The organism is Achromobacter sp. SD115 (genome assembly GCF_017355315.1).
GTDB lineage: Bacteria > Pseudomonadota > Gammaproteobacteria > Burkholderiales > Burkholderiaceae_B > Achromobacter > Achromobacter xylosoxidans_B.
The window spans coordinates 1-57,671 of sequence record NZ_JADIJM010000033.1 but is presented as its reverse complement, the minus strand read 5'-3'; the positions used below and the strand labels follow the sequence as shown (position 1 = coordinate 57,671).

Sequence of the window (57,671 nt, the reverse complement as noted above, 5' to 3'; positions counted from 1 at the left end):
ACGTAGCCCAGGCCGCCCAGCTCGTGGTCCGACGCGCCGGCCGGAATCGCATAGGGCTTGCCGCCGCGCTTGCGGACGTCCTCCAGGGCCTCCTCCCAGCTGCGCCGGAAGCCGATGTCGAAACCTTGATCCACCAGGCGCACATCGGCGCCCATCAGGCGGCTCATCATGATGTTGCCGACCCGGTCGTAGACCGCGTCCGAATAGTCCACCCAGTTTTCCTGCACCAGCACGCAAGCCAGTCCCAGCTTGGCGGCCACGGCGGCCACCATGCGGGTGTGGTTGGACTGGATGCCGCCGATAGTGACCAGCGTGTCGCAACCCTGTTCCAGCGCCTGCGGGATCAGGTATTCCAGCTTGCGCAGCTTGTTGCCGCCGAACGCAAGGCCGCTGTTGCAGTCTTCACGCTTGGCATAGATCTCGACCTTGCCGCCCAGGTGCGCGGACAGGCGGTCGAGCTTTTCGATGGGGGTGTCGCCGAAGGTCAGGCGATGGCGGGGAAAGCGTTGCAGATCCATGGGGGCTCCTGTGACGGCCGCGGTTGGCGCGGATGGAAAAATCATAGGAATTGCCTGGATATGGCGTCAATTGCGTATTTTTAAGATTTTTAGAGTTTTGGATTTATTTCATCTCTTGGATGATATTTATTATTTGAAGTACAAAAACAAAAGCGAAATTTAATTTTAAGGGACACATTAAATGGCAGCCATTTCCAGCCTGGATCGCATAGACCGCCACATCCTGCGCGCCCTGCAGCAGGATGCACAGATCACCAATCTGGAATTGAGCTCGCGGGTCCATCTCAGCCCCGCGGCCTGCCTGCGGCGCGTGGAAAAGCTCAGGAGCGAAGGCATCATCCGGAAAACCGTGGCCCTGCTGGAACCCGCCGAGGTCGACATGGCCACCCTGGTCATCGTCGGGGTGGTGCTGGATCGTTCCACGCCCGAGTCCTTCACCGATTTCGAAGCCGCGGCGCGCGGCATCAGCGGCTGCCTGGAATGCCACCTGGTGGCGGGCGAGTTCGACTACTTCCTGATGCTGCGCATCCGCGACCTGGAACGTTTCAACAAATTGCATGCCGGCGAGATCATCAAGCTGCCTGGCGTACGCCAGATCCGCACCTTTTTCGTCCTGAAAGAGATCCTGTCGACCACCGAGTTGCCCGTATGAACGAGGCTAACGCGCAACACTGGCAATTCTGTCAGTGAAAATGATGCAATGCGGCATTTTGGGTTGCCAGAAATTGATGGCGCGTAGACGGCGCAATGGAAGGTGTTCGCTGGACATTCCATTGCTGCATGACGGCATTCCGAATGGGCTTTTGCGTCACGAAAACGCAAGAAGACGTCCTTAAACTCAAAGGGCTATACTCTTATCCCATACGGCTTTTAAGGCTTGTACGCGCCTTCTGCCCCTGCTATCCGCTTAACGGGAAGCCCGTGTCGCGGAAGGTTTTCCTGCATCGTGTCGAGTGAAGCACTCGTAAAGGTGAAGCGATATGTCTTCGGAAATAGAATCTCTATCCACGTCTTATCTCTTTGGGGGTAACGCCCCTTATGTTGAGGAGCTTTACGAAGCCTACCTCGACAATCCCGGTTCGGTACCTGACAACTGGCGCGAATACTTCGACCAGCTGCAACACGCTCCCGCCACCGACGGCCAGGAATCCACCCGCGACCAGGCCCACGCTCCCATCGTCGAATCGTTCGCCCAGCGCGCCAAGGCCAATGCCTTCGTGCAACGCGCCGCCGAACCCGACCTGAGCGTCGCCAGCAAGCAGGTTTCGGTGCAGTCGCTGATCGCGGCCTACCGCTCGCTGGGTTCGCGCTGGGCCGATCTGGATCCGCTCAAGCGCCAGGAACGTCCCCCGATCCCCGAACTCGATCCGGCCTTCTACGGCCTGACCGAAGCCGATCTGGACCAGACCTACTCGGCCACCAACACCTACTTCACGACCGCCAGCACCATGACGCTGCGCGACATCCTGAAGGCGCTGCGCGACACGTATTGCCGCAGCATCGGTGCCGAATTCACGCACATCTCCGACCCCGCCGCCAAGCGCTGGATCCAGGAACGCCTGGAAACCACCCTGGGCGCGCCCGCCTATTCGGCCGAAGAAAAGCGCCACATCCTGCAGCAGCTGACCGAGTCCGAAGGCCTCGAGCGCTTCCTGCACACCAAGTACGTCGGCCAGAAGCGCTTCTCGCTGGAAGGCGGCGAAAGCTTCATCGCCTCGATGGACGAAGTGGTGAACCACGCCGGTGAAAACGGCGTCCAGGAAATCGTGGTCGGCATGGCCCACCGCGGCCGCCTGAACCTGCTCGTGAACATCATGGGCAAGATGCCCGGCGACCTGTTCGCCGAGTTCGAAGGCAAGCACGCCGAAGGCCTGACCGACGGCGACGTGAAGTACCACAACGGCTTCTCCAGCGACCTGTCCACCCGTGGCGGCCCGGTCCACCTGTCGCTCGCGTTCAACCCGTCCCACCTGGAAATCGTCAACCCCGTGGTCGAAGGCAGCGTGCGCGCCCGCCAGGAACGCCGCGGCGACGCCGAAGGCAAGCAAGTGCTGCCGGTGCTGGTGCACGGCGACGCGGCCTTCGCCGGCCAGGGCGTGGTCATGGAAACCCTGAACCTGGCCCAGACCCGCGGCTACGGCACGGGCGGCACGCTGCACATCGTCATCAACAACCAGATCGGCTTCACCACGTCCGACCCGCGCGACTCGCGTTCGACGCTGTATTGCACCGACGTGGTCAAGATGATCGAAGCCCCGGTGTTCCACGTCAACGGCGACGATCCCGAAGCCGTGGTGTTCGTCACCAAGCTGGCCCTGGACTACCGCCAGCAGTTCCGTCATGACATCGTCGTGGACATCGTCTGCTTCCGCAAACTGGGCCACAACGAGCAAGACACCCCGTCGCTGACGCAGCCCCTGATGTACAAGCGCATCGGCCACCACCCCGGCACGCGCAAGCTGTACGCCGACAAGCTGACCACGCAAGGCGTGCTGGCCGAAGGCGAAGCCGACCAACTGGTGAAGGACTACCGCCAGCTGATGGAAGACGGCCAGCGCACCATCGAACCGGTGCTGACCGACTACAAGAGCAAGTACGCCATCGACTGGTCGCCGTTCCTGGGCGCCAAGTGGACCGACCAGGCCGACACCGCCGTGCCGCTGGCTGAACTGAAGCGCATCGGCGAACGCATCACCACCGTGCCGGAAGGCTTCACGGTGCACCCGCTGGTCGCCAAGCTGCTGAACGACCGCCGCACCATGGCCAAGGGCGAAATGAACCTGGACTGGGGCATGGGCGAACACCTCGCCTTCGCCACCCTAGTATCCTCGGGCTACGCCATCCGCATCACCGGCCAGGACTCGGGCCGCGGCACGTTCACGCACCGCCACGCCGTGCTGCACGACCAGAACCGCGAACGCTGGAACGACGGCACCTACATTCCGCTGCAGAATGTCTCGGAAGGCCAGGCTCCGTTCACCGTCATCGACTCCGTGCTGTCCGAAGAGGCGGTGCTGGCGTTTGAATACGGCTACTCCAGCGCCGAACCCAACACGCTGACCATCTGGGAAGGCCAGTTCGGCGACTTCGTCAACGGCGCCCAGGTCGTGATCGACCAGTTCATCAGCTCCGGCGAAGCCAAGTGGGGCCGCCAGTCGGGCCTGACCCTGATGCTGCCGCACGGCTACGAAGGCCAGGGTCCCGAGCACTCGTCGGGCCGCATCGAGCGCTTCCTGCAGCTGTGCGCCGACAACAACATGCAGGTGATCCAGCCGACCTCCGCGTCGCAGATCTTCCATGTGTTGCGCCGCCAGATGATCCGTCCGTTCCGCAAGCCGCTGGTGCTGTTCACGCCCAAGTCGCTGCTGCGCAACAAGGACGCCGGCTCCCCCCTGACCGATCTGGCAGGCGGCAGCTTCCGTCCGGTCATCGGCGAAGTCGACGAGGCCATCGACGCCAGCAAGGTCAAGCGCGTGCTGGCTTGCTCGGGCAAGGTCTACTACGATCTGGTCAACGCCCGCCGCGAGCGTGGCGCCGACAACGTGGCGATCATCCGTGTCGAACAGCTGTACCCGTTCGCGCACAAGTCGTTCGAAACGGAACTGCGCAAGTACCCGAAGGCAACCGAAGTGATCTGGGTTCAGGACGAACCGCAGAACCAGGGCGCCTGGTTCTACGTTCAGCATCATGTGTACGAAAACATGGTCGAAGGCCAGAAGCTGGGCTATGCCGGCCGCGCCGCGTCGGCATCGCCGGCCGTGGGCTACCTGGCCAAGCACCAAGAGCAGCAGAAGGCCCTGATCGAAACGGCTTTCGCGCCCAAGTTCAAGGTCATGTTGACGAAGTAACACGCGCTTGATGCACGCGCCGCGCGCGCAGGTTTCCGGGATTTGATTTCGAAGCTTGCCGCGCAGCGCGACCAGAACACAAACTTTACGGAACAAACAAAATGGCTATTACCGACGTCGTCGTCCCCCAACTCTCCGAATCCGTCTCCGAAGCGACGCTGCTGACCTGGAAGAAGCAGCCTGGCGCTGCCGTTGAAGCGGACGAAATCCTGATCGAAGTCGAAACCGACAAGGTCGTGCTGGAAGTGCCGGCTCCGGCCTCGGGCGTGCTGGCTGAAATCGTCAAGGGCGACGGCAGCACCGTCACCTCGGGCGAAGTGCTGGCCCGCATCGACACCGCCGGCAAGGCGGCCGTCGCTGCCGCCGCACCTGCCGCCGAAGCTCCCAAGGCCGCTGAGCAAGCCGCTGCCGCTCCGGCCGCCGCGCCCGCTTCGTCGGCAGCTGCCGGCGTGGCTTCGCCCGCCGCCTCCAAGATCCTGGCCGAGAAGGGCGTCGACGCCGCTTCCGTGGCCGGCACCGGCCGCGACGGCCGCGTGACCAAGGGCGATGCCCTGGCCGCCAGCGCACCCGCCAAGGCCGCTCCGGCCAAGGCCGCCGCCCCGGTCGCTCCCCCGACGCTGTCGCTGGACGGCCGTCCGGAACAGCGCGTGCCGATGAGCCGCCTGCGCGCCCGCATCGCCGAACGCCTGCTGCAATCGCAACAGGAAAACGCGATCCTGACCACGTTCAACGAAGTGAACATGCAAGCGGTCATCGATCTGCGCAGCAAGTACAAGGACAAGTTCGAAAAAGAACACGGCATCAAGCTGGGCTTCATGTCGTTCTTCGTCAAGGCTGCCGTTGCCGCCCTGAAGAAGTACCCGCTGATCAATGCCTCGATCGACGGCAAAGACATCATCTACCACGGCTACTTCGACATCGGTATCGCTGTCGGCAGCCCGCGCGGCCTGGTTGTGCCGATCCTGCGCAATGCTGACCAACTGTCCATCGCCGACATCGAAAAGACCATCGCCGACTTCGGCCGCCGCGCCGCTGACGGCAAGCTGGGCATTGAAGAAATGACCGGCGGCACCTTCTCGATCTCCAACGGCGGCGTGTTCGGCTCGATGCTGTCGACCCCGATCATCAACCCGCCGCAATCGGCCATCCTGGGCGTGCACGCCACCAAGGATCGCGCCGTCGTCGAAAACGGCCAGATCGTCATCCGCCCGATGAACTACCTGGCGCTGTCCTACGACCACCGCATCATCGACGGCCGCGAAGCCGTGCTGGGCCTGGTCGCCATGAAGGACGCCCTGGAAGATCCGCAGCGCCTGTTGCTGGACCTGTAATCTCGACGCCCCGGCCCGGCGCCCACGCGACTCCAAGGTCTTGCGGCGCCCCGGCCGGCTTCTCGCCGGCCCGCAGGGCGGGGCGTGCTCCACTCAATACCTCTACGCGAGAACACTATGTCCAAACAATTTGACGTCGTCGTCATCGGCGCGGGCCCCGGCGGCTACATCGCTGCCATCCGCGCCGCGCAGCTCGGCATGTCGGTGGCTTGCATCGACGCCTGGCAGAACGGCCAAGGCGGCCCGGCTCCCGGCGGTACTTGCACCAACGTCGGTTGCATCCCGTCCAAGGCGCTGCTGCAGTCGTCCGAGCACTACGAACAAGTCAACCACCACTTCGCCGACCACGGCATCGAAGTCAAGGGCGTCAGCCTGAAGCTCGACACGCTGATCGGCCGCAAGAACACGGTGGTCAAGCAGAACAACGACGGCATCCTGTACCTGTTCAAGAAGAACAAGGTCACCTTCTTCCATGGCAAGGGCGCGTTCGCCGGCCAGGTTGACGGCGGCTGGGCCATCAAGGTCACCGGCACCGCCGAGGAAGACCTGGTTGCCAAGCACGTGGTGGTCGCCACCGGTTCGTCGGCGCGCGAGCTGCCTGGCCTGCCGTTCGACGAAAAGGTCGTGCTGTCCAACGACGGCGCGCTGAACATCGGCGCCGTGCCGAAGACGCTGGGCGTGATCGGCGCCGGCGTGATCGGCCTGGAAATGGGCAGCGTGTGGCGCCGCCTGGGTTCCGAAGTCACCATCCTGGAAGCGATGCCGGAATTCCTGGCCGCCGCTGACGGCCAAGTGGCCAAGGAAGCCCTGAAGGCCTTCACCAAGCAAGGCCTGAACATCCAGATGGGCGTCAAGATCGGCGAGATCAAGGCGACCGCCAAGTCCGTCACCGTGCCTTATGTCGACGCCAAGGGCGCCGAGCAGAAGCTGGTGGTCGACAAGCTGATCGTCTCGATCGGCCGCGTGCCCTACACCGGCGGCTTGAACGCCGACACCGTGGGCCTGAAGCTCGACGAACGCGGCTTCGTGGCCGTGGACGGCGACTGCAAGACCAACCTGCCGAACGTCTGGGCGGTGGGCGACGTGGTGCGCGGCCCGATGCTGGCGCACAAGGCCGAGGAAGAAGGCGTGGCGGTTGCCGAGCGCATCGCCGGCCAGCACGGCCACGTCAACTTCGACACCGTGCCGTGGGTGATCTACACCTCGCCCGAAATTGCCTGGGTCGGCAAGACCGAGCAGCAGCTCAAGGCCGAAGGCCGCGAGTACAAGGCTGGCAGCTTCCCCTTCCTGGCCAACGGCCGCGCCCGCGCGCTGGGCGACACCACCGGCTTTGCCAAGGTGATCGCCGATGCCAAGACCGACGAGGTCCTGGGCGTGCACATCGTGGGCCCGATGGCCTCGGAGCTGATCTCGGAAGCCGTGACCATCATGGAATTCCGTGGCGCGGCCGAAGACATCGCCCGCATCTGCCACGCGCACCCGACGCTGTCGGAAGCCGTGAAGGAAGCCGCGTTGGCCGTGGACAAGCGCGCGTTGAACTTCTGATACGCGCGTAGCCGATGCAAGACGGGGGCGGGTTCACGGATCCGCCCTTTTTTCATTCTGCTTTACCTGCTCCCACATGAACGTCAGCGAATACTACGAACACGCCCTGGCCGAGCGCGGCTACCAGCCGGACGAGGCCCAGAAAAAGGCGATCGACCGGCTGCAGCGCTATTTCGACGAATGGGTCAAGTTCAAATCGATGCGCTCGAACGCGCTGAAGAAACTGCTGAACCGACCCGACGTGCCGCGCGGCGTGTACCTGTGGGGCGGAGTGGGCCGGGGCAAGAGCTTCCTGATGGACGCCTTCTACGCCACCGTGCCCGTGGTGCGCAAGACGCGCCTGCATTTCCACGAGTTCATGCGCGGCGTGCACCGCGAACTCGAAGAAGTGAAGGGCATGCAGGATCCGCTGGACGAAGTGGCCAGGCGCGTGGCCAAGCGCTATCGCCTGATCTGCTTCGACGAGTTCCACGTGTCCGACGTGGCCGACGCGATGATCCTGCACCGCCTGCTGTTCAAGCTGTTCGAGTACGGCACGTCCTTCGTGATGACGTCCAACTACGAACCTTCGACCCTGTATCCGGACGGTCTGCACCGCGACCGCATCCTGCCCGCCATCCAGCTGATCCAGGCGCGCATGGACATCATGAACGTGGATGCCGGCGTGGACTACCGCCGCCGTTCGCTGGAGCAAGTGCAGTGCTATCACACGCCCCTGGACGAGCATGCCCGCCAGGCGCTGCAGGAAGCCTTCAACAGCCTGGCTGACACGCCGCCGCAGGACCCGGTGCTGCACATCGAGCACCGCGAGATCCGCGCGCTGGCGCTTGCGGGGTCGGTGGTGTGGTTCGACTTCGCCACGCTTTGCGGTGGCCCGCGTTCGCAGAACGACTATCTGGAACTGGCCAACCGCTTCCATGCCGTGATCCTGTCCGACGTACCCCGCATGGGACCGCGCCAGGCCTCCGAAGCGCGCCGCTTCACCTGGCTGATCGACGTGTTCTACGACCACCGCATCAAGCTCATCATGTCGGCGGAGTGCGAGCCCGAGGAAATCTACACCGAAGGCGCGCTGGCCAATGAATTCCACCGCACCGTCTCGCGCATTCTGGAAATGCAGTCGCGCGAGTACCTGGAATCGGAACGCCGCCACACCGTGTCGTTGTAGTCGCGCCGCATCTGCCCGGATTTTTCGGGCGGATCTCGGTTGAAATTGGTAATACAAGTCATTATCAATTAAGATTTGGAGACTTCAGGTCCAGCACCGCAGTTTCCAACGTGTCCTCCCCCTTCCTGTCCGCATCGGCCGCGCGCACCGATACCTGTGCCGCGCCCGTCGATGGCCTGTATCGCGATCACCGTCCCTGGCTGTTCGGCTGGCTGCGCCGCAGGCTGGGTTGCGAGCACCGCGCGGAAGATCTGGCGCAGGACGTGTTCCTGCGGGTGATCCAGGGCCGCAAGACAGTTCGCGCCGGCGATGCCCGGGCGCTGCTGACCACCATCGCGAAGGGCCTGGTGGTGGACCATCAACGGCATGCGGCGCTGGAGCGGGCGTATCTTGCCTATCTGGCCGCCATTCCCGAGGCCTATGCGCCGTCTCCCGAAGAGCAGGCCGAACAGCTGCAGTCACTGGCGCGGCTGGACCACCTGCTGGACGGCTTGCCGCCGAAGGCCCGTTCCGCGTTTCTGCTGTCGCAGCTCGACGGCCTGACTTATCCCGAGATCGCCCGGCGGCTCGAAATTTCCCTGAGTTCGGTGCAGCAGTACATGGTGCGCGCCATGACCGCGTGCTACGCGGCGTTTGATGACTAGCGCCGTCGACCCGGTGGCGGACCAGGCGATCGCCTGGTGGGTGCGGCTGCAATCCGGAATGGCCGGTGTGGGCGAGCGGCAGTCGTGCGAGGCATGGCTGGCGCAGGATCCCGCGCACCGCCAGGCCTGGGACCGCCTGCAGCGCATCAGCCAGGATGCCCGTCGCGTGCCGACGGCATTGGCGCATGGCGCGTTGTCCGGGCCCCGCTCGAACGGCCGCCGCACGGTATTGCGCGGATTGCTGGCCATCTGCGGCACGGCCGTCACCGGCTGGGCGGGCTACCGCCATGCACCGTGGCAACGCTTGGCTGCGGACCTCAGCACCGGCGTCGGCGAGCGGCTGGCGGTCGCGGTGGCCGATGGGCTGCATATCACCTTGAACAGCGACAGCGCGGTGCGCCTGCACTTGCAGGGCGGCGCCCGCGGCATGGACCTGCTGCGTGGCGAAGTGTTGGTGCGGACCGAGGTGCGGCCCGCCATGGCGGCGCTGCGCGTGGACACAGGGCACGGTGAACTGCGTGCGGAACAGGCGCGCTTTGACTTGCGGCGCACCGACAAAGGCGCGCGCGTGGGCGTGTATGAAGGCAGCGTCGTGCTGCTGCGCGCCGGCGTTGCGACGCACGCGGAGGCGGGCGAGCGCCTGGCATTCTCGGAACACGGCGAAGTCGGCCGCCATGCCTCCGACCCGGACAGGCTGGCCTGGGCCGACGGCCTGGTGGTGGCCAAGGACTGGCGCCTGGACTACTTCGCCCAGTACCTGGCCCGCCAGCGCCTGGGCATGATCAGGGTGGATCCGGCGGTGGCCGGCCTGCGGCTGTCGGGCGTATTTCCGCTGGACGATGCCGAACGCGCGCTCAAGGCCTTGGAGCCCGCCTTACCCATCCGTGTGACGCGGCATACGCAGTACTGGCTGCAGGTCGGTCCGCGCGAGGCTTGAGCGTTACAAATTTTTTGGCCTGCGGCTTGCAGGTTTTCGGATCCCGTACGGAAGGCAGGGATAGATACCACCGTACAGGGAGAGTTTTGTGTCCGCTTCATCTCAATCGCGCTTGCGCGCCCCCTTGTCCGCCGGCCGCGTCGCCGTGCTGGCCGCCATGTGCGCGGGCGGGCTCGTCGCCGGCATGCCGCAGGCCCGGGCGCAATCGGCGCCTGCCTCGGCGAACGCGCCACGCAGCTACCAGATCGCTGCCGGCCCCTTGGCCGACGCCTTGACGCAGTTCGCGCGCAGCGCCGGCGTGGTGCTGTCGTTCGACCCGGCGCTGGTGCGCGGACGCCGCTCGGAAGGGTTGGCGGGCGCGTACTCGGTGGGCGCGGGATTCTCCCGCATCCTGGCGGGCAGCGGCCTGCAGGCGCGCGCGCAATCGGGCAATACCTGGACGCTGGTGCAGGTTGCTGCGTCCGCGGGCGATACGCCCACGCTGGCGCCGGTGACCGTGTCGGGCATGTCCGACAGCGCGATCACGACGGTGGGCTACGTCGCCACGGTGAGCGCCAGCGCCACCAAGACCGACACCCCGCTGATCGAAACGCCGCAGTCGATATCGGTCGTCACGCGCGAGCAGATCACGGAGCAGGGCGCGCAGACGCTGAACCAGGTACTGCGCTACACCGCGGGCGTGGCCACGGAATCGCGCGGCGCCACCGCCACGCGCCTGGACCAGTTCAGCGTGCGCGGCTTTTCCGCATCGTCCTACCTGGACGGCCTGCGGGTATTCGGCGGCCGCGATGCCCTGCCGCAGGTGGACACCTATCGCCTGGAGCGCGTGGACGTGTTGAAGGGGCCGGCTTCCGTCATGTACGGGCAGGGCGGTCCGGGCGGCGTGGTCAACCAGGTCAGCAAGCGCCCGCTGGAAGAGACGCTGCGCGAGGTCGAGGTGCAGGTTGGCAACTATGACTACCGCCGCGCCAATTTCGATTTCGGCGGTCCGGTGGATGAGGAAGGCAAATTCCTGTACCGCCTGGTCGGCTCGGGCTATATGTCCGACGGCCAGGTCAAGGACACCAAGGAGCGCCGCTACTTCGTGTCGCCGGCCTTCACCTGGAAGCCCAGCGGCGACACCACGCTGACCGTGCTGACCAACTTCCAGCGCGATCCCGACATGGGCTCCTACGGCAGCGTGCCGGCGATGCGCACGCTGCTCTCGGCGCCCGACGGCATCCGTCTGCCGGCGGACTACTACGACGGCGACGCCAACTTCGAAAAGAGCGACCGCAAGAGCTATTCGCTGGGCTATGTGCTGGAGCATCGCTTCAACGACACCTTCAAGGCCTCGCAGAGCCTGCGCTGGACGCGCTCGGAAGCGCAGTACCGCAGCATCTACGGCGCGATGACCAATAACTACGGCTATACCGACAAGACCTACCGCTACCAGCAGCGCGCGTCGATTGCGACCGACGTGGACGTGGGCGCGCTGACCCTGGACAACAATCTGCAGGCGCGCTTCAACACCGGCCGCTTCGCCCATACCGCGCTGCTGGGCTTCGACTACCAGCACGTCAAGACCGACACGCTGTCCGGCTTTGGCACCGCGCCCGCGCTGGATGTGCTGAACCCGGACAACCACCAGAACATCCCGGCGCCGGCATTCTCCACGGACGCGACTTCCAAGCAATATCAGGCTGGCCTGTACTTCCAGGACCAGATCAAGATCGACCGCCTCTCGGTGCTGCTGGGCGGGCGCTACGATTGGTCGCGCACCGTGGGCGAGACCACCACGATCGCCACCGGGCGGGTCGCGCCGTCCTCGCTCAACGCGGAGAAGTTCTCCGGCCGCCTGGGCGTGATCTACAACTTCGACAACGGCGTGGCGCCTTACTTCAGCTACTCGGAATCGTTCGAACCGCAATCGGGCACGGGTTGGCAGAACACGCCCTTCAAGCCGATCGAAGGCAACCAGTACGAGGTCGGCATCAAGTACCAGCCGCCGGGCAGCGCCACGCTGCTGTCGGTCGCGGCGTTCGACATCCGCCGCGAAAACATGACCACCACGGATCCGGATCCGACCCACATCTGCGGCACGGCGGGCGGGCGCTGCTCGATCCAGGCAGGCGAGCTGCGCACCCAGGGCATCGAACTGGAAGCCAAGACCGAGCCCATGCGCGGACTGACGCTGGTGGCGGCGTATTCCCTGATGGACAACGAGTACTCCAAGGCCTATCCCAACGCCGCCGGCATGAACTTGAAGGGCAAGGCGCCCGTGGGCGTGCCTTCGCAGCAGGCTTCCGCTTGGGCCCGCTACCAGTTGCAGGACGGTCCGCTGGCGGGCATGGGCGTGGGCGGCGGCGTGCGCTACATCGGTTCCTCGTACGGCAACGAGACCAACACCCTGAAGGTGCCGTCGGTCACGCTGTTCGACCTGATGCTGGACTACGACCTGGGCCGCGCATCGCCCTCGCTCAAGGGCATGCAGGTGGCGCTGAACGTGCAGAACTTGTTCGACAAGGAGTACGTCGCGTCGTGCTCGGGCGATTCCTGGTGCTGGTATGGCTATCAACGCTCCATCAAGGCCAGCCTGCGCTACCGCTGGTAGGACGGATGGCTACTTCGAAGTGAGAATGGTTATAATTTAAAACCTGCCGAATCGGTGCCTGGCCGCGGGGCTGGCCCGATCCGGTCCGACTAAAGGAAATCAACAATGACATTCGCAAGAACCTTGGCCGCTATTGCCCTGTTGGGCACGGCGGGCGCCGCGCAGGCGCATTTCGTTTGGCTGGAACGCAGCGCCGAGGGTCCGGCCAAGGCGTATTTCGGCGAATGGGCGGACGACGTGCGCGAAAAGCGCGACGGCCTGCTCGGCAAGATCATGGTGGCGCCGGTCGTGACGGGCGCCGATGGCAAGGCGCTGAAGGTCGCGGGCGAGGGTGCGGACTTCCTCGAATTCGCGGCGGCGGGCAAGGGCGATGTGCGCCTGCGCCAGGCCTACCAGTTCAAGGACACCCTGGTGCAGTACGGCGCCAAGGCTGGCCGCGCGGACACCGAAGGCAAGCTGGACCTGGAACTCGTGCCGGTCGCGGCCGGGACCAACGCTTTCGTGCTGCAGTTCAAAGGCAAGCCGCTGGCCAAGACCGAAGTCACCGTGTTCGGCCCGCCCAAGTGGGAAAAGCGCTTCCACAGCGATGAGAACGGCCGCATCGAAATCACCACGCCGTGGCCCGGCCAGTACGTGCTCGAAGCCGCCCATGTCGAAGACAAGGCGGGCGAGGCCGACGGCAAGGCCTACGCCAAGATCCGCTACGTTTCCACTCTGACCTTCAACGTTTCCCAGTGAAAGCTCCCGCTGCCGGCGCAGGCATGATGCGCTACCGTCTGGCCGTCTTTTCCAGGGCGGCGGCCGCCATTTTGGGCGGTTATGTGCTGGCGTCGGCGGCTGCGGCCTGCCTGGCCATCTGGCTGCCCATGCGGCGGCCGGACGCCGTGATCACGGCGCAGATGCTGTCCTTCGTGTTCTATGCCTGCGGCGTGATCTGGGTCTTCGCCACGCGTAATGCCTGGCGCGCCTGGGTGGGCGTGCTGGTGCCCGCCGCGCTGCTGGGCGCGCTGTTCGCGGTCGGCCGCGCGACGGGGGCGGCATGAAGACGAAAGTGGAAAAAGCGCAGGGCGAAGAAGGCCTGCGCCAATCCATGTCCTGGCTGCACACGTGGTCGGGGCTGATCTTCGGCTGGGTGCTGTTCGCGATGTTCCTGACCGGCACGCTGGCGTTCTTCCGCCCCGAGATCACGAGCTGGATGCAGCCCGAGATCCAGGTGCGGCCCGCGCCGGCGGCGCAGTCCGTGGCCGCCGCGCAGCGCTACCTGGGTGTACATGCGCCCGACGCCACGCGCTGGTTCATTACGCCGCCGTCCGACCGCGAGCCGTATATCCAGGTGCTCTACCAAGTGCCCAAGCCCAAGCCGGGCGAGCGCGGCTTCGTGCGCGTAAAGCTGGATCCGGCTAGCGGCCAGGCCGTGACCGCGCGCGAGACGCGCGGCGGCGACTTTTTCTACCGTTTCCATTTCGAACTGGAAACCGCCTTTCCGTGGGGGCGCTGGCTCGCCAGCATCGCCGGCATGTTCATGCTGGTGGCCATCATCAGCGGCATCATCACCCACAAGAAGATCTTCACCGATTTCTTCACCTTCCGGCCCAGAAAGGGCGGCCAGCGCGCCTGGATGGACGGCCATAACGCCTTGTCGGTGCTGGGGCTGCCGTTCCACCTGATGATCACGTTCAGCGGGCTGGTGCTGTTCATGGCCATGCTGATGCCGGCCGGCATCCTGGCGGTGTACGAAAGTCCGCGCCAATACTCCGACGACGTCTTCAAGTCCTTCAGGGTCACGCCCGCGCGCAACGAGCCCGCGCCGCTGCTTCCGCTCGCGCCGCTGGTGGAGCAGGCGCAACAGCACTGGCAAGGAGGACGGGTGGGGCGTGTCACCGTCAACCATCCCGGCGATGCCGGCGCGACCGTGACCCTGGTGCGCGATGCGGCCGATGGCGTGTCGTTTGGCAAGCTGGCGCCCTACATGCGCTTTGACGGCGTCACGGGCGCGCTGCAGGAACGCGAGGACGAGCTCGGCGCCACCGCACGCACCGCGGGCGTCATCGTCGGCCTGCACCTGGGCCTGTTCGCAGAACCGTTCTTGCGCTGGCTATATTTCCTGGTCAGCATGGCGGGCACGGCCATGGTGGGTACGGGCATGGTCCTGTGGATCGCCAAGCGGCGCCAGAAGGCGCGTCCGGGCGCGCGTGAAGCGTTTTCGTTGCGGCTGGTGGACGCGCTCAATGCCGGCACGATCGCGGGCCTGTTCATCTCGGTCGCCGCTTTTTTCTGGGCCAACCGCCTGCTGCCCGTCGACCTGCCGGGCAGGCAGTTCTGGGAATCGCGCGCCTTCTTCGCCGCCTGGGGCCTGTCGCTGGTCTACGCCTTCCTGTTCCAGCATCGCAAGTGGCGCGACCTGCTGGCTGCCGCGGCGGCCTCTCTGGCGCTGGTGCCGGTGGTCAACGCCCTGACGACCTCGCGTCATTTGGGCGTCTCTCTGCCTTCCGGCGACTGGGTCATGGCGGGTTTCGACCTGACCTGCCTGGCCGGGGCGCTGCTGCTGGCCTGGATGGCGCGCAAGGCCGCCCGCGCAGGCAAGGCGGCCGCCAAGGCGCCCATCAAGGGCCGCGCCGCGGCCAAGCCCGCGGCCCAGTCCCAGCCTGTCCAGTCCGCCTACGAACCTAGAGGGGATACGCCATGACGCTTGCCGCCTTCTGCCTGGCCTATGCCGGTTTTGCAGCCCTGTGCCTGGGCATGGACCGCCACTACGAAGACTTGTTCGACCGGGCCTTGCCACGGCGCCACCGCTTGCCTCTGCGTCTGTTCGGCTGGGCTGCGCTGGCCCTGTCGCTGTGCGCCTCGGCGGCGGTCTGGGGCTGGAGCTACGGCACGGTCGAATGGATAGGCATCCTCAGCATTGCCGGGCTGCTGCTGATCTGGTTCCTGACGTTCCGGCCTCGCGCCGCGTTGACCGCCGGCGGACTGTGCGCGCTGGCGGCGCCGGTGCTGGCCGTTCTGTAGCCACGCGCCCGGCACGTTACACTGGGCGTTTCCCCTAGCAAACGCCTCTTCGCCTCATGAATACCCGCGTCCTTACCGGCATTACCACCTCTGGAACTCCCCACCTCGGCAATTACGCGGGCGCGATCCGTCCGGCCGTTCAGGCCAGCGCGCAGCCCGGCGTGGACGCATTCTTCTTCATGGCGGACTACCACGCCCTCATCAAGTGCGACGACCCCGCCCGCGTGGCGCGCTCGCGCCTGGAAATCGCCGCCACCTGGCTGGCGGTGGGCCTGGATCACGAACGCGTGACCTTCTACCGGCAGTCGGACATCCCCGAGATCCCCGAGCTGACCTGGTTGTTGAATTGCGTCACCGCCAAGGGGCTGATGAACCGGGCGCATGCGTACAAGGCGTCGGTGGACCAGAACACGGAGAAGGGCCTGGAACCGGACGACGGCGTCACGATGGGTTTGTTCTCGTATCCGGTGCTGATGGCGGCGGACATCGTCATGTTCAACGCCAACAAGGTGCCGGTGGGCCGCGACCAGATCCAGCATCTGGAAATGGCGCGCGATATCGCCCAGCGTTTCAACCACCTGTACGGCCGCGATTACTTCACGCTGCCGGAAGTCGTGATCGAAGAGGACGTGGCGACCTTGCCGGGCCTGGACGGCCGCAAGATGTCCAAGAGCTACAACAACACCATTCCCCTGTTCGAGGGCGGCGCCAGCGCACTGCGCGCGGCGGTGATGCGCATCGTGACCGATTCGCGCGCGCCGGGCGAGCCCAAGGACGCCGAGAACTCGCACCTGTACACCATCTACCGCGCCTTCGCCACGCACGAGCAGGCCGCCGCGCTGCGCAAGCAGCTCGAAGAAGGGATGGGCTGGGGCGAGGCCAAGCAGGCGCTGTACGACCACCTGGAAAACCTGCTGGCGCCCATGCGCGAGAAGTACTTCGACCTGATGGCCAACCCTGGCCGCATCGAAGACATCCTGCAGGCGGGCGCCGCCAAGGCGCGCAAGCTGGCCACGCCGTTCATGCACGAGCTGCGCCAGGCCGTGGGCCTGCGCAATCTGGAGGCCGCGTCGGGCGCCAAGGCCGCGCAGCCCAAGAAGGAAAAGGGCAAGGGCGCGCGCTTCGTCAGCTTCCGCGATGAAGACGGCGGCTTCCGCTTCCGCCTGCTGGCTGCCGACGGCGAGGAACTGTTGCTGTCGCAGCGCTTCGCCGATCCCAAGGAGGCTGGCGCCCTGATGCGCCGCCTGCAGTCGGAACCGGCCGATGCGGTGCTGCAGGCCGACGGGCAAGGCTATGCCGCGATGCTCGATGGTGTGGTCGTGGCGACCGCCCCGGCGGGCGCGCAGGACGCATCCGGCGCCTCGTTGGCGCGCGCGCGCGCCGCGCTGTCGTCGCTGTCGCAGGAATAAGCCCGAGGGGCCGGCGCAAAGCCGGCCCGCAGGTTCAGGCGGCGCGGGCGCTGGCCACGATGCGCCCGTCGCGCACCTGGAAGCGCTGGGCGCTGCCCTGGCCGGCGATTTCGAGCATGTCGCCTTCCGTGTAGCCCGTGACGTTCGGGCAGTCCAGCCATTCCGGATTGATGAACGGGAAGTACTTGAGCGTGCCGCTGCCCTGGCTGGCGAAATCGAAGGTGGTGTTGGCTACTACTTCCGGATCCCATTGGCTGGCGTCGAAAGTCAGCGCACAACCCGCGCCGATGCGATAGGTGATGCTGGCGCCCATGCTGGCGAATCCCAGCGCGCCGACGTGCAACTGCGCCCCATTGCTCAGTTCGATGACGCGGCTGCCCAGCCGCTCCAGCGTGATGTGCTTGAAGCTCACTTCGGCGCCGTCGACGAGCAGGCGCGAATACTGGCCCAGGGTGATTTCGCTGTAGACGCCGCTGGCGTTGGCTTCCTTTTCGGTGATGGTTGCCGTTTCATTGGCGGCAAGCGTGATGGTATGGGACATGGCTGGGCGGATCTCCGGTCGTTCGAGGCAGGGCGCTGTCGTTCTTGTGCTGCTCCCCGGCAGGCGCTGCGCGCCATGGCTCGCCTGTTCGCGGGGGGCTTTGTGTCGCTGCGCGGCCTGGCGCCGTCGGGTCTTATTATTTGGACACAATTAGATATTTTCTATCATTTTTGATAGTTGCGGCTTGAGCGAACACAAGTAACCCGTCTCTTTACGGGTAAGCCCTAGGTAAAAAAAACCGGCGCACCAGGCGCCGGTTTTTCGTGGAGCGACGTTCGCTCAGCGCTTGAGCTTGGCGAAGGCGTCCGCCATGGCGCTGTTCATGCCGGCGCCGGCCCCGGAACCACCGCGGCCGCCGTCGCCCTGCGGGCGGCGGTTGCGGTCGCCGCCGCTCTTGGGCGCGTCGGCGCTGCGGCGGGCGGGCGCCGCGGTGTCGTTCAGGCGCATGGTCAGCGCCACGCGCTTGCGCGCCGCGTCCACTTCCAGCACCTTCACGCTTACCGTCTGGCCCACGCGCACGACATCGCGCGGATCCTTCACGAACTTCTCGGCCAGGGCCGAAATGTGGACCAGGCCGTCCTGGTGCACGCCGATGTCCACGAACGCGCCGAAGTTGGCCACGTTGGTCACGACGCCTTCCAGCACCATGCCCGGGTACAGGTCGTTCAGGGTTTCAACCCCTTCCTTGAACTGCGCCGTCTTGAATTCCGGGCGCGGATCGCGGCCGGGCTTTTCCAGTTCGGCGAAGATGTCGCGCACTGTCGGCAGGCCGAAGCGCTCGTCGGTGAAGTCGGACGGCGAAACGCCCTTGAGGGCTTCGCGCTGGCCGATGATCTGCTTCACTTCGGCCTTGATCTTGGCGACGATGCGTTCGACCACCGGATAGGCTTCCGGGTGGACCGACGAGGCGTCCAGCGGGTTGTCGCCGTTGGGAATGCGCAGGAAGCCGGCGGCCTGCTCGAACGCCTTGTCGCCAAAGCGCGGCACCTTGCGCAGGATCTCGCGGGTCGGGAAGGCGCCGTTCTCGTCGCGCCAGGCGACGATATTCTTGGCCAGCAGCGAATTCAAGCCGGACACGCGGGCCAGCAGGGCGGCGGACGCGGTGTTCACGTCCACGCCCACGGCGTTCACGCAATCCTCGACCACGGCGTCCAGCGAACGCGCCAGCTCGCGCTGGTTGACGTCATGCTGGTACTGGCCCACGCCGATGGCCTTGGGATCGATCTTGACCAGTTCGGCCAGGGGGTCCTGCAGGCGGCGGGCGATGGACACGGCGCCGCGCAGCGTCACGTCCAGGTCGGGGAATTCCTGGGCGGCGGTTTCGGACGCGGAATAGACGGAAGCGCCAGCTTCGGAAACCACCACGCGGGTGACCTTCAGGTCCGGGAAGCGTTCCATCATGTCGCCCACCAGTTTTTCGCTTTCGCGCGAGGCGGTGCCGTTGCCGATGGCGATCAGGTCGACCTTGTGGCGCGCCACCAGGGCCGCCAGCGTATTGATGGTGCCTTCGCGGTCGCGGCGCGGTTCGAACGGGTACACGGTGGTGGTGTCCACGACCTTGCCGGTTTGGTCGATCACCGCGACCTTGCAGCCGGTGCGGATGCCGGGATCCAGGCCCAGCACGGCCTTGGGGCCGGCCGGCGCGGCCAGCAGCAGGTCCTTCAGGTTGGCGGCGAACACGCGGATGGCTTCGGCTTCACCGCTTTCGCGCAGGCGGCCGACCAGCTCGCTTTCGAACGCCGTCAGCAGCTTCACGCGCCAGGTCCAGCGGCAGACTTCGCCCAGCCAGCGGGCGCGCGGCGTGGCGTCCAGCGCGAACAGGCCGTTACCCAGCTTCAGGAAGCCGGCGATGCGGGCCACGCAGGGATGCGGCGTCTGCGCTTCGAGTTCGGCTTCCAGCCCCAGGCGCAGTTCCAGCACGCCTTGCTGGCGGCCGCGCAGCAGCGCCAGGATGCGGTGCGAGGGCAGGGTGCGCAGCGGCTCGTTGAAGTCGAACCAGTCGCGGAAATTGGCGCCCTCGGTTTCCTTGCCATCGACCATCTTGGAATGGATCAGTCCGGTGGACCACAGGTGCTCGCGCATGTCGGCCAGCAGGTCCGCGTTTTCCGCGTAGCGCTCGGCCAGAATGTCGCGCGCGCCGTCGAGCGCGGCCTTGGCGTCGTTGATGGACGCTTCCGGATTCAGGTATTGCGCGGCCAGCGCGGCCGGGTCGCAGGCGGGATCGGCCAGGATGCCGTCGGCCAGCGGCTCGAGGCCCGCTTCGCGGGCGATCTGGGCGCGGGTGCGGCGCTTGGGCTTGTAGGGGGCGTACAAGTCTTCCAGGCGCTGCTTGGTGTCCGCCGTGGCGATTTCCTGCTGCAGCCCGGCCGTGAGCTTGCCCTGCTGCGAGATGGATTCAAGAATGGACCCGCGGCGCTCTTCGAGTTCGCGCAGATAGCCCAGGCGCACTTCGAGATTGCGCAGCACGGTATCGTCCAGGCCGCCGGTGGCTTCCTTGCGATAGCGAGCGATGAAGGGCACGGTGGCGCCATCGTCCAGCAGTTCCACCGCCGAGGCGATCTGGGAGGCGCGCGCGCCCAGCTCGGTGGCGAGCTGCGCGACGATGCGGGCGTTGTCGACGCCGGCGGCGACGTACGTGATAGCGGAAGTTTCAGACATCTCGATACGACGACAAAAAGGAAAAACAAGGGGCGGATTGTGCCATAAGCTGCTGTTACAAAACGTGCCAGGGTGGACGGATATGTCCCCCTTGCGGTGCCCGGGCGGCCGATCGGCGGCCCGGCAGCGGGTATCATTTGGTCCTTTCCCACACAAGTGTCTGGCGCCCGAACCGCAACCGGCACCGGTTCACCGTTGACTCGCTATGCTGGACCTGGATATCTCCGAATTCTTCGACGCCGACGGGCCTTTGGCCACGGCCTTGCCCGGCTACAAGCCGCGCCCCTCGCAGGTTGAACTCTCGCAGGCCATAGGCCAAGCCATCCAGGACCGCGCCACCTTGGTGGCCGAGGCGGGCACCGGCATCGGCAAGACCTGGGCCTATCTTGTACCCGCCTTCATCCAGGGCGGCAAGGTGCTGATTTCCACCGGCACCCGCACCTTGCAGGACCAGCTTTTCGCCCGCGACCTGCCGCGCGTGCGCGCGGCGCTGGCCGCGCCGGTGACCGCTGCGCTGCTCAAGGGCCGCGGCAACTACGTCTGTCATTACCACTTGGACCGCCTGCAGGGCGACGAGCGCGCCTTGAAGTCGCGCACCGAAATCCAGCAGCTGCGCCAGATCCAGGTGTTCGCCGGCATCTCCAAGACGGGTGATCGCGGCGACCTGGCGCAGGTGCCGGAAGATGCCGACATCTGGCAGCGCGTGACCTCCACGCGCGAGAACTGCCTGGGTCAGGAATGCCCGCGCATTCGCGACTGTTTTGTGGTGAAGGCGCGCCGCCAGGCGCAAGAAGCCGACGTGGTGGTGGTCAACCACGCCCTGTTCATGGCCGACCTGGTGCTGCGCGAAGAGGGCGTGACCGATCTGCTGCCCGAAGCGGACACCGTGATCTTCGACGAAGCGCACCAGTTGCCGGATACCGCCACCCGCTTCCTGGGCAATAGCGTGTCCACGCATCAGTTGCTGGATTTCGGCCGCGCGATGGAAGCGGCCGGCCTGGCCTATGCGCGCGAGGCCGCCAAATGGAGCGACGTCAGTCGCCATGTGGAAACGGCGGCGCGCGAGCTGCGGCTGGTCTGTGCGCCGCTGGACAAGATGCCGGGCCGCAAGGCCACCTTCGAGGCCATTCCGAATCCCGAGGAATTCGACGAAGCGCTATTGGCGCTGCGCGAGGCCGTGGACGGCGCGGCGAAGGCGCTGGGCGCGGTCGCCGAAAAGCATCCGGACCTGATGGCGGCCGCGCGCAGCGGCGCCGAAATTTCGGTGCGGCTCAAGCGCTGGGCCACGCCGGGGCGGGCGACCGCCGACTATTCCGAGGAAGGCTGGGGCCGCGACGACCAGGCGCCCGAGCCCGCGCTGCAATCGGCGCTGGGCGACGGACTCTCCACGCCCGCCGCGATCCTGGAAGGCGCAGCCGCCGCGGAACAATGGACCGGTCCGGCGGTGCGCTGGGTCGAGCACGGCCAGCACCACGTGCGGCTACATTCCGCGCCCCTGTCGGTGGCCCAGGCTTTTTCCAAATACCGCAAGCCGGGCCAGGCCTGGATCATGACCTCGGCCACCTTGTCCGTGAACGGCGAGTTCACCCACTTCACCAGCCAATTGGGGCTGGAGAAGGCGCGCACGGGCAAGTGGGAATCGCCCTTCGACTACCCCGAGCAAGCCTTGCTGTTCGTGCCGCGCGGCATGCCCGAACCGCAATCGCCGCAGTTCCTCGACCGTTTCGTGCAGACGCTGCTGCCGCTGCTGGAGGCCAGTCCCGGCGGCACGCTGGTGCTGTGCACGACGCTGCGCGCCGTGGACAAGGTCGCCAACCTGCTGGCCGACGCCTTCGACGATGCCGGCCATGAATGGCCCTTGCTCAAGCAGGGCGAGGGCACGCGCCGCGACTTGCTGGACCGCTTCTGCAAGCTGGAGCATCCGGTGCTGGTGGGCAGCGCCAGTTTCTGGGAAGGCATCGACCTGCCGGGCGACGTGCTGACGCTGGTGGCGATCGACAAGCTGCCGTTCGCGCCGCCCGACGATCCGGTCATCGAGGCGCGGCTGCGCGCTTGCCGCGCGCAGGGCGGCAATCCTTTTTCGGAATACCAATTGCCCGAAGCCGCGATTTCGCTCAAGCAGGGCGCGGGCCGCTTGATCCGCACGGAATCCGATTGGGGCGTGCTCATGGTGGGCGATGCGCGCCTGGTCGAAAAGCCTTACGGCAAGCGCCTGTGGCGCGGACTGCCGCCGTTTGCGCGGACGCGCGAACTGGAAGAGGTGCTGGCGTTCTACCGGCGCAAGCAGGAACCGCAGGGCTAGAGGCCGCACGCGCCTGCAGGCGGCCCTGCCGGCAGTATCAGGCGGCAACCCGTTCCGTCCTGCGCGATAGCGCCCACCATCCCGTCATGACCGCGGCCAGGCCCACGATGGGCAGCATGGCGGCATTGAGCGTCTCCCAGCCCATGCGCGCCAGCGCCGGCCCGGCGGCCAGCGTGGCCAGGGCGGTGGTGGCATAGCGCAGCATTTCGGCCGCTCCTTGCACCCGCGCCCGTTCGGCGGGCCGGTACGATTGGGCCAGCAGCGTGGTGCCGCCGACGAACATGAAGTTCCAGCCCACGCCCAGGCAGAACAATGCCGCATGGAAGGCCGTGAGCGAAGTCGATTGCATCGCGATCAGCGAGCAGGCCGCGTTCAGCGCCATGCCCATGCCGAGCACGCGCGGCAGTCCCAGCCGGTTGATCAACGCGCCGGCGAAAAACGCCGGGGCGTACATGCCGATGAGGTGCCACTGCATGATGCTGGCGCCGTCGGCAATGCTGTGCTGGCAGGCTACGGCGGCGAGCGGCGCGGCCGTCATGACGAACATCATCGAGACCGACCCCACGACATTGTTGGCCAGCGCCGCCACAAAGATGGGCTGCCGCATGACCTCGCCCAAGGGGCGGGCCGGCAGGACCGCGGCCTGCGTGTCGGCGGGCTGGCCGCCGTCGCCTTCCTGGTCGCGGTAGGCGAGGAGCAGCAGCGCGCTGGCCGCTCCCAGCAGGGCCACCATCAGATAGGCGCCGGAGAAGATCGCGGCGGGAAAGATGTCCTTGGCCCAGGCAGCCAGCGCCGGCCCTGCTATGGCCGCGATGACGCCGCCGGTCAGGACCACGGAGATGGCGCGGCTCTTGGCCTCGGCGGGTACCGCGTCCGCGGCCGCCAACCGGTAGTACTGCGCGAAGGCCTGGAACACGCCGACCAGCGCCGTGCCCAGGCAGAAGAGCCAGAAGTCGCTGGCAAAGACCGCGGCCACGGAAATCAGCCCGCCGGCCGCGCCCGCCAGCGATCCCAATATGAAACCGGCGCGCCGGCCGATGCGCTGCATGAGCAAGGAGGCATACCAGGTCACCGCGGCGCCCGCCACCGTGATCAGCGCGAAGGGCAGCGTCGCCAGCGCCGGATGCGGCGCCAGCATCTGGCCGGTCAGCGCCGTCAGGGTCAGGTCGATGGAGATCGCCGCGATGTACAGGCCTTGGCAGACGGCGAGGATGCGGGCATTGCGCAGGCCGCGCAGGGAAGCGTTCATGGCAGTAGCAGGTCCGGAGGATTGACAGGCCCCACTCTAGCGCTGGAAACTATGGCAAGAATGACTATTTTCCCTCGTTTAATGCCATGAGCACCCATCGCGTCTGCATCCTGCCCGTGCCGGACTTCCAGCTGCTCGACATGGCCGGGCCGCTGTCAGTCTTTCAGATCGCCGCCGAAGTGGTGCCGGGCGCCTATGAGGTAGCCGTGGTGTCGGCCGAGGGCGGGCCGGTCCGCTGCTCGGCCGGCGTGTCCGTGCTGACGCGTCCTTGGCGAGGCCTGCGCGCGGACACCGTGCTGGTGCCGGGCGGCCAGGGCGCGCGCGAGCCCCAGGCAGCGCCGGCCATGCTGGCCTATCTGCGCGGCGCGCATGCGCGCGGACGGCGCGTGGCCAGCGTCTGCACCGGCGCTTTCGTGCTGGCGCAGGCCGGCATCCTGCAGGGGCGCCGGGTGACGACCCACTGGCGCCACGCCGCCGAATTGCAGCAGCGCCATCCGGCACTGGCAGTGGAGGCGGATCGCATCTATGTCGAGGACCGCACAGTCTGGACCTCGGCGGGCATCACGGCCGGCATCGATCTCGCGCTGGCCATGGTGCAGGCCGACCACGGCGAGGCGGTCGCCCGCGCCACCGCCCGCGAGATGGTGGTCTATCACCGGCGCACGGGCGGGCAGTCGCAGTTCTCGGCCCTGCAGGAACTGGCGCCGGCCAGCGGACGCATGCGCGAAGTGCTGGCCCATGTGGGCCAGCATCTGGATCAAGTGCTGGACATCGAGCGCCTGGCTGCCGTGGCCTGCTTGAGTCCGCGCCAGTTCTGCCGCCAGTTCAAACTCGAAACCGGCCAGACCCCGGCCAAGGCGGTCGAGCGCGTGCGTGCCGAGGCCGCCCGCGAATTGGTCGAGGAGGGCGAGGCTGGCATGGACGCCATTGCCCGCCGGGTGGGTTTCGGCGATACGGAACGCATGCGCCGCGCCTTCATCCGCATCTACGGACAGCCGCCGCAAGCCTTGCGGCGCGCCGCGGCATAAAAAAAGCCCCTGCGTGGCAGGGGCTTTCCTGGCATGGGGAACGGCGCGTCAGTTGAACGGGTTCCACCAGCTCTTGTCGGCCTTCAGGCCCTTGGTCTTGAATTCGCTGTTGGGGAAGTTCTTGTCGTACACGCGCTGCGAGTCGTTCTTCAGTTCGGTCATGCCGAGCTTGTCGTAGGACTCGACCATCAGGTAGAGCGCTTCCTCGGTGGCGGGGGCGCCTTCGAAGTCGGTGATGACGGTTTGCGCGCGGTTGGCGGCGGCCACGTAGGCGCCGCGCTCATAGTAGTAGCGGGCGACGTGCACCTCGTTCATCGCGATGGTGTTGACCAGCCAGGCGACACGCTTCTCGGCGTCCACCGTGTACTTGCTGTCCGGGTAGCGCTTGATCAGCTCGTTGAACGCGTCGTAGGACGCGCGCAGGCCCTTGGGATCGCGTTCCGCGGGGTCCTGGCCGGTAATGCTGCTCATGAAGGCGCTGGCCGGGGTGAAGTTGATCAAGCCCTTCAGGTAAAGGGCGTAATCGGTGCCGGGATGGTTGGGGTAAAGCTGCTGGAAGCGGTCGATGGCGGCCAGGGCCTGTTCGTTTTCGCCGTCCTTCCAGTTGACGTAGGCGAGCTCAAGCAAGGCCTGCTGCGCGTAGACGCCGAAGGGGTAGCGGCTTTCGATCGCGGTCAGCCGTTCGCGCGCTTCTTTCCAGCCGCCTGAAGACATTTCCGCCTTGGCGTCCGCGTACAGCTGTTCGGCGCTCCAGTTGGTGGTCTTGTCATACTTGCTGTTGGTCGAGCCGCAACCGGCGATGACCATGACGGCAAACAGCGCGATAACCACGCGCAAAACCGGCCCGCTTCGGGAGGCGGGATTCGAGGGAGCTGCGGAGTGGTGAATCACGAGAATCGTATCCTTGGTGTTAGCATGCAAGGCTGATTATATGATTTGTCTCCATGTCTGATACAGCCTCCGGCGCGGATCTCGTTTCCGACGACGAACTCCTGGGTATTTCCGAAGAAAACCCCCAGGGAGAACCGCAATTTGTAACAGTGCCTTCCGGCACGCGCGCGGACCGGCTGGACAAGGTGCTGGCGGGGCTGATGCCCGAACACTCCCGCAGCCGGCTGCAGGGCTGGATCGAGGCCGGCAAGGTCCACGTGAACGGCAAGCCCGGCAAGATCCGCCAGACCGTCGGCCCTGACGATGAACTCACTGTCTGGCCCCAGCCCGGACCCGAAACCCTGGCCTTCGCGCCTGAACCGGTCGAGTTCGCCGTCGTCGACGAAAGTCCAGACTGGATCGTGGTGAACAAGCCCGCGGGCCTGGTCACGCACCCCGGCGCCGGCAACTGGAGCGGCACGCTGCTCAACGGCCTGCTGTACCGCTATCCCGAACTGACCACGGTGGCGCGCGCCGGCATCGTGCATCGGCTGGACAAGGACACCTCCGGCCTGATGGTGGTGGCGCGCAGCGAAACCGCCCAGACCCATCTGGTGCGCCAATTGCAGGCGCGCAGCATGGGCCGGGAGTACGTGGCGCTGGCCCATGGCTGGCTGGCCGCGGCCGGCAGGGCCGATCGCCCCATCGGCCGCGATTCGCGCGTGCCGGTGCGCATGAGCGTGGAGCGCCCGGTAGCGCCCAAGCCGGCCATTACCCATTACGCGCCCGCTCGCCGCGGCGAAGCGGATCCCGGCGGCCGCGTCACCGAAGTGGTGTGCCGCCTGGAAACCGGCCGCACCCATCAGATCCGCGTGCACATGGCCAGCCTGGGGCATCCGCTGCTGGCCGATACGCTTTACGGCGGTAAGAACATTGCGGGCGCGCAGCGCCAGATGCTGCATGCGCGCGCGCTGCATTTCGAAGATCCGGGCGGCCGCGGCGAAGTCGAATTCGCTGCGGACGTGCCTCCCGACATGAGCTTGGTCCAGGAAGAGATCGCATGGAACGCGTAGTGGCAGGCCTGCCGGTAGTGACAGGCCCGGAATGGGCGGGCGTGAACTATTTCTGCACAACCCGGGCAGGGGGCGCGGGCGTCGCGCCGCACGACACCTTGAATCTGGGCCGCCGCGCCGGAGACGATCCGGACACGGTCATTGAAAACCGGCGCCGCGTGCGCGCCGCGCTGCCAGCCGAACCCCTGTGGCTGCGCCAGGTCCACGGTAGCGAAGTCGTGGACGCCGATCTGGCGGATCTGCCGGACGAGCCGGCGGTCGATGCCAGCGTCACGGCGCGGCCCGGCCGCGTGCTGGCCGTCATGGTGGCCGACTGCCTGCCGGTGGTCATCGCCGACGCGCAAGGCACGGTGCTGGGCGCGGCGCATGCCGGCTGGCGCGGCCTGTCGGGCGGCGTGCTGGAACATACGCTGGCGGCCATGCGCGCCAAGGCGCCGCAGGCGTCGGGCTGGCGCGCCTGGGTCGGGCCGGGCATTGGTCCGCAGGCGTTCGAGGTCGGCCAGGATGTGCTGGACGCCTTCTCCCAGGACGATCCCGCGACCTTGCGCTACTTCACGCCGCGGCCCGGACTATCCGGAAAATGGCTGGCCGATCTCGCCGGATTGGCTGATTTCCGCCTGCGCCGCGCCGGAGTACAAGATGTCTCCTTGAGCGGACTGTGCACGGTGGCCGGGGCCGATCGATTCTTCTCGTACCGCCGCGATGGCGAAACCGGACGCATGGCGTTGCTGGCCTGGCTCGGCGGGGTTTGATCTGGCGCAAGGCCCGCGGCCGGACTTGCGACGTACCCTGTCAGGCCTCCTTGTATACCCGCATTGACAGCCCCGAACCCGGAATGCAACATCAATCGCGTAGTTTCGATAACAAGGTGTCGAAGTGAATGCCAATCTCTCCGCAGGGCCCATTCCGGTGAGCGTGGCACCGGAAGTCCTGGCTGACATACAGGCCGAATTCTCCCGCGAGTGGCAGCGCCTTTGCGATGACGCCCGCCGCGGCGCGCTTGCGCCGCCGCCGGACCGCCGCTTTTCCGGCGATGCCTGGGCCTCCCATCATTCGCATCTGCTGCTGGCGCACACCTACCTGCTGTCGGCCCGCGCCATGTCGCGCATGGTCGATGCGGCCCAGGTCAGCGAGCCCATGCGCGACCGCCTGCGCTTTTCCATCATGCAATGGGTCGACGCGCTGTCGCCGTCGAACTTCCTGGCGTTGAACCCGGATGCCCAGCAATCCATCGTCGAAAGCGCCGGACGCGCGCTCAACGAAGGGCTGGCCAATCTGCTGGGCGACGTCAAGAAAGGCCGCATCACGCAGACAGACGAATCGCAGTTCGAGATCGGCCGCAACGTCGCGGTGACGCCTGGTGAAGTGGTGTTCGAAAACCGGCTGTTCCAGCTTATCCAGTACGCGCCGTCCACGCCCACCGTGCATGAGCGGCCGCTGGTCATCGTGCCGCCGAACATCAACAAGTTCTACATCCTTGACCTGCAGCCAGAGAATTCCTTCGTGCGGCACGCCGTGGACCAGGGCTACACGGTATTCCTGATTTCGTGGCGCAATCCGGTGTCCAGCGATACCGATGGCGTGGACCGCGCGACTTGGTCCGATTATCTGGACGACGCAGTGCTGCAGGCGCTGCGCGTGGCCAGCGACATCACCAAGCAGCCGCAAGTCAATGCGCTGGGCTTCTGCGTGGGCGGCACGATGCTGGCCTCCGCGCTGGCCTTGGCCGAGGCGCGCGGCGAGCACCCCGTGGCTTCGCTGACCCTGCTGACCTCGCTGCTCGATTTCCACGATACCGGCGTCCTGAACGTCTTCGTTGACGAAGCCCACGCGCTGCTGCGCGACCATCAACTGGGCCAGGGCGGGCTGATGCCCGGGCGCGACCTCGCCACCACCTTCTCGTTCCTGCGGCCCAATGAGCTGGTATGGAACTATGTGGTCGGCAACTACCTGAAGGGCCAGAAGCCGCCCGCGTTCGATCTGCTGTTCTGGAATGGCGACAGCACCAATCTGCCTGGACCATTCTTCTCCTGGTATTTCCGCAATACCTACCTGGAGAACAACCTCAAGGTGCCGGGCCGCGCGCAAGCCGCGGGCATGCCGCTGGACCTGACGCGGCTGGAAATGCCGGCGTACATCTTCGGGTCGCGCGAGGACCATATCGTGCCCTGGGTCTCGGCCTATGCATCCACCCAGGTGCTGCGCGGCCCGCAGCGTTTCGTGCTGGGGGCTTCCGGCCACATCGCCGGCGTGGTGAATCCTCCGGCCAAGAAGCGCCGCAGCTATTGGGCGGCTGACAAGCTCGAACAGTCGGGCCATCATCTGCCTGGCGATCCGAACACATGGTTTGCGCAGGCCGTCGAAACGCCGGGCAGCTGGTGGCCCGATTGGGCAGGCTGGCTGTCGGGCCATTCGGGCAAGCAGGTCAAGGCGCGTGAAAAATTGGGCAATGCCAAGTACCGGCCGATAGAGCCGGCGCCTGGCAGGTATGTGAAAGTCCGGGCAGCCTGAAACCGCGACCAGCGGTTAGGCCCGGATAGAAGAAGGTCAATTAACGAGGCGTCCGTCGCACACAGGAGGAAGTCCAATGAGCGGAAAACTGGCTTACGTAACAGGCGGGATGGGCGGTATCGGCACCTCTATTTGCCAGCGCTTGGCCAAGGAAGGCTTTCGCGTGGTGGCAGGTTGCGGCCCCAGCCGCAATTACCAGCAATGGCTGGACGAGCAGGCAGCGCAGGGCTATACGTTCTACGCGTCCGTGGGCAACGTGTCCGACTGGGACTCCACGGTAGAGGCCTTCGAACGGGTCACGAAGGATCTGGGCCCGGTCGACGTGCTGGTCAACAACGCGGGCATCACGCGCGATGGCCTGTTCCGCAAGATGAGCGCCGACGATTGGCGCGCGGTCATCGACACCAACTTGAACAGCCTGTTCAATGTGACCAAGCAGGTCATCGAAGGCATGGTCGAGCGTCAGTGGGGCCGCATCATCAACATCAGCTCGGTCAACGGGCAGAAGGGGCAGTTCGGCCAGACCAACTATTCCACGGCCAAGGCCGGCATCCATGGCTTCACCATGGCGCTGGCCCAGGAAGTGGCTAGCAAGGGCGTCACGGTCAATACGATTTCGCCCGGCTATATCGGCACCGACATGGTCCGCGCCATCCGTCCCGACGTGCTGGAAAAAATCGTCGCCACCATTCCGGTGCGCCGTCTCGGCACGCCGGAGGAAATCGCTTCCATGACGGCGTGGCTGGCCTCGGACGAGTCCGGCTTTTCGACGGGGGCGGACTTCTCGCTCAACGGCGGCCTGCACATGGGCTGACGCATCGCGGGCCGCCAGCGGGCGGCCTGTTGGTACCGGAGGGCCTCGGGGAGAGGGCCCTCCGGATTACACTAACCCTATTCCAAGCCTTAGAGATCGCCCGATCCGGGGACAACCATGACGCAAGCACAAACCGGCGCCAGCCTGCGCCTGATTAAAAAGTACCCCAACCGTCGTCTGTACGACACCCGGACCAGCACCTACATCACCCTGGCGGATGTCAAGCAACTGGTCCTGGCCAATGAAGAATTCCAGGTCGTCGACGCCAAGAGCAGCGAAGACCTGACGCGCAGTATCCTGCTGCAGATCATCCTCGAAGAGGAAAGCGGCGGCATGCCGATGTTCTCGTCGAACATGCTGTCGCAGATCATCCGTTTCTACGGCCATGCCATGCAGGGCATCATGGGTTCCTACCTGGAAAAGAACATCCAGGCCTTCATCGAAATCCAGCAGCGCATGGCGGAACAGTCCAAGGGCCTGTACGGCAGCCAGTTCGGTCCCGAGGCCTGGGCCCAGTTTATGAATGTGCAGACGCCCATGCTGCAGAACATGATGAACAACTACATCGACCAGAGCAAGAATCTGTTCGTGCAGATGCAGGACCAGATGCAGGATCAGACGCGTGCCATGTTCTCGACCTTCCCGTTCACGCCCGGCGGCACGCAAGGTTCCGGACGCAAGTAACGGCGGGGCCGCGCCAGGCGCGGCCTCATCGATCAGCACCCCAACAGCTGGATAGCGGTCCGGTTCTTGGGGTTTTTTTTCATCCCCGCGCACCAGCCCTGGCGCGCGCGGCATGTAAAAGAACAGAATCCCAGGAGTCCATGCATGAGACTGAACAAGGCGCTTTCCCGCTTGGCCTGCACCGCATTGGCGGGGCTGACGGCCCTGTCCGCGTCATCCGCCGCGTGGGCCTGTACGCGCGTGGTCTTCCATGGCGCCGGCGATCAGGTGGTCACGACTCGTTCGATGGACTGGAAGAACGACATCACCAGCAACCTGTGGGTGCTGCCTCGTGGCATGGCGCGCAGCGGCGAGGCCGGCCCGAATTCCCTGCGCTGGACCTCGCGCTACGGCAGCGTGGTTACGTCCGGCTATGACGTCTCCACCACGGACGGCGTGAACGAAGCGGGCCTGAGTGCCAATCTGCTGTGGCTGGCGGAATCGCAGTACCCGTCATTCGATGCGCAAAGCAAACCCGGGCTGACCATCGCCGCGTGGGCGCAGTACGTGCTGGACAACTACGCCACCGTCAAGGAGGCCGTGGCGGCGCTCGAACAGGAGCCCTACACCATCGTCTCGGACAATGTGCCGGGGGAGGACCGCCTGACAACGCTGCATCTGTCGATCTCGGACGCCAGCGGCGACAGCGCCATCATCGAATACATCGGCGGGCGCCAGGTGATCCACCACAGCCGCGACTACCAGGTGATGACCAACTCGCCTCAATTCGAGCAGCAGCTTGCGCTCGACGCTTACTGGCAACAGATCGGCGGCACCACCATGCTGCCGGGCACCAACCGCGCGGCCGATCGTTTCGTGCGGGCATCGTTCTATATCAACGCCATTCCCAAGGACCCGGATCCCAACAAAGCGCTGGCCAGCGTCTTCAGCGTGATACGCAATGTCTCGGTGCCCTACGGCATCAGCACGCCCGGGCAGCCCAACATCTCGTCCACCCGCTGGCGTACTGTTTTCGACCATCAGCGCAAGCTGTATTTCTTTGAGTCGGCGCTGACGCCCAATACGTTCTGGGTGGATCTCAAGGCCGTGGATTTCAGTCCGGAAAGCGGCAAGGTGCTGAAGCTGGACCTGGGGCCGGACCAGCGCCACACCTACGCGGGCGACGCCACTCGCGCCTTCCAGCCGTCGGCGCCATTCAAATTTCTCGGACTCTGAAGGGGCGAACCGGACCTCTTGCACCGCTTGATCAAACGCAATGATCCGCTGATTTTCCTGGCTTCAGGTTCAGGGTTCTGTCAGTTGATTTGGTTACATTAATGAAAACGGTTCTTGTTTGTATTTTACGAACCGTCGTCTCATTCGTGTCTCAAGGATTATGCACATGATCAAGAAAGCCTTGGCCCTGGCCATTGTCGCTCTGAGCGTTTCCGCCGCGAACGCGGCCGAATACCCCATCGGCAAACCGGTGGAAAAGGGCGGCATGGAAATCGGCGCGGTGTACCTGCAGCCGATCGAAATGGACCCCCCCGGGATGATGCGCCCGGCCAAGGATTCGGATGTGCACCTTGAAGCCGACATCCACGCCACCGCCGGCAACAAGACGGGCTTCCCCGAAGGCGAGTGGGTGCCTTATCTGGTCGTGAAGTATGAAATCCAGAAGGTCGGCAGCCAGAACGTGCAGAAGGGCACCTTCATGCCCATGGTCGCCAACGACGGCCCGCACTACGGCGAGAACGTCAAGCTGGAAGGCCCGGGCAAGTACAAGCTGAAGTACTCGATCCTGCCCCCGACCGCGGACAAGATGAGCCACTTCGGCCGCCACGTCGACAAGGAAACCGGCGTGGGTCCCTGGTTCGAACCCTTCGACCTGGAATATGAATTCGTCTACGCCGGCACTGGCAAGAAGGGCGGTTACTGATCGTGCGCAGCCTGCTACGCCTTGCCGCCGCATTGCTGATCGGCCTGGCCGGCTTGGCCGGCGGGGCGCCCGCGCAGGCTGACGAACTGCCCACGTTCACGCTGAGGTTCAAGCCGGACGGCACGTTCGAGCCCGCCACGCTGGAAGTGCCGGCGGGTCGCTTCAAGATCGAGCTCATCAACGAGAGCAACGAGCCGGTGGAATTCGAAAGCATTCCGCTGCGCAAGGAGAAAGTCCTGGGGCCGGGCGTGAAGTCCTTCGTGGTCATCACCATCTCCCGTCCCGGCGAGTATCCCTTTTTTGATGACTTTCACCAGAGCGTGAAAGGCACCTTGGTCGTCAAACCCAAGGAATAAGCGGTAGCAATATATGGAACAGGTCCTTTTTATCGTCTGGCGTGAAAGCGTCGAAGCCATGCTGGTGGTGGGCATTCTGTACACCTGGCTGCGCTCCACGCCCGAGGGCAAGCGCGGCCTGACCTACCTGTGGGGCGGCGTTGCTGCGGGCCTGGCGCTGGCCGTGGCCTTGGCGCTGGTGCTGCTGGGCGTTTCCAACTGGCTCAGCGACGAAGGCCAGGAATGGTTCCAGGCCATCATGTCGCTGGCCGCATGCGCGCTGGTGGTGCAGATGGTCGTCTGGATGAAGAAGCACGGCCGCACGCTCAAGGGCGAACTCGAAAGCGGCGCCCGCGCTTCAGTCGCCAGCGACAACTGGTGGGGCCTCTTCATATTGGTCGCGATCGCCGTGGCGCGCGAAGGCAGCGAAACCGTCGTGTTCCTGTACGGCACCGTGTCGGCGGGCGAGGGCGGCAGCGACATGCTGATGCTGGCGCTGGCCGGCGCGGCCGGTTTCGTCGTGGCGCTGTTGACGTTCTGGCTGCTGCAACTGGGCGGCAAGCTCATTACCTGGCGCCGCTTCTTCCGCGTGACTGAAATCCTGTTGTTGCTGCTGGCCGGATCGCTGCTGGTGGGCGGTCTGGATCACCTGATTTCGCTGGACGTCCTGCCGACCATCGTCGATCCGGTCTGGGACAGTTCCTGGCTCTTGAGCGACAGCACCGGCGTGGGCAAGATCCTGGCCGATTTTGCCGGCTATCGCGCGCTGCCTGCGCTGAGTTCGGTGCTGTTGTGGGTGGCTTACTGGATCATCGTATGGGCGCTGCTGCGCTGGGTGGGAGGCAAGCCCGCAGGCGCTGCCACCGCCGCTCGCAGTGCTTCCTGAACCCGACTATTGCCGGACTGAATATTTGAAGGTTTGACCATGGCAGCTGCACTCGGGAGGGCGACCTCCCGTATCGCCGACTTCCTCCGTGACCATGCCCCGCTGTTGCGCAAGCTGCAGTGGGGCATTGTTGCGATGTACGCGTTCCTTTTGATCGTGCCCGCGGTCCTGCCCTTGCCGGACAACGCGGCCTCGGTGTTCAACAACCTGACCATCGTCGCGCAGTTCGCGTTCTGGGGCGTGTGGTGGCCGTTCGTGCTCATCTCCATGCCCATCCTGGGCCGGGCCTGGTGCGGCTGGCTGTGTCCCGAGGGCATGCTGACCGAATGGGCCAGCGAACGCGGCCAGGGGCATGCGATCCCGAAATGGATGCGCTGGGGCGGCTGGCCATTCGTCGCATTTGCGCTGACGACCGTATACGGCCAACTGGTCAGCGTGTACCAGTATCCGCTGGCGGTGTTGGCGGTACTGGGCGGGTCCACCGTGGCGGCCATGATCGTCGGCTGGCGCTATGGCCGCAGCAAGCGCGTGTGGTGCAAGTACCTGTGTCCGGTCAACGGTGTGTTCAATCTGTTGGCCAAGCTGGCGCCCTGGCACTTCAAGGTCGACGAAGAAAAGTGGCGCCATCCGGTCATCCGCATCGAACCCATCAACTGTGCGCCGCTGGTGCCGCTGCGCCACATGAAGGGCGCGGGCGATTGCCATGTCTGTGGACGCTGCAGCGGCTATCGCGGCGCGATCGCCTTGACGCCGCGTTCGCCCGAAGAAGAGATCGTGCATGTCACCCACGGCGACCCGTGGCAGACGGCGCTGCTGTGCTTCGGCCTGATGGGCATCGCGATCGGCGCCTTCCTCTGGAGCGCCAGCCCCTGGTACGTGACCGCCAAGCAGTGGGCCGCGACCTGGCTGGTCGAACACGACATCATGTGGCCGCTGCTGGACAACGCGCCCTGGTTCATCCTGACGCATTACCCGGAAGTGAACGACAGCTTCTCGTGGTTGGACGGCGCGGGCATCCTGATGTTCGTCGTCGGCGCCACGATCTGTGTCGGCGGCGCCTCCTTCCTGTCGCTGTGGATCGCCGACCGCCTGGCGCCCGCCGCGCCTGTGGCAGGCGAGCCCGCGACGCGCTGGGGCCGCCCCGGCCTGCACAAGCTGGCGCAGGCCCTGATTCCTTCCGCCGGCATCGGCGTGTTCCTGGGCCTGTCGGCCACCACCGTCAACCTGCTCAAGCACGAAGGGATGCAAGCCGCCTGGGCCGCGCCCGTGCGCTTCACGCTGCTGAGCCTGGCGGTGCTGTGGACGCTGCGCCTGTTTGCGCGGCTGCTGAAGCCGCGCGTGGCGAGCGCCTGGCGCAAGGTGCTTGCCTGGCTGGTGCTGGCGGCTGGCCTGGCGCCGTTCTGCCTGGCCTGGGTGCTGTTCTTCGCGGTCTGGTAGCCGGGACCCAAGGCCTTGCGATAAAGTGGGGTATTGCGCCGGCCGAGGCCGGCGCAATTCTTTCAACTATCGCATCCGCCATGGCCTCCTACGCTTTCCGCCTGCTCAACGTCTTCGCGTCCTCCACCTTCAGCGGCAACCAGCTTTGCGTGTTTGAAGACGCGCGCGGCATGGACGACGCCACCATGCTGAACCTGGCGGCGCAGTTCAATCTGTCCGAAACGACCTTCATCCTGCCGTCCGACAAGGCGGCGGCGCGGGTGCGCATCTTTACGCCGGGCTTCGAGATGAAGTTCGCGGGCCATCCTACGATCGGAACTTCGCAGGTCGTGCGGGATTTGCGGCAGACCGGCGATGAACTGACCTTGGAGTTCGCCGCCGGCGTGGTGCCGGTGACGGCGTGCGGCGACGCCTTGACCTTTACCGCGCCGTGTCCGGATGGCGTGCGCACCGCTGCGCCGGTGCGGGAACGCACCGAGATAGCCAGTTTGCTGGGCCTGGAAGCCGACGATCTGCTGGGCGATCCGATCTGGATGGACACGGGCGCCGACCAGTTGCTGGTGCCGCTGGCCAGCGTGGAAACGGTGCGCCGCGCGACGCCTGACGCTTCCCGGTTGGACCACTGGCAGGCCAACAGCCTGGGCCGCAAGGTCATGTACACCTTTGCCTTTGACGATAGCCGTCAACAAGATGGCAGGCGGGTGGCGGTGGCACGCTACTTCTACGTCAAGGCGGGTGGCGGCGTGAACGAGGATGCCGGCACGGGTTCCGCCTGCGCCAATCTGGGCGGCTGGTTGCGGCACCAGAAGCGGCCCTTGCCCGCCAGCATCCTGGTGGAGCAGGGCGACCAGATGGGCAGGCCCTGCCGCTTGCTGCTGGACGTCCAGCCCGATGGCCGGATCCAGGTGGGCGGACGCGCGCTGGAGATAGGCCGGGGCGTGGTGGATATCTGAAATCAAGAGGCGGAAAGGGCAGAGCCCTGCCGCACGTCCATGAACAAAGCGGCGCCCGTATTCGACACAGGCGCCGCTCTGCATTTCAGGAAAGGGCTTGAGCCCCCGAGACTTACTTCTTGTTCTTGGCCGGGTCGACCTTGATGTTATTCATTACCTGCTTGACGCCTTCGACGCCGCGCGTCACGGTGGCGGCATGATCGGCCTCGGCCGCGGTGCCGACGGTACCCGTCAGCTTGGTGACGCCAGCATTGGTTTCCACGGCAATGTCCAGCGCGCTCAGCTGCTTGTCGGCCACGATGGCGGCCTTGACCTTGGTGGTCACGGTGGCGTCGGACGCGTATTCACCCACGGACTGTTTCGGCTTGCCGTCGTCGGCGGCAAAAGCCATGGAAGTGAAGACGGCGCCCGTGCCCAGTGCAGCGGCGGCGATCAGCTTGCGGAATTCCATAGTCATGCTCCTTGTTAGTGGTTCAGCGCGTCGGAACGCGGGGATTGTGGAATGTCTTGGGTGCGGGTTCTATTTCTTGCGGAATGCGCCGCCGAGGATGGACAGCAGCGCCAATACCAAAAAGACGAAGAACAGGATCTTGGCGATGCCGGCAGCGCCGGCGGCAATGCCGCCGAAGCCCAGGACAGCCGCGATGATGGCAATGACGAAGAAAACTACGGCGTAGTGCAGCATGTCAGCTTCTCCTGGTGGTTGGACGGATCAAGGATTACGGTCGAAGAAGTCGCGGACTTCCTTCTCTGCTTGTTCCTTGGTCTTGCCGTAACGCTCCTGGATCAGGCCCGCCAGACGTTCGGCGTTGCCTTCGGTGCGGGTCAGCTCGTCGTCGGTGAGCTCGCCCCAGGCGGCCTTGGCCTTGCCTGCCAGTTGCTTCCACTTGCCAGCGATGATGTCGTTGTTCATGGTGACCTCTCCTGTTGCTAGCGCCATCCGGTTTGCGGCCTGTAAACCGGGCTGTCGCGGTTGAGTGGGACACTGATCAGCTAGGGCCTGCCGGTTTAAAGGATTCCGTGCAGGCCATGCACTTACCGTACGAGCCATGCGGCATGGTCGTCAAACCTGGCTGTGGGTAAATGTAACGACGGGCCGTCCGCAAAAACACGTGATTTCCGGCGAGCAGAGGTTGCAGCCGCACTAGGTATGGCAGTTACATTCCGGCAATGTCTTGTCCTCTTTTGAGCGGGCCTGGTAACCGGATTTGGAAGCGCGGGCGGAGTGGTCCGCGGCTGGCTTGCGGGAGGGCGCGACGGTATAGTCATGGCGGAACCGGCAACCACGTTCGGCCGCAGAAAAGGAAGAGGAACTCGCATGACGCAACGACTTTGCAGCGCTATCTTGCTGGCGCTGGCCGCAATGGCGGCGATGGGATGCACGCACGTGACGGACAGGTACCAGGCTGCCGCGCCCGTGGCGTCGTCCAGCAGTTGACCGGCGCGCGCTGACGCAATATGCAAACGGGGCGCCTCAGGGCGCCCCGCTTTTACTTCGAGAGCCGCAAAAGGCTCAGGCTTGCGCGATGCGGCGCGCGATGTGATCCAGCGCTTCCTCCACCTGATCGACCAGGATCAGGCACAGGTCGCCGGCGCCCAGGCGCGCCAGGGCCGTGTCGATGGCGAGAAACTCGCCGTGGATTTCCTCGATGTGCTTGCTGCGGCTGGCGTTGGCCAGGCCCTGCTGCAACAGGGCCAGCACTTCGCCGTCGGCGCGGCCGCGCTGGCATTGGTCCTGGTAGAGCAGCACGTCGTCGAAGGCGTCACCCAGGATTTCGGTCTGCATCCGGATGTCCTCATCGCGCCGGTCGCCCGCGCCGCTGATGACCACGGAACGCCGCTTGGCGGGCATGGCGTCCACTGCGCGCACCAGGGCCAGGATGGCATCGGGGTTATGGCCGTAGTCCGCGATCACCGTGGCGCCGCGGTAGTCGAACACATTGAAGCGTCCGGGCGCGGTCTGGGCGTCGTTGACGAAGGTGGCCAGGCCGCGGCGGATGATGTCCGTGTCCAGGCCCAGGGCCCAGGCCGCGGCGATCGAAGCCATGGCGTTTTCGACCTGGAAGGTGATGGTGCCGTTGCGCGTGAGCGGGATGGCGGCCAGCGGGTAGCGGGTCTCTTCGGCGCCTTGCTGCGCGGTCACGATGGCGTCGCCGTCGCGATACACGCAGCGCAGGCCTTGCGCGCGGTGCGTGGCCAGCACGGGATGATTGCGGTCTTCGGCGAAGTAGGTGATCGAACCCGGGCAGCTCGCGGCCATTTCGGCCACGATGGGGTCGGCCGCGTTGAGCACCGCGGTGCCCGAGGGATGCACGTGCTGCACGATCACGCGCTTGACCACGGCCAGGTCTTCGACCGTGCTGATGTAGCCCAGGCCCAGATGGTCGCCCATGCCGATGTTGGTGACGATGGCCACGTTGCAGCGATCGAAGGCCAGGCCTTCGCGCAGGATGCCGCCGCGCGCGGTTTCGAACACGGCCGCGTCCACGTCCGGGTGCATGAGCACGCTGCGGGCGCTGCGCGGGCCGCTGCAATCGCCGGTGTCGATGCGCAGGTTGTCGACGTAGACCCCGTCGGAGTTGGTCATGCCGACGCGGTTGCCGGCCACGCCCAGGATGTGGGCGGTCAGGCGCACCGTGGTGGTCTTGCCGTTGGTGCCGGCCACGGCCACGACCGGGATGCGGCCGTCGTCGCCGTCCGCGTACATGTTGGCGATGATGGCTTCGCCCACGGCGCGGCCCTTGCCGAAGGACGGATTCAGGTGCATGCGCAGACCGGGCGCCGCGTTCACTTCCACCACGCCGCCATGTTGGTCTTCCAGCGGGTAGAGCACGCTTTCCGCGACCACGTCCACGCCGCAGATGTCCAGCCCGATCATGCGGGCCGCCGACACCGCGCGCGCAGCCATCTCCGGATGCACTTCGTCAGTCACGTCGGTGGCGGAGCCGCCGGTGCTGAGGTTGGCGTTGTTGCGCAGGAAGATCAGGGTGCCGGCGGGCGGCACGGAGTCGGCTTCGAAGCCCTGTTTCTTGAGCGTGGCCAAGGCGATGTCGTCGAAGCGGATCTTGGTCAGCGAGGTCGCGTGGCCGTCGCCGCGCAGCGGGTCGGCGTTGACCTGGTCCACCAGTTGGCGGATGGTCTGCACGCCGTCGCCCGTAACCTGCGGCGGGTCGCGGCGCGAGGCCGCGACCAGCGCGCCGCCGACCACCAGCAGGCGGAAGTCGTGGCCCGGGATGTAGCGCTCGACGATGACCTCGGAGCTGATTTCCTCGGCCACTTCAAAGGCCTGGATCACGCGCTCGCGGGTTTCGATGTTGACGGCGACGCCGCGGCCCTGGCTGCCGTCGCGCGGCTTGACCACGACCGGCCCGCCCAATTCCTCGGCCGCGGCCCAGGCTTCTTCGGCGGTGGTGACCGAGCGGCCCATGGGTACCGGTACGCCGGCCGCGTCCAGCAGCATCTTGGTCAGGTCCTTGTCCTGCGCGATGGATTCGGAGATGGCGCTGGTCAGGTCGGTTTCGGCGGCCTGGATGCGGCGCTGCTTGCTGCCCCAGCCGAACTGCACCATGCTGCCCTGGGTCAGACGGCGGTAGGGGATGTTGCGGGCGGTGGCGGCGTTGACGATGGAGCCGGTGCTGGGCCCCAGGCGCACGTCCTCGTCCAGCTCGCGCAGGCGCTTCAAGGCATCGGCGAGGTCGAAGGGCGTGTCGTCCAGCGCGGCCCGCACCAGCAATTGCGCCAGTTCCATCGCCAGCTTGCCGACTTCTTCCTCGCTGTACTCGACCACCACCTGGAACACGCCAGGCTCGATGGTGGAGGCGGTGCGGCCGAACGTGACCGGGCAGCCGGCGTGCGCCTGCATCGTCAGCGCGACGATCTGCAGCACGTGGGCGATGGAGACCGCGCCCTGATGGCCCTCCGGACGCAGCAGCCCGGTCTGGGGCAGCCGCGCGCGCAGGCGCGCTTCGAAGTCAGGCAGGTTGTCGATGGAGCATTCGGCGTCGGCGCAGGAAACGATGGCCTCGATCGCCGTGTTCTTGCTCCACAGATTGGGGCCGCGCAGTGCTCGGATACGGGAAACTTCCATGGCAGGTATTCCTGTCTAGCTCACGCGCGCCCCGCTAGTGCGAGGGCGCGCGCAGATATTGTCAGTATTGCTGAATCCAGCGGCGGACCAGATCGATGGTGGGGCCGGAGAAGGCCTCGTCGGACTGCAGCAGGACGAAGTCGCCGACGGCAATGCTGTCGAGCTGGCTCTGGATGGCCTTGCCGTGGTCGGGCTCGTCCTGGATGTCCTTGACGCGGGCGCCTTGCGCCAGGCCCTGGCGCAGCAGCGCGCGCGCTTCGCCTGCGGGGCGCTTGCTGCGTACGGTCAGGTCGTCGTAGAGCACCACGCGGTCGAAGGCGTCGCCCAGCAGCTTGCCCTGCTCGATCAGGTCGGCGTCGCGGCGGTCGGCGCCGGCCGAATAGACGGCGGCGCGCGTGGTCGACGGGAACTGATCGATGGCGGCGATCAGGGGGCGCAGCGCCGAGGCGTTGTGCACGTCGTCGACCACCACGGTGCTGCCATTGCGTTCGAACAGCGTGAACTGCCAGGGCGCGTCAGCCTGGTCGATGTCGAAGGTTTCGATGCCGGCGCGGATCAGCGCCACGGGAATGTCCAGCGCCCAGGCCGCGCCTACCGCGGCCAGCACGTTTTCGACCTGGAAGGCCACGCGTCCGCCGTGGGTCAGCGGGATCGAGGCCACGGCGGCCAGGCGTTCCTCGCGGCCGCCTTGCGCCAGCACGATCTCGCCGTCGCGCACGAACACGGCACGGCCGTCCTGCTGCAGGTGCGCGGCGATGGCGGGCAGGGCGGGATCGATGCCGAAGAAGATCACCGCGCCATCGGACAGCTCGGCCATTTCGACCACGCGCGGATCGCGCGCGTTCAACACGGCGGTGCCGCCCGGCAGCACCACGTCCACCTGCGTGCGGAACACATTGAACATGCGTTCCGTTTCGTTGATGTCGAAGTCGCCGAGATGGTCGGCGTCGTCGATATTGGTGACCACGCCGACCTGGCAGCGGTCATAGGCCAGGCCCTGGCCCAGGATCACACCGCTGTCGTTCTCGATGACGGCGGCGTCCAGGTTGCGGTTCATCAGCAGGCGCGTACCCGAGGCGAAATCGGCGCGGTCGCCCTTTTGCACCTGGCGGCGGTCCAGATAGAGGCCTTCGCTGCAGGCCAGGCCGGTGCGCTTGCCCGACAGGCTCAGCAGGCGGGCCACCAGGCGCGCGACCACGGTCTTGCCGTTGGTGCCGGTTACGCCGACGATGGGGATGCGCCCCGAGTCGCCTTCGGGGAACAGATGGTCGACGATGGCGCGGCCTACGGGGCGCGGGGTGCCGTCGGCCGGCTTCAGGTGCATCAGCAGGCCGGGGCCGGCGTTGACTTCGACGATGGCGCCGCGCTGTTCTTCCAGCGGGCGGGAGATGTCCTCGGCCACCAGGTCCACGCCGGCGATGTCCAGGCCCACGATGCGCGCGGCCAGGGTCACGGTGGCGGCGACGCTGGGATGCACGCGGTCGGTGACGTCGAAGGCGACGTTGCCGCTGCGCTGCACCAGCACGCGCTGGCCTTCGGGCGGAATGCTGTCTTCCGTCAGGCCCTGGCGGGCGATTTCCAGCCGCGCGGCGGAATCGAGGCGCACCGGGTTCAGCGGGTGGTTCTCGGTGCGGCCGCGGCGCGGGTCGGTATTGATCTGGCTGTCGATGAGTTCGGTGATGGTGGACTTGCCGTCGCCCGTCACCCAGGCCGGTTCGCCGGCGGCGGCGGCCACCATGCGGTCGCCCACCACCAGCAGGCGGTGCTCGTTGCCCAGCACGAAGCGTTCGACGATGACGCCGCTGCCCTCGTCCACGGCCACGCGGTAGGCCGATACCACTTCCTCGCGCGTCGTCAGATTGGTGAAGACGCCGCGGCCGTGGTTGCCGTCATAGGGCTTCACGACCACCGGCAGGCCGATGTCCTCGGCGGCTTCCCAGGCGTCGTCCTCGCTGCGCACCAGACGGCCTTCGGGCACCGGCACGCCGCAGGTCGACAGCAGTTCCTTGGTCAGGTCCTTGTCGCGCGAAATGCCTTCGGCGATGGCGCTGGTGCGGTCGGTTTCGGCGGTCCAGATACGGCGCTGGGCCGAGCCGTAGCCGAACTGCACCAGGTTGCCTTCGAACAGGCGGATGTAGGGAATGTCGCGGTCGTCGGCGGCATCGACGATGCAGGCGGTGCTGGGGCCGAGACAGTGCTTGTCGATCAGGCTGCGCAGCTTGGCGATGGCGGCGGGCACGTCGAAGGGACGGTCCTCGATGGCGGCCATGACCAGATCGCGGGCTTCGTTCAGGGCGGTGCGGGTGACCTGTTCCTGCCAGGCGCGCACCACGACCTTGTAGACGCCGCGGGTGGAGGTTTCCCGGGCCTTGCCGAAACCGCCGCGCAAGCCGGCCAGGTTTTGCAGCTCCAGGGTGACATGTTCAAGAATGTGGCCAGGCCAGGTGCCTTCCTTCAGGCGCGACAGAAAGCCGCCCCGGACCCCTGGGCTGCAGCGGTGTTCGATCAGGGTCGGCAGCCATTCCGTCAGGCGTTCGTAAAAGCCGGGAATGGTGTTGGAGGGGTAGTCCTCCAGTTCGCCGATATCCACCCACGCTTCGAGTACCGGGCGGTACGTCCAAATGTTCGGGCCGCGCAAAGCCACGACATCGAGAAATTCAATGTCTTTCTTTTTCATGTTTTAATTTACGAGAGAAGCAGGTTGGCACGCGCGGACGCCCCTATGCAAGACCGCGAATTTATTGGGGTTGCGCCTTTAGAATAATGCCAACGAGTGGGGGATCCCAGATATTCCTAATTAGAAAAATCGGCTGCTACTATACGACGCCTTCAAGGCGTGAAATCGTTATGTTGTAAGGAAGGGACACGTTTGCCGCCAGTCCTGGTTGCGAACCGGTTGCCGCCTAGTAGGGCAGAGTCCTGGCCCGGTATGCGTTCCAATGAAAAAACCAAACCTGCTTTCCGGCCTTGCCGAAGCCTTTCCTGCCCGCTGGCGCGATGAAATCAGCACCGAATTGGCGGATGGCGAAACCTTGTTGGCCTGGGTTGAAATAGACCTGGATCAGCGCCTGAAGTTCCGCCCGGGGCTGATCGCCGCCACCGATCGCCGGCTGCTGGCCCGCCATTCCGACGAGCCGCGCTGGGAATCCTGGGCATATGGCCCCCAATTAAAGCTCAGCCTGACCGACCACGCCGGCGCCGCGCTGCTGGAATTGCACGACGACGACTCCCGCCTGGGCGTCTGGCGTTTCACGCTGGCGCGCAATCCGGAAGCGCTGCGCCTGCTGGCGCAATTCGAGACCCAGCAGGCCATCCGTTTGTCCGGCCATCAGGTCGAGGAACTGGCGGAACGCACCTGCACCATCTGTAATAACGTCATCCCGGCGGGCGAGGAAGAATGCCCGACCTGCAACCAGGAGCAGGCGGCGCCGTCGTCCACCTGGGCGCTGCTGCGCCTGTGGCGCTTTGCCCGGCCCTACCGCGGCCCGCTGCTGGCGGGTTTCGTGCTGACGCTGCTGGGCACGGCCGCCACCCTGGTGCCGCCGTACCTGACCATGCCGCTGATGGACGACGTGCTGATTCCGTTCCAGAACGGCGCGCCCATCGACTACGACAAGGTCCGCCTCTACCTGGGCGGGCTGCTGGCCTCGGCGTTCCTGGCCTGGGGCCTGGGCTGGGCCCGCACTTATATCCTGGCCTGGGTCAGCGAACGCATCGGCGCCGACCTGCGCACCACGACTTATGAACACCTGCAGCAGCTGTCGCTGGAGTATTTCGGCGGCAAGCGCACGGGCGACCTGATCTCCCGCATCGGCAGCGAGACCGACCGCATCTGCGTGTTCCTGTCGCTGCACCTGCTGGATTTCGCCAACGACATCCTGATGATCGTCATGACCGCGGTCATCCTGGTGTCCATCAACCCGTGGCTGGCGCTGGTCACGCTGGTGCCGCTGCCGTTCATCATCTGGATGATCCACGCGGTGCGCGACCGCCTGCGCCATGGCTTCGAAAAGGTCGACCGCATCTGGTCGGAGATCACCAACGTCCTGGCCGACACCATCCCGGGTATCCGCGTGGTCAAGGCTTTCGCGCAGGAAAAGCGCGAGGTGGCGCGTTTCCGCGAAGCCAATAACCGCAACCTGGAAGTGAATGACCGCGTGAACACCACCTGGTCGCTGTTCTCGCCCACCGTCACTTTACTTACGGAAGTTGGGCTGCTGGTGGTGTGGATCTTCGGCATCTGGCAGGTGTCGCAGAAGCAGATCACCGTCGGCGTGCTGGCCGCATTCCTGGCCTACATCGGACGCTTTTACATGCGCCTGGATTCGATGAGCCGCATTGTCTCGGTCACGCAGAAAGCGGCCGCCGGCGCCAAGCGCATCTTCGACATCCTGGACCACGTTTCCAGCGTGCCGGAACCGCAGAACCCGGCCAAGCTGCCGCACATCAACGGCCGCATCGAATTGCGCGACGTGGGTTTCCGCTACGGCAACCGCCAGGTCATCCGCGGCTTGAACCTGACCATCGCTCCGGGCGAAATGATCGGCCTGGTGGGCCACAGCGGCTCGGGCAAGAGCACCCTGATCAACCTGATCTGCCGCTTCTACGACGTATCCGAAGGGGCGGTGCTGGTGGACGGCGCCGACATCCGTTCGGTGCGCGTGGCGGACTATCGCCGCAACATCGGGCTGGTGCTGCAGGAGCCGTTCCTGTTCTTCGGCACCATTGCCGAGAACATTGCCTACGGCAAACCGGATGCCACCCGCGACGAGATCGTGGCCGCGGCGCGCGCCGCGCATGCGCACGAATTCATCCTGCGGTTGCCGCATGGCTACGACTCGCTGGTCGGCGAACGCGGCCAGGCCCTGTCCGGCGGCGAACGCCAGCGTATCTCGATCGCGCGCGCGTTGCTGATCGATCCGCGCATCCTCATCCTGGACGAGGCCACCTCGTCGGTGGATACCACCACCGAAAAGGAAATCCAGAAGGCGCTGGACAACCTGGTGCGCGGCCGCACCACGATCGCCATCGCCCACCGCCTGAGCACCTTGCGCAAGGCGGACCGCCTGGTGGTGCTGGACCGCGGCCAGATCGTGGAGCAGGGGCCGCACGAAGAACTGATGGCACGCGAGGGCGCCTACTATCGCCTGTACCAGGCGCAGGCGCGCCAGGCCGAGGCCGACGCGCAGGCGTCGGGCAGCGAAGACATGGCCGCCGTGGCCTGACGCGGAACCGGAATTATCGCCATGACCTTGCCGTCTTTTCAGCTGCGCCGCAACGCCTTCGGTCGTCTGGAGTTCCAGGCCGCCGGTGGCGAAACCCATGAAGGCGTGCTGCCCGTGCGCGCCTTTCCCATCAGCGAGCCGGGCCGCGGCCTGTCGCTGGTGACGATGGATGGGCATGAACTGCTCTGGATCGAACACCTGTCCGACGTGCCGGCGCCGCAGCGCGCGCTGATCGAGGAAGAACTGGCGAGCCGGGAGTTCATGCCCGAGATCCGCAAGCTGGCCAGCGTCTCCACCTTCGCCACCCCGAGCACCTGGCAGGTCGATACCGACCGCGGCCCTACCTCGTTCACGCTGCGCGGCGAAGAGGACATCCGTCGACTCAGTCCGCAGACCCTGCTGATCGCCGACAGCCACGGCATCTTCTATCTGGTGCGCGACATCCAGTCCTTGGACAAGCACAGCCGCAAGCTGCTGGACCGCTTCCTTTAGGGCCTTTGCAAGGCGCCTTTGGGCGTGAGCAGGCCTTGGATTCAGTCTTCCCGCGGCCGCTTGAACGGGGAGTGGCTTTCCAGCTCTCCCAGATAGTCCGTTACCGCCGCTGTTTCCTCATCCAGGAAGCTCTGGATCGCGTCCGCGAAGCCGGGATGCGCGACCCAATGCGCGGACCAGGTGGGCGTGGGCAGCAGCCCGCGTGCCATCTTGTGCTCGCCCTGCGCGCCGCCCTCGAAGCGTGCGATGCCATGGGCGATGCAATAGGCGATGGACTGCATGTAGCAAGTCTCGAAGTGCAGCCCCGGCACGTATTCGGTCGCCCCCCAATAGCGGCCATAGAGCGCATCGCCGCCCGCCAGGTTCAACGCCGCCGCCACCGGCTGGCCGTCGCGCTCCGCCAGGATCAGCACAAAGGCTTCGGCCTGTTCGCGCTGCGCGCGGCGGAAGAACTCGTGGCTCAGGTAAGGCGGATTGCCATGGCTGAAGTAAGTACGGCAATAGCATTCATAGAAGAAATCCAGTTCGGCCGCGCCGATCGCGGCGCCGCGCAGCCAGCGGTACGAGAGTCCGGCAGCCGCGACCTTCTTGCGGTCCTGGCGGATCTTCTTGCGCTTGTCGTGGCTCATCGTGGCCAAAAAGGCGTCGAAGTCCGCATACCCCGGATTGGTCCAGTGGAACTGCACGCTTTCGCGGATCATGAAGCCGGCCTCACGCAGCGCCTGCATGTCGATGTCCGACGGGAACAGCAGGTGCAGCGAGGAGACCTTGATCTCTTCGGCGAAGGCGACCAGCCCGCGCACCAGCGTGGCGCGATCTTCATCATTGCCTGCCAGCAGCCTGGGGCCGGTCACCGGCGTGAAGGGAATGGCCGAGAGCAGCTTGGGGTAGTAGCGCAGCCCGTGGCGCTCGAAGGCGTCGGCCCAGGCATAGTCGAACACATACTCGCCGCGCGAATGCGACTTCAGGTACAGCGGCGCGGCCGCGGCCAGCGCGCCGTCGCGCCACAGCGCAAGGTAATGCGGCGCCCATCCGGTCTGGGGCGTGGCGCAGCCGGTTTCGTGCAGCGCCCGCAGGAACGCATGGCGCAGGAAGGGCTGGTCTCCCGCCAGTGCGTCCCATTGCTGGGCGTCGATGCGGGACAGGTCGGTCTCTATGGTCAAGCGCAGGGAATCCATGGCTGAATGATAAAGTCTCCGGGTATGCGCGAGGCTTGCGGCCCCGGCGCTTTCACGGGATTTCGGGCGGGCTTGAGGCCGCCCGCACAGAGAAGCATATGGACAGCAATACGACGCCCGCCGCGGCCGGGCATGCCCGGGACTGCCTGCGCGGGCAGGCGCTGGCGGCCCTGGCCGCCACCGCGTGGCAGGACAAGCTGGCGGCGGTGCGCGCCATTTCGGATGAGACGGTGCTGGACTGCGGGCGGGTGTTCGCGCCCACGGCCGGGTTGCCGGGCCGCCCGCCGCTGCCGCAGATGGTGCCCCCGGCCCAGGTCAAGCAGCGCTCGATGGCCACGCAGGAAGGGCGCGCGGCGCTGCTGCACGCGTTGGCGCACATCGAGTTCAATGCCATCAACCTGGCGCTGGACATCATCTGGCGCTTCGCCGGCATGCCGCAAGCCTTCTACCGCGACTGGCTGCGGGTGGCACGCGAAGAGGCCTATCACTTCGATCTGCTCAGGCAGCGCCTGGCTGCCATGGGCCACGCCTATGGCGACTTTCCCGCCCACAACGGCCTGTGGGACATGGCGCAACGCACGCAGGCAGACCTGCTGGCGCGCCTGGCGCTGGTGCCGCGCACCCTGGAAGCGCGCGGCCTGGATGCTTCTCCCGCAATCCGCGCCAAGCTGGCGGGCGCGGGGGACGCGGACAGCGCGGCCATCGTCGACATCATCCTGGCCGACGAGATCGGCCACGTGGCCATCGGCAATCATTGGTACAAGCACCTGTGCGCGCAGGCGGGCAAGGACCCCGTGGCCTGTTATGCCGAACTGGCGCAGCGCTACGACGCGCCCCGCCTGCGCGGCCCCTTCAACCTGGAGGCGCGCCGCGCCGCCGGATTCGACGACGCCGAGCTTGCCGCATTGCAGGCCGGTTGACTGGACGACATGAGCATCGACAACTCCATCAAGACCTCGCGGACCCGCCCGCTGCGCGCGCTGAGCTGCGCCCTGGCCGGCAGCGCTTTCATCTCATTGGCGGCGCCCACGGCTTACGCCGCCGACGCGTTCGCGGCCTGCCTGGCGCAATTGCGCGGTCCGGCGCTCAAGGCCGGCGTGTCGGGCGCCACGTTCGATACACAAACCGCGGGGCTCGCGCCCGACATGACGGTGCTGGATCTGCTGGACGCCCAGCCGGAATTCAAGACGCCGATCTGGGACTACATGGCGGCGCTGGTCGACGATGAGCGCGTGGCCGACGGCCAGGCCGGCATGGCGCGCTGGCAGTCCGACCTGGAGCGCGCCGCGTCGCGCTACGGCGTGGACGCGGCCACCATCGCCGCGGTCTGGGGCGTGGAGAGCAATTACGGCCGTACCCTGGGCGGCCGGCCCCTGCTTACTTCGTTGTCCACGCTGTCCTGCTTTGGCCGGCGCCAGGCCTATTTCCGCGGCGAATTCTTTGCCACCCTGAAGATCATCCAGGACGAGCACATCGCGCCCGAACGCCTGACCGGCTCGTGGGCGGGCGCCTTCGGCCAGACTCAGTTCATGCCCTCGACCTACTTGCGCCTGGCGGTGGATTTCGATGGCGACGGCCGCCGCGACCTGGTCGATAGCGTGCCGGACGCGCTGGCCTCCACGGCCAATTTCCTCAAGCGCGCGGGCTGGAACAGCGCCCTGCATTGGGGCTACGAAGTCCGCCTGCCGGCGGGCCTGGATACCTCGGGCGCGGGCCGCAAGAACAAGCGCGCGATGTCGTACTGGGCCGGGCGCGGGGTCACGCGGGCCGACGGCCAGCCGCTGCCCGCGGGCGACACGCCGGCGGGCCTGCTGCTGCCGGCGGGCCGGGGCGGTCCCGCCTTTCTGGTTACGCGCAATTTCGACGCCCTGTATTCCTACAACGCCGCCGAAAGCTACGCGCTGGCCATCGCCCACCTGTCCGACCGGCTGCGCGGCGGCGGGCCGCTGGCGCAAGCCTGGCCGACCGACGACCCGGGCCTGTCGCGGGCGCAGCGGCGCGAATTGCAGCGGCTGCTGATTGCCCGCGGCTATGAGATCGGCGAACCCGATGGCATGATCGGCAAGCGCACCCGCGAGGCCCTGCAGACGGTGCTGCGCGAGCTGGGCCTGCGACCGGACGGCCGCGCCGGCCTGAAGTCGCTGCAAGCCTTGCAGGCAGGGAAGGGCGCAAACTGACCGGCCGCAACCGACAAGCTTTGCAAAGATGCCGGGTGTCATCCATCAGATGACAGGCAGGGCGGCGGGCATGGGCCTATACTGATTCTCCGATTTTTCAGGAGCACGATGATGAGCCTATTGGATACCTTGGCCTCGATGGCCGGCGGCGGTCAGCAAGGGGGCTCGGCTTCGCTGCTGCCCGCGCTGATCGAGCAACTGAACAAGTACCCGGGCGGCCTGTCCGGCCTGATCGCAAGCTTCCAGAAGGGCGGCTTGAACGAGATCGTGGCCTCGTGGGTGGGTACCGGCCAGAACATGCCCGTCAGCGCCGACCAGCTCGGATCGGTGCTGGACCCCGGCGTCGTCAACGAACTGGCCGCCAAGACCGGGCAGGACACGGATTCCGTGCTCGGCTCGCTGTCCTCGCTGCTGCCGCAGTTGGTGGACAAGGCCACTCCCAACGGGGAAGTGCAGGGAGAGCAGCAATTCAATCCGGCCGACCTGCTGGCGTCCTTGTCGGGCATCTTCGGCAACCGCGCAGGCTAAGTCCTATCGCCAGGCAGCCCATGCAGGCGTCAGCGCCTGCTTCCACCGGCCGGCGGCGCCTGTTGCAGGGTCTGGGCGTGGCGGCGCTGGCCGCCAGCCTGCCCGCCTGCGCGCCGGCCTGGTCGGTGCCAGGCACCTTCTGGCAACTGTGGCCCAGCCACCTGGAATTGAGTCCGCAGGCCTGGCGCGAGCGCATCGCCGCCATGCACGCGCTGGGATTCCGCGAGATCATCATCCAGTGGGTCGGGGCCAGCGGCGGGGCTCAGCCCTGGCTATTGCCCGCGCCCACGCTGGCGCTGATCTTCGACGAGGCGGAGCGCCTGGGCATGGGGCTGCAGTTGGGCCTGCCCTACGACGAGCGCTGGTGGCGGCAACTGGGCAACCCGGATGACGCGGCGCTGGCCGCTTTTCTGCAGGCCGCGCAGGCACACGCGCTGGCCTATGCGCGGGCGTCGGACGCAACCGGGCTTGCGGCGTTCCGCGGCTGGTACATCCCTTATGAAATCGAGCAGCACAGCTGGGCCGCGCCCGGCCGCCAGCCGCGCTTGGCGCAGTGGCTGCGCGAGCTGTCCGATCCGCTCGCGCAACAGACCGGGCGCGCGCCGGCCATATCCACCTATCACAGCAAACTGCCGGGGACGCTGAGCCTGGCCGACCTGTGGAGCGGACTGTTGGACGCCGCCAGGCTGAGGCCCATGCTGCAGGACGGGGTAGGCGTGTCCGGCATGGCGGCCTATGAGGCGCTGGAGCCGTTGCACCGCATGCTGCTGGCGCGGCGCGCGCCGTTCGACCTGATCGTCGAATTGTTCGAGGAACTGCCGTCCGGACGCCAGGACGGCACCACGTTCAATGCCCGTTCCGCCGATGCCGCGCGCGTGCGCCGTCAGTTGCGCATCGCGCGGCGCTACCGCGCGCAAAGCGTGGTCGCCTTTGCGGCGGATCCCTGGCTGATCGGGCCTACGCCCGAGGCCGAACGTCTGCGGCGGGAGTGGCCGCTCTAGGCGGCCGATACGCAGGCCGGAAGGGGAAGGGCTAGCGCGGTTGTTGCGCCGCGGCTATGGCCTTGAGCTGCGCGCAGGTCTTTTCCTTGTCGGCCGCGCTCAGCGCGCCCAGCTGCGTCTTGGCCTGGCCGTACGACTGCGAGAAGGCGGTGTCGAAGTCCGCGCCCGACATGCCTTGGGCGCTGGTCGCGGTCTTTTGCTGCTGCTTCATCTGTTCGAGCTGCGCGGCCGAGTAGGCGCCGCAATACTCGGCGGCTGCATGCATCTGGCCGCTCAGCGCAGCCAGGTTGGGCATCTGGCCCGGGGGCATGGCCTGCTGGGCGAGAGCGGCACCGCTGGCCAGGGTCAGGGCGGCGGCGGCCAGGGCGATACGGGCTTGTTTGATAATCGGCAATTCAATCTCCAACGCGGTGAAGGATGAGGGTTGCACGCGCGGCGATCGCGCTGCCGGCGTGGCGCGGAGCACTATGCCCGATTCATTGTTATAGGCTTATGAACTGATGTAATAGGGTGTATCCATGGCGATGCCGCTCAGTACGACAGCGTCATGTTCATGAACCAGCCCTTGGCGCGGTCGCTTTCGCCGCCGCCTATGCTGGTGCGGTACTGGACGCCGAAGTCCAGGTAGGAGCGCGGCGCGTTGTAGTGGTCTTCGCGGAACCAGTAGCGCACATTGAAGCCGGGACCCACGCCCAATGACCACGAGGTGTCATGGTCGGACAGGACCACCGACTGGCTGCCGTAGCCGGGCAGGTCGTCGAGCTTGGCTACGCTCTTCTGCCACAGCCAGTCCGCGCCGATGACTGCATACGGAAACAGCACCAGCTTGTCGCTGATGCTGGTGGCGCGGAAGCTGCGGCCCACGCGCAGCTCGCCGGAGAGGAAGGCCTGGTCACGCTTGAGGCGGCCCGAGGAACTGCCCAGATCCTGCTGGCGCTGGCCCTTGGAATCCACCGAGTAAGCCGTGTAGCGGGCGCTGTTGTCGTCCCAGGCGTAGCCGGCTTGCGCATAGCCTTCGATGGTGAGCCAGCTCGGCGCGTCCACGCGTAGTTCGCGGCCCTGGTAATAGCCGTAGGTGACGTAGGACATCCAGCCTCCGGCGTTGCCGTTGAGCTTGTAGCGCGCGACCGCGCTCTGGTCCTGCAGGTTGGGATAGGCGTTGTGGAAGGCTTGCTGCGCGGCGCACTGCACCGCGCTGGATTCCGGGTAGGCGTAGCCCTGGCGGGTGGCGGATCCCAGGAAGAAGCGGCGTTCGATGCCGAAGGTCACGCCGGTATCGGCCAGCAGATAGCGCAGGCCCAGCGCACCTATGGTGCTGGGGATGCCGGAGGAGCTGCTGTTGTTGCGGAAGCGTTCTTCGTTGGAGCGTTCATCCGGCGTGCTTGCGCCGGTGCAGGGGTCGACGTTCCTGCGCGACTCGTAGGTGCTGCCGCTGTCGTACAGCGTGTTGGAGCTGCGCGCATAGGCTTCCAGCATGCCCCAGCGGTTGTTCAGCTGTGGCGGACGCCAGAAGATTTCAGCAGTGCTGAATACCACGTCGCCAGGGGTGTTGATGGCGGCGCCGCCCAGGCTGGAACTGGCGGGACGCGCGCCGCGGTAGGACGCCGAGAACGAGCCGCCCCATTCGCGCGACAGCGCGGCGACGCCGCTGCGCGTGTTGTAGCGTTCCAGCGGCGTCAGGCCCAGTTGGCCGGCATCGTCCATGTCGATGGCCTGCTTGAGCGAGTCGGTGGCGGCGCGGTTGTCGCCCATCGCGGATTGCGCATAGGCCTGGTCCAGGATCAGGCGCGGCGGCGCCTGGCCGGTCGCGCGCGCCGCCGCGAAGTCCGATACCGCCCCTGCGGGCTGGCCCAGGCGTTGGCGCGCGTAGCCGCGCTGCGCCAGCAACTGGGCCGAGTCAGGCTGGCGGGCGATGGCGTCGCTCAAGCGCGCTTCCGCTTCGGCGGCTTGCGTCTTGGTGCCCGCGGCCAGCGTGGTCGTCAGCAGCTGGGCATAGCTTTCGTTGTCGGGCGCTTCGGCCACGGCCTGGCGGGCCAGGACGATGGCTTCCTGGTAGGCGCCCTTGTCGTAGGCGGCGTAGGCGCCCGTGGCGGCCGCGCTGCCCGGAGCCGGCAGGGCGGGCGCCTGGTTCGCAGCGATCTGTTTCTGGAAGGCCTGTTGCCTGGCCTGCAGCGCGGCCTTGTTGGGCGCGCCTAGCGCCAGCGCCGTGTCGACGGCCTGGCTGGCGGCTTCGTAGCGATGCTGCGCGCCTAGCGATTCCACCCACAGCAAGGCCCATTCGCCCTGCCTGGGCACGGCGCGGAAGGCGCGCTCGGCGCCCGCGGCGGCGGCTGCGTAGTCCTGGCGTCCATAGTCCGCATAGGCGCGTGCCGCCACGGGGTAAGCGCGCTGGTACGGCGTCTGCGGGGCGGGCTTGCGGACGGGGGGCGATGCTTGCGCCTGAACCTGCGTCTGTGTCGGCGTTTGCGCCGCGGGTTGCGCGGGCGTTGCTGCCACGGCGGGCGGACGCTGCAGGTTGGCCTTGGCCTGGCGCAGCTCAGGCGTGCCCAAACCGTCGGCGATGGCAGCGTCGGCCGCGCGCGCGGCCTCCTGGCGCTTGCCCTGTTTTTCCAGGGCGTACACCAGCAGCAGACGCAGGCGGGCCACATCCGGCCGCAGGCGGATCGCGGTTTCCGCCATGACCTGGGCGGTTTCGTAATGGCCGGCGTCGTATTGCTTGTAGGCCTGGTCGGCCAGTTGGTAGGCGTCGCCTTCCAGCGGACGTTCGGCTGCGGCGGCAGGTTGCGCGGCGGCTTCGGGAGCCGCCGCCGTGCACAGCAGCATGGCGGTGAAAGCCAGCGAACGGGAAATAACGGTCATGGAGGAGAGGGCCTGTGCGATAGCGGGTCGGCGGGGTGCTCGGTTTGCGTCGGGGCGCCTTGCTGGAACGACAGCGCTTCATGCAAGGTCTTTTCGTCGAGCCAGCCCCGCTCCATCAGGATTTCGCCCAGCGGCCGCTTCTCGCGCGCCTGGATCTCCAGCGCCTGCTCCAGCATCTGGTGGTCGATCGCCTGCCAGGACAGCAGCAGGTCGCCCAGGCGCTGGCGTTGCTGCGCCAACTGATCGGTGGACGGGAAGTCATGCATGGTCTTGTCCCAGGCCAGCCGCTTGCCTGTGATCAGGTGGCCGATGAACAGGCGCCAAGCGCGCGCCGCCGCCATGGCGTTGATGAAGTTGCCGACGATCATGCGCGGCATGGACAGCAGCGCGTGTTCCCAACCGTACATGCGGCCGACGAAGTACGCGCGCTGCACCACACGCAGCAGCAGCGCCCCTGCGTTCAGCCACATCAGCGTCACCAGCCAGCCGCCAGGGCGGAAGTACGAGGGGTAATAGACCTTCCACCAGCCGAAACGGTCGGCCAGGTAGAAGAGGAAGAAGTTGGCCAGCAGCAGATAGGCCAGGATCGCGATGAACGAGGTGAACAGGCCCTTGCGGTCGCGGAACAGCAGATACTTGGTCGCCAGCGACCCCGTCCATCCCACCTGCTGCCAGCCTTGCAGGCCGATGCCCAGCGTCCAGCGGGCCTTTTGCCGGTAAGCGGTGCGGAAGGTATTGGGGAAGTACTCGCGCACCCCCAGCGGCATCTTGATGGCCGAGACTTTCTCCCGCCCCAGGCCGAACCAGGCGCGGCGGCGGGTCACGTACTCGACCTCGAATTTGCCGAAGATCTGGCGCATGCCGCGCTGGGCCAGCCGCGCGCCGATGTCGTAATCCTCGGTCAGCGTGTCGGTATTGAAGGGCTGGTTGTTCGTCTCCGCCGCCAGCACCTCCAAGGCATGGCGCGAGAAGCAGGTGCCCACGCCAGCCGACGGCACCATTCTGGACAGGCTTTCGCGCACGACCAGGTCCTTGGTGTGCCACTCGGCGAATTCGTCCATATAGGTGCCGGCGACCAGCTCATGCCATTCCCGTTCCAGCGAGGTCACCGGCAACTGGATGAAGTCGATGCGCGGCAGCAGGTAGTTGTAGTACTTCAGTTCCAGCGGGTGCAGCACGTCTTCGCTGTCGTGCAGGATCACGCCGGCGTAGGGCTCGGGCTGCAGCGCGTTCTGCGCGAAGATGGCCTGCACGATCCAGTTCAGGCAGTCGGCCTTGCAGGTCGGTCCGTCGTGCGGCACTTCCACGCGTATCAGCTGGCGGTAGCGGCGCCGCATGCGCTCTACTTCCTTGATGGTGCGCTCGTCGTTCTGGTAGGTGCCGGCGAAGATCGTGTAGTTCTTGTATTCCAGCGTCGACACCATGTTTTCCAGCATGGGCGCGATCACGTCGTACTCCAGCCAGGCCGGCACCATGATCGCCAGCGGCTGTTCCTGCTTGGCGCGCAGCTGTTCCGCGGTCAGCGCTGCATACTGGCGCTTGACCGTCAGTCCGCGGCGCAGTTCGCGCAGCCAGAACCAGCCGTCGATGAACAGGTCATCCAGGCTGGACAGCAGGATGATGACGCCGACCACCGCCGTCACGATCTCCAGGCCGCGGTAGTAGTCGGCGATGAGGTAGGGCCAGTAAAGCGAGGACATGGCGCCTCCGGATTACTTGCTGTCCTTGTTCTTCCTGCGGCTGACGCGCAAGGCGGCGATCAGGATCAGGAGCAGGATCAACAGGCCCACGCTTAGGGCCGGCACGCTCCACGACAGGTAGTTGCGCCACTCGAAGAAGGCGCTCGCGCCCGCGCCCGGCGGCTGGCCGGCGGCGGGGTTGGCGCTGTCGATCCAGGCCAGCGGCCCCGCCGCGCCGATGATGGCGATGTTGCCGCGGTTCAGCACGAAGGGCGTCTGCGGCATGGCCGGGCGCTGCCCCAGCGCGTGCCACAGCAGGCCGTCCTGGCCGCCCGCGCGCACCACTTCGGCTGTACTCAGATTTTCCAGCCCGGAAATGTCCAGCCAGGGCGCGCTCTTGCCGTCCACCGTCAGCTGCTTGCGGTCCGTGACCTTGACCATGGGCTTGGCGCCGTCCACGGCGACTTCCATCGCGACGAATGGGCCGCCGGGCTTGGCCGTCTGGCCCGCCGGCGTGAGCGACAACGTCGCGCGCGTGGCCGACAGGCCGCTGGCCGTGGCGATGCCGATGACGCGTTGCAGGCTGGCGGGCGCGTCGGCCAGATAGGTGTCGGGGACCAGCAGCTGAGGACTGCCGGCCAGCAGCGGCAACAGCCCGACGAAGGTGCCGTCGGGCTGCGCGCGGCCCGGCTTCACATAGCTGGTGGGCAGCACATTCACCGGATAGCCTTGCGGGATTTCGTTGCAGTCCACCGATACCGGTTGGCGCTGGAAGGTGACGCGCACCGCGTTGTTCAGGCCCAGGGCGTAGCCGGGCACGCGCGCCGTCAGGCGCTCGGGATGGCCGTCGGCGTCCATCTGCTTGGCAGCCAGCAGAATGCCGTTCCAGAACACCGAGGCGACCGGGCGGGTCGCGGAGGCGCCGGGCGCGGCGGCCAGGTCCATGACCAGTTCGTCCGGCATGCTGCCGTCCGCGGAAACGGCGGCCAGCGCGAACGTGGCGTTCCAGTCGCCGCGCGCGACCACGTCGAAGCTGGCCGACGATCCGCCCAGCGCCGTCAGGCGCATGCCGTCCGCGGCCGAGGCTTGCGGCGGCTCGGCCGCCTTGACCTGCGCCTGGCGCGTGACCAGGATGCGGCGCCAGGCCGTGTCGAAGGCGCCCGCGCCCTGCGCGCCGGCATCGGCGGCCACCGCGATCACCGCCTGACGGCCCAGCGGCGCCAGGCGGATCTCCTTGGATGGCAGGTCCTGGCCGGCCAGCGGCATGCGCCGCTGGCGCCATGCCTTGAAGGCCTCCGCGGCGTCGGCGTCCTGCGCCAATTGCGCCTGCAGGGCGTCCAGCGCCTCGCTGTAGCGGGCGCGCAGCGCGGCGTCCGCGATCACCACGTCGCCGCTGACCGCGGGGGCGCCCATCACCAGCAGCGCGCCGATCTCGGCGGGGCTGGCCAGCTTGTGCTTGTCATTGCCCGCCAGGGCCGCGAACGCAGGCACTTGCCCAAGTCCGTTCGGCGCCTGCAGGCCGCGGGTGTCGATCTCGTCGCCCACGGCCGGGAAGGCGCGCACCGCGACCCGCTTGCCGCTGCGCTCCATCGCCACGCCCATGCGCCAGGCGCTGTCGAACGCCTGCTGGTCGAGCTTGGCGCCCGCCACCATCAGCACGGGCTTGCCGGGCAAGGCGCTCCAGGCCTCGTCCAGGCTGCCGATGGCCGAGGCGTCGTAGCGGTAGCTCAGGCGCGTGCGCGGCGAAATCATCAGGGCGTTGGCGGTGGCGCGGTTGCTCTCGCACTGGCGCTGCGCGATCTCCGACTGCCAGTCCACCGCCAGGCGCACGAAGCCCGTGTCGCGCACGCGCTGTTCCACGTTCAGCTTGCGCGTGGCCGATCCCTCGCCGTCGGCGACGCGCTGCGCGGTCTGCGGCACGCCGTCCACCCACAGCACCATGCTGGCGCGGCCCGGTTCGCCCTTGATGTAGCGCGCGTCGAAGTCCAGCGTGGCATCGGCTATCGGCACGCCGCGGGGGACCGGCAGGTAGAACTCCTGGCGCGCGTCGCTATTGCTCAGCACCACGGGCTCGCGGATGCCCAGGTCTTCCAGGCTGGTGTCGCGCGTGACCCAGTCGTCGCCCAGCAAGCGCCGCAAGGCGTCGCCCGCGGGACTGGCCATCGCTCCCAAGGGGAGCAGCAACCC

Annotated in this window: 47 protein-coding genes (1 of these 47 running past the window's edge); 32 read left to right on the top strand and 15 right to left on the bottom strand. The window is 66.4% G+C overall.

Annotated elements, in window-relative coordinates:
- Nucleotides 1-518, bottom strand: the 5' portion of a protein-coding gene (locus IPU70_RS30420) for a 1-aminocyclopropane-1-carboxylate deaminase (protein WP_207472996.1). Its footprint begins 499 nt before the window's first position; only the first 518 of its 1,017 coding nucleotides appear in the window; the start codon lies at nt 516-518; its stop codon lies beyond the left edge, outside the window.
- A 181-nt stretch (nt 519-699) separates the two neighbouring features.
- Between IPU70_RS30420 and IPU70_RS30415 the strand changes: the two genes are divergently transcribed.
- The 13 genes from IPU70_RS30415 to IPU70_RS30355 all read left to right on the top strand — a co-directional run bounded on the left by IPU70_RS30415 (nt 700) and on the right by IPU70_RS30355 (nt 16,999).
- Nucleotides 700-1,170, top strand: a complete 471-nt coding sequence (locus tag IPU70_RS30415) for an Lrp/AsnC family transcriptional regulator (protein WP_207472994.1) — start codon at nt 700-702, stop codon at nt 1,168-1,170.
- Between the two features lie 328 nt (nt 1,171-1,498).
- Nucleotides 1,499-4,366, top strand: a complete 2,868-nt coding sequence (locus IPU70_RS30410) for a 2-oxoglutarate dehydrogenase E1 component (RefSeq protein ID WP_013392323.1) — start codon at nt 1,499-1,501, stop codon at nt 4,364-4,366.
- A gap of 101 nt (nt 4,367-4,467) precedes the next feature.
- The gene (gene odhB / locus IPU70_RS30405) at nt 4,468-5,697 is read left to right on the top strand and encodes a 2-oxoglutarate dehydrogenase complex dihydrolipoyllysine-residue succinyltransferase (protein ID WP_207472987.1); all 1,230 of its coding nucleotides are present in this window, start codon (nt 4,468-4,470) and stop codon (nt 5,695-5,697) included.
- 117 nt (nt 5,698-5,814) lie between these two features.
- Entirely contained in the window at nt 5,815-7,242 is a 1,428-nt protein-coding gene (gene lpdA, locus IPU70_RS30400; protein ID WP_013392325.1) for a dihydrolipoyl dehydrogenase, read from the top strand.
- 76 nt (nt 7,243-7,318) lie between these two features.
- Nucleotides 7,319-8,410, top strand: a complete 1,092-nt coding sequence (gene zapE, locus IPU70_RS30395; protein ID WP_207472985.1) for a cell division protein ZapE — start codon at nt 7,319-7,321, stop codon at nt 8,408-8,410.
- 110 nt (nt 8,411-8,520) lie between these two features.
- On the top strand, nt 8,521-9,054 hold the full coding sequence (locus IPU70_RS30390) for a sigma-70 family RNA polymerase sigma factor (protein WP_207472983.1): 534 nt from the start codon (nt 8,521-8,523) through the stop codon (nt 9,052-9,054).
- Complete coding sequence (locus IPU70_RS30385) at nt 9,047-9,991, top strand: FecR domain-containing protein (protein ID WP_207472980.1); 945 nt, start codon at nt 9,047-9,049, stop codon at nt 9,989-9,991. The genes IPU70_RS30390 and IPU70_RS30385 overlap by 8 nt, the downstream gene beginning before the upstream one ends.
- 157 nt (nt 9,992-10,148) lie before the next feature.
- Entirely contained in the window at nt 10,149-12,584 is a 2,436-nt protein-coding gene (locus tag IPU70_RS30380; protein WP_371819140.1) for a TonB-dependent siderophore receptor, read from the top strand.
- 105 nt (nt 12,585-12,689) lie between these two features.
- Nucleotides 12,690-13,322, top strand: coding sequence for a DUF4198 domain-containing protein (locus IPU70_RS30375; protein WP_207472977.1), 633 nt, complete (start codon nt 12,690-12,692; stop codon nt 13,320-13,322).
- A 23-nt stretch (nt 13,323-13,345) separates the two neighbouring features.
- Nucleotides 13,346-13,627 (top strand): DUF3649 domain-containing protein, encoded by a 282-nt coding sequence (locus IPU70_RS30370; RefSeq protein WP_207472976.1) that lies wholly within the window; start codon nt 13,346-13,348, stop codon nt 13,625-13,627.
- Nucleotides 13,624-15,270, top strand: coding sequence for a PepSY domain-containing protein (locus tag IPU70_RS30365; RefSeq protein ID WP_207472975.1), 1,647 nt, complete (start codon nt 13,624-13,626; stop codon nt 15,268-15,270). The genes IPU70_RS30370 and IPU70_RS30365 overlap by 4 nt, the downstream gene beginning before the upstream one ends.
- Nucleotides 15,267-15,590 carry a DUF3325 domain-containing protein gene (locus IPU70_RS30360; protein WP_013392333.1) on the top strand — a complete coding sequence of 108 codons (324 nt, stop codon included), beginning with the start codon at nt 15,267-15,269 and terminating at the stop codon, nt 15,588-15,590. The genes IPU70_RS30365 and IPU70_RS30360 overlap by 4 nt, the downstream gene beginning before the upstream one ends.
- Before the next feature lie 56 nt (nt 15,591-15,646).
- The gene (locus tag IPU70_RS30355; RefSeq protein WP_207472974.1) at nt 15,647-16,999 is read left to right on the top strand and encodes a tryptophan--tRNA ligase; all 1,353 of its coding nucleotides are present in this window, start codon (nt 15,647-15,649) and stop codon (nt 16,997-16,999) included.
- Nucleotides 17,000-17,033: 34 nt separating this feature from the next.
- Here IPU70_RS30355 and IPU70_RS30350 read toward each other — a convergent pair whose 3' ends face one another.
- Both IPU70_RS30350 and tex read right to left on the bottom strand, forming a co-directional pair.
- Nucleotides 17,034-17,540, bottom strand: a complete 507-nt coding sequence (locus IPU70_RS30350) for a hypothetical protein (RefSeq protein WP_207472969.1) — start codon at nt 17,538-17,540, stop codon at nt 17,034-17,036.
- Between the two features lie 279 nt (nt 17,541-17,819).
- Nucleotides 17,820-20,198 carry an RNA-binding transcriptional accessory protein Tex gene (gene tex / locus IPU70_RS30345; protein ID WP_207472962.1) on the bottom strand — a complete coding sequence of 793 codons (2,379 nt, stop codon included), beginning with the start codon at nt 20,196-20,198 and terminating at the stop codon, nt 17,820-17,822.
- A gap of 205 nt (nt 20,199-20,403) precedes the next feature.
- On the opposite strand from tex, the gene IPU70_RS30340 reads away from it, so the two are divergent.
- Nucleotides 20,404-22,500, top strand: a complete 2,097-nt coding sequence (locus tag IPU70_RS30340; protein ID WP_207472960.1) for an ATP-dependent DNA helicase — start codon at nt 20,404-20,406, stop codon at nt 22,498-22,500.
- 37 nt (nt 22,501-22,537) lie between these two features.
- Here the strand turns inward: IPU70_RS30340 and IPU70_RS30335 are convergent, their stop codons facing one another.
- On the bottom strand, nt 22,538-23,749 hold the full coding sequence (locus tag IPU70_RS30335; protein WP_207472953.1) for an MFS transporter: 1,212 nt from the start codon (nt 23,747-23,749) through the stop codon (nt 22,538-22,540).
- A gap of 86 nt (nt 23,750-23,835) precedes the next feature.
- On the opposite strand from IPU70_RS30335, the gene IPU70_RS30330 reads away from it, so the two are divergent.
- A complete protein-coding gene (locus IPU70_RS30330) occupies nt 23,836-24,777 on the top strand; it encodes a GlxA family transcriptional regulator (protein ID WP_207472951.1) in 942 nt (313 codons plus the stop codon).
- A gap of 48 nt (nt 24,778-24,825) precedes the next feature.
- On the opposite strand, the gene IPU70_RS30325 is transcribed toward IPU70_RS30330, so the two are convergent.
- Complete coding sequence (locus tag IPU70_RS30325; RefSeq protein ID WP_237710019.1) at nt 24,826-25,584, bottom strand: outer membrane protein assembly factor BamD; 759 nt, start codon at nt 25,582-25,584, stop codon at nt 24,826-24,828.
- 137 nt (nt 25,585-25,721) lie between these two features.
- Between IPU70_RS30325 and IPU70_RS30320 the strand changes: the two genes are divergently transcribed.
- The 11 genes from IPU70_RS30320 to IPU70_RS30270 all read left to right on the top strand — a co-directional run bounded on the left by IPU70_RS30320 (nt 25,722) and on the right by IPU70_RS30270 (nt 36,258).
- Nucleotides 25,722-26,720, top strand: a complete 999-nt coding sequence (locus tag IPU70_RS30320; RefSeq protein WP_207472949.1) for an RluA family pseudouridine synthase — start codon at nt 25,722-25,724, stop codon at nt 26,718-26,720.
- Nucleotides 26,708-27,472 carry a peptidoglycan editing factor PgeF gene (pgeF, locus tag IPU70_RS30315; protein WP_207472947.1) on the top strand — a complete coding sequence of 255 codons (765 nt, stop codon included), beginning with the start codon at nt 26,708-26,710 and terminating at the stop codon, nt 27,470-27,472. The genes IPU70_RS30320 and pgeF overlap by 13 nt, the downstream gene beginning before the upstream one ends.
- Nucleotides 27,473-27,596: 124 nt before the next feature.
- Nucleotides 27,597-29,231: a class I poly(R)-hydroxyalkanoic acid synthase gene (phaC, locus tag IPU70_RS30310; protein ID WP_207472934.1), complete on the top strand. Its 1,635-nt coding sequence runs from the start codon at nt 27,597-27,599 to the stop codon at nt 29,229-29,231.
- 76 nt (nt 29,232-29,307) lie between these two features.
- Complete coding sequence (phbB, locus tag IPU70_RS30305; RefSeq protein WP_207472924.1) at nt 29,308-30,045, top strand: acetoacetyl-CoA reductase; 738 nt, start codon at nt 29,308-29,310, stop codon at nt 30,043-30,045.
- 117 nt (nt 30,046-30,162) lie between these two features.
- Nucleotides 30,163-30,729, top strand: coding sequence for a polyhydroxyalkanoate synthesis repressor PhaR (gene phaR, locus IPU70_RS30300; RefSeq protein WP_013392345.1), 567 nt, complete (start codon nt 30,163-30,165; stop codon nt 30,727-30,729).
- Nucleotides 30,730-30,873: 144 nt separating this feature from the next.
- Nucleotides 30,874-31,944, top strand: coding sequence for a linear amide C-N hydrolase (locus tag IPU70_RS30295; protein WP_207472922.1), 1,071 nt, complete (start codon nt 30,874-30,876; stop codon nt 31,942-31,944).
- 166 nt (nt 31,945-32,110) lie between these two features.
- A complete protein-coding gene (locus tag IPU70_RS30290; RefSeq protein ID WP_013392347.1) occupies nt 32,111-32,647 on the top strand; it encodes an iron transporter in 537 nt (178 codons plus the stop codon).
- A gap of 2 nt (nt 32,648-32,649) precedes the next feature.
- Complete coding sequence (locus tag IPU70_RS30285; RefSeq protein ID WP_207472920.1) at nt 32,650-33,003, top strand: cupredoxin domain-containing protein; 354 nt, start codon at nt 32,650-32,652, stop codon at nt 33,001-33,003.
- A gap of 13 nt (nt 33,004-33,016) precedes the next feature.
- Nucleotides 33,017-33,868, top strand: coding sequence for an FTR1 family protein (locus IPU70_RS30280; RefSeq protein ID WP_207472918.1), 852 nt, complete (start codon nt 33,017-33,019; stop codon nt 33,866-33,868).
- Nucleotides 33,869-33,907: 39 nt separating this feature from the next.
- Nucleotides 33,908-35,305, top strand: coding sequence for a 4Fe-4S binding protein (locus tag IPU70_RS30275; RefSeq protein WP_207472910.1), 1,398 nt, complete (start codon nt 33,908-33,910; stop codon nt 35,303-35,305).
- A gap of 80 nt (nt 35,306-35,385) precedes the next feature.
- The gene (locus IPU70_RS30270) at nt 35,386-36,258 is read left to right on the top strand and encodes a PhzF family phenazine biosynthesis protein (protein WP_207472908.1); all 873 of its coding nucleotides are present in this window, start codon (nt 35,386-35,388) and stop codon (nt 36,256-36,258) included.
- 112 nt (nt 36,259-36,370) lie between these two features.
- Here the strand turns inward: IPU70_RS30270 and IPU70_RS30265 are convergent, their stop codons facing one another.
- From IPU70_RS30265 to cphA (IPU70_RS30245), 5 genes are all read right to left on the bottom strand, one after another.
- A complete protein-coding gene (locus IPU70_RS30265; protein ID WP_207472906.1) occupies nt 36,371-36,709 on the bottom strand; it encodes a BON domain-containing protein in 339 nt (112 codons plus the stop codon).
- 69 nt (nt 36,710-36,778) lie between these two features.
- Nucleotides 36,779-36,943: a DUF1328 domain-containing protein gene (locus tag IPU70_RS30260; RefSeq protein WP_006389411.1), complete on the bottom strand. Its 165-nt coding sequence runs from the start codon at nt 36,941-36,943 to the stop codon at nt 36,779-36,781.
- Between the two features lie 27 nt (nt 36,944-36,970).
- Nucleotides 36,971-37,171 (bottom strand): CsbD family protein, encoded by a 201-nt coding sequence (locus IPU70_RS30255; RefSeq protein ID WP_013392353.1) that lies wholly within the window; start codon nt 37,169-37,171, stop codon nt 36,971-36,973.
- 600 nt (nt 37,172-37,771) lie between these two features.
- The gene (gene cphA / locus IPU70_RS30250; protein ID WP_207472892.1) at nt 37,772-40,345 is read right to left on the bottom strand and encodes a cyanophycin synthetase; all 2,574 of its coding nucleotides are present in this window, start codon (nt 40,343-40,345) and stop codon (nt 37,772-37,774) included.
- Between the two features lie 61 nt (nt 40,346-40,406).
- Nucleotides 40,407-43,022 (bottom strand): cyanophycin synthetase, encoded by a 2,616-nt coding sequence (gene cphA, locus IPU70_RS30245; protein ID WP_207472878.1) that lies wholly within the window; start codon nt 43,020-43,022, stop codon nt 40,407-40,409.
- A gap of 262 nt (nt 43,023-43,284) precedes the next feature.
- On the opposite strand from cphA (IPU70_RS30245), the gene IPU70_RS30240 reads away from it, so the two are divergent.
- Both IPU70_RS30240 and IPU70_RS30235 read left to right on the top strand, forming a co-directional pair.
- A complete protein-coding gene (locus IPU70_RS30240) occupies nt 43,285-45,570 on the top strand; it encodes an ABC transporter ATP-binding protein (protein ID WP_207472858.1) in 2,286 nt (761 codons plus the stop codon).
- Between the two features lie 21 nt (nt 45,571-45,591).
- On the top strand, nt 45,592-46,062 hold the full coding sequence (locus tag IPU70_RS30235; RefSeq protein WP_207472856.1) for a DUF1854 domain-containing protein: 471 nt from the start codon (nt 45,592-45,594) through the stop codon (nt 46,060-46,062).
- Nucleotides 46,063-46,103: 41 nt separating this feature from the next.
- On the opposite strand, the gene IPU70_RS30230 is transcribed toward IPU70_RS30235, so the two are convergent.
- Complete coding sequence (locus IPU70_RS30230; RefSeq protein ID WP_207472848.1) at nt 46,104-47,240, bottom strand: GNAT family N-acetyltransferase; 1,137 nt, start codon at nt 47,238-47,240, stop codon at nt 46,104-46,106.
- A gap of 98 nt (nt 47,241-47,338) precedes the next feature.
- On the opposite strand from IPU70_RS30230, the gene IPU70_RS30225 reads away from it, so the two are divergent.
- The 4 genes from IPU70_RS30225 to IPU70_RS30210 all read left to right on the top strand — a co-directional run bounded on the left by IPU70_RS30225 (nt 47,339) and on the right by IPU70_RS30210 (nt 50,946).
- Nucleotides 47,339-48,160: a ferritin-like domain-containing protein gene (locus tag IPU70_RS30225; RefSeq protein ID WP_207472846.1), complete on the top strand. Its 822-nt coding sequence runs from the start codon at nt 47,339-47,341 to the stop codon at nt 48,158-48,160.
- A 9-nt stretch (nt 48,161-48,169) separates the two neighbouring features.
- The gene (locus IPU70_RS30220; RefSeq protein ID WP_207472844.1) at nt 48,170-49,417 is read left to right on the top strand and encodes a lytic murein transglycosylase; all 1,248 of its coding nucleotides are present in this window, start codon (nt 48,170-48,172) and stop codon (nt 49,415-49,417) included.
- Nucleotides 49,418-49,528: 111 nt separating this feature from the next.
- On the top strand, nt 49,529-49,945 hold the full coding sequence (locus tag IPU70_RS30215) for a YidB family protein (RefSeq protein WP_041652833.1): 417 nt from the start codon (nt 49,529-49,531) through the stop codon (nt 49,943-49,945).
- 20 nt (nt 49,946-49,965) lie between these two features.
- Nucleotides 49,966-50,946: a DUF4434 domain-containing protein gene (locus IPU70_RS30210; protein ID WP_207472842.1), complete on the top strand. Its 981-nt coding sequence runs from the start codon at nt 49,966-49,968 to the stop codon at nt 50,944-50,946.
- 31 nt (nt 50,947-50,977) lie between these two features.
- On the opposite strand, the gene IPU70_RS30205 is transcribed toward IPU70_RS30210, so the two are convergent.
- From IPU70_RS30205 to IPU70_RS30190, 4 genes are all read right to left on the bottom strand, one after another.
- Nucleotides 50,978-51,340 carry a hypothetical protein gene (locus IPU70_RS30205; RefSeq protein WP_013392363.1) on the bottom strand — a complete coding sequence of 121 codons (363 nt, stop codon included), beginning with the start codon at nt 51,338-51,340 and terminating at the stop codon, nt 50,978-50,980.
- Between the two features lie 137 nt (nt 51,341-51,477).
- The gene (locus IPU70_RS30200) at nt 51,478-53,805 is read right to left on the bottom strand and encodes a hypothetical protein (RefSeq protein WP_207472840.1); all 2,328 of its coding nucleotides are present in this window, start codon (nt 53,803-53,805) and stop codon (nt 51,478-51,480) included.
- Nucleotides 53,802-55,505, bottom strand: a complete 1,704-nt coding sequence (locus IPU70_RS30195; RefSeq protein ID WP_207472832.1) for a glycosyl transferase family protein — start codon at nt 55,503-55,505, stop codon at nt 53,802-53,804. Before IPU70_RS30195 ends, IPU70_RS30200 begins: the two co-directional genes overlap by 4 nt.
- A gap of 12 nt (nt 55,506-55,517) precedes the next feature.
- Nucleotides 55,518-57,671: cellulose biosynthesis cyclic di-GMP-binding regulatory protein BcsB (locus IPU70_RS30190; RefSeq protein ID WP_207472831.1), on the bottom strand; the 2,154-nt coding region annotated here is incomplete at its 5' end.

Excerpts from the sequence above, each read along its gene's own strand:
- IPU70_RS30415 (WP_207472994.1), top strand. The coding sequence starts at position 700 with ATGGCAGCCATTTCCAGCCTGGATCGCATAGACCGCCACATCCTGCGC.
- IPU70_RS30410 (WP_013392323.1), top strand. The coding sequence starts at position 1,499 with ATGTCTTCGGAAATAGAATCTCTATCCACGTCTTATCTCTTTGGGGGT.
- odhB (WP_207472987.1), top strand. The coding sequence starts at position 4,468 with ATGGCTATTACCGACGTCGTCGTCCCCCAACTCTCCGAATCCGTCTCC.
- lpdA (WP_013392325.1), top strand. The coding sequence starts at position 5,815 with ATGTCCAAACAATTTGACGTCGTCGTCATCGGCGCGGGCCCCGGCGGC.
- zapE (WP_207472985.1), top strand. The coding sequence starts at position 7,319 with ATGAACGTCAGCGAATACTACGAACACGCCCTGGCCGAGCGCGGCTAC.
- IPU70_RS30385 (WP_207472980.1), top strand. The coding sequence starts at position 9,047 with ATGACTAGCGCCGTCGACCCGGTGGCGGACCAGGCGATCGCCTGGTGG.
- IPU70_RS30380 (WP_371819140.1), top strand. The coding sequence starts at position 10,149 with ATGTGCGCGGGCGGGCTCGTCGCCGGCATGCCGCAGGCCCGGGCGCAA.
- IPU70_RS30375 (WP_207472977.1), top strand. The coding sequence starts at position 12,690 with ATGACATTCGCAAGAACCTTGGCCGCTATTGCCCTGTTGGGCACGGCG.
- IPU70_RS30370 (WP_207472976.1), top strand. The coding sequence starts at position 13,346 with ATGATGCGCTACCGTCTGGCCGTCTTTTCCAGGGCGGCGGCCGCCATT.
- IPU70_RS30365 (WP_207472975.1), top strand. The coding sequence starts at position 13,624 with ATGAAGACGAAAGTGGAAAAAGCGCAGGGCGAAGAAGGCCTGCGCCAA.
- IPU70_RS30360 (WP_013392333.1), top strand. The coding sequence starts at position 15,267 with ATGACGCTTGCCGCCTTCTGCCTGGCCTATGCCGGTTTTGCAGCCCTG.
- IPU70_RS30355 (WP_207472974.1), top strand. The coding sequence starts at position 15,647 with ATGAATACCCGCGTCCTTACCGGCATTACCACCTCTGGAACTCCCCAC.
- IPU70_RS30350 (WP_207472969.1), bottom strand. The coding sequence starts at position 17,540 with ATGTCCCATACCATCACGCTTGCCGCCAATGAAACGGCAACCATCACC.
- tex (WP_207472962.1), bottom strand. The coding sequence starts at position 20,198 with ATGTCTGAAACTTCCGCTATCACGTACGTCGCCGCCGGCGTCGACAAC.
- IPU70_RS30340 (WP_207472960.1), top strand. The coding sequence starts at position 20,404 with ATGCTGGACCTGGATATCTCCGAATTCTTCGACGCCGACGGGCCTTTG.
- IPU70_RS30335 (WP_207472953.1), bottom strand. The coding sequence starts at position 23,749 with ATGAACGCTTCCCTGCGCGGCCTGCGCAATGCCCGCATCCTCGCCGTC.
- IPU70_RS30330 (WP_207472951.1), top strand. The coding sequence starts at position 23,836 with ATGAGCACCCATCGCGTCTGCATCCTGCCCGTGCCGGACTTCCAGCTG.
- IPU70_RS30325 (WP_237710019.1), bottom strand. The coding sequence starts at position 25,584 with ATGGTCATCGCCGGTTGCGGCTCGACCAACAGCAAGTATGACAAGACC.
- IPU70_RS30320 (WP_207472949.1), top strand. The coding sequence starts at position 25,722 with ATGTCTGATACAGCCTCCGGCGCGGATCTCGTTTCCGACGACGAACTC.
- pgeF (WP_207472947.1), top strand. The coding sequence starts at position 26,708 with ATGGAACGCGTAGTGGCAGGCCTGCCGGTAGTGACAGGCCCGGAATGG.
- phbB (WP_207472924.1), top strand. The coding sequence starts at position 29,308 with ATGAGCGGAAAACTGGCTTACGTAACAGGCGGGATGGGCGGTATCGGC.
- phaR (WP_013392345.1), top strand. The coding sequence starts at position 30,163 with ATGACGCAAGCACAAACCGGCGCCAGCCTGCGCCTGATTAAAAAGTAC.
- IPU70_RS30295 (WP_207472922.1), top strand. The coding sequence starts at position 30,874 with ATGAGACTGAACAAGGCGCTTTCCCGCTTGGCCTGCACCGCATTGGCG.
- IPU70_RS30290 (WP_013392347.1), top strand. The coding sequence starts at position 32,111 with ATGATCAAGAAAGCCTTGGCCCTGGCCATTGTCGCTCTGAGCGTTTCC.
- IPU70_RS30280 (WP_207472918.1), top strand. The coding sequence starts at position 33,017 with ATGGAACAGGTCCTTTTTATCGTCTGGCGTGAAAGCGTCGAAGCCATG.
- IPU70_RS30275 (WP_207472910.1), top strand. The coding sequence starts at position 33,908 with ATGGCAGCTGCACTCGGGAGGGCGACCTCCCGTATCGCCGACTTCCTC.
- IPU70_RS30270 (WP_207472908.1), top strand. The coding sequence starts at position 35,386 with ATGGCCTCCTACGCTTTCCGCCTGCTCAACGTCTTCGCGTCCTCCACC.
- IPU70_RS30265 (WP_207472906.1), bottom strand. The coding sequence starts at position 36,709 with ATGGAATTCCGCAAGCTGATCGCCGCCGCTGCACTGGGCACGGGCGCC.
- IPU70_RS30260 (WP_006389411.1), bottom strand. The coding sequence starts at position 36,943 with ATGCTGCACTACGCCGTAGTTTTCTTCGTCATTGCCATCATCGCGGCT.
- IPU70_RS30255 (WP_013392353.1), bottom strand. The coding sequence starts at position 37,171 with ATGAACAACGACATCATCGCTGGCAAGTGGAAGCAACTGGCAGGCAAG.
- cphA (WP_207472892.1), bottom strand. The coding sequence starts at position 40,345 with ATGGAAGTTTCCCGTATCCGAGCACTGCGCGGCCCCAATCTGTGGAGC.
- cphA (WP_207472878.1), bottom strand. The coding sequence starts at position 43,022 with ATGAAAAAGAAAGACATTGAATTTCTCGATGTCGTGGCTTTGCGCGGC.
- IPU70_RS30240 (WP_207472858.1), top strand. The coding sequence starts at position 43,285 with ATGAAAAAACCAAACCTGCTTTCCGGCCTTGCCGAAGCCTTTCCTGCC.
- IPU70_RS30235 (WP_207472856.1), top strand. The coding sequence starts at position 45,592 with ATGACCTTGCCGTCTTTTCAGCTGCGCCGCAACGCCTTCGGTCGTCTG.
- IPU70_RS30230 (WP_207472848.1), bottom strand. The coding sequence starts at position 47,240 with ATGGATTCCCTGCGCTTGACCATAGAGACCGACCTGTCCCGCATCGAC.
- IPU70_RS30225 (WP_207472846.1), top strand. The coding sequence starts at position 47,339 with ATGGACAGCAATACGACGCCCGCCGCGGCCGGGCATGCCCGGGACTGC.
- IPU70_RS30220 (WP_207472844.1), top strand. The coding sequence starts at position 48,170 with ATGAGCATCGACAACTCCATCAAGACCTCGCGGACCCGCCCGCTGCGC.
- IPU70_RS30215 (WP_041652833.1), top strand. The coding sequence starts at position 49,529 with ATGAGCCTATTGGATACCTTGGCCTCGATGGCCGGCGGCGGTCAGCAA.
- IPU70_RS30210 (WP_207472842.1), top strand. The coding sequence starts at position 49,966 with ATGCAGGCGTCAGCGCCTGCTTCCACCGGCCGGCGGCGCCTGTTGCAG.
- IPU70_RS30200 (WP_207472840.1), bottom strand. The coding sequence starts at position 53,805 with ATGACCGTTATTTCCCGTTCGCTGGCTTTCACCGCCATGCTGCTGTGC.
- IPU70_RS30195 (WP_207472832.1), bottom strand. The coding sequence starts at position 55,505 with ATGTCCTCGCTTTACTGGCCCTACCTCATCGCCGACTACTACCGCGGC.